The sequence below is a fragment of the Neobacillus phoenicis genome (assembly GCF_047302305.1).
In the GTDB taxonomy this organism is placed as follows: domain Bacteria; phylum Bacillota; class Bacilli; order Bacillales; family Cytobacillaceae; genus Neobacillus.
Genome location: NZ_CP154847.1, coordinates 115,344 through 173,014 on the forward strand (window position 1 = coordinate 115,344; position 57,671 = coordinate 173,014).

Below are 57,671 nucleotides of genomic sequence, written 5' to 3' on the forward strand. Positions count from 1 at the left end.
CGAAACTACTCCGCATTGTATCAGGTATCGTTATACTTATTTTCTTTACTTTCTATGTGTCTTCAGGAATGGTTTCGGGAGCAGTATTCTTTGAAAGTTCATTTGGAACAGACTACCATACAGGTCTATATATCGTTGGCGGCGTTGTTGTTGCCTATACCTTGTTCGGAGGATTCCTTGCTGTAAGTTATACCGACTTCATTCAAGGATTAATGATGCTAATTGCCTTACTTTTAGTTCCCGCAATTGGTATTTTTAAAACAGGTGGTCCAGCAGAGACGTTTGATACCATTCGTGCCATAGATCCTACCTTACTAGATTTATTTAAAGGAACTACTTTTATTGGAATTGTATCTGCAATGGCTTGGGGCCTTGGATACTTTGGTCAGCCACATATCGTCGTTCGCTTTATGGCCATTAAAACAATCAAAGAAACAAAAAGTGCTCGCCGCATTGGAATGGGCTGGATGATTATTTCTTTAATTGGTACTATTCTAACTGGATTTATCGGCTTGGCATTCTTCCATAATAACGCTGATTTTTCATTAAAGAATCCAGAAGCAGTCTTTATTTCGTTAAGTCAAATCTTCTTCCATCCTTTATTTGCAGGATTTGCATTGGCCGCTATTCTGGCCGCCATCATGAGCACGATCTCTTCTCAGTTGATCGTAACCTCAAGTGCACTTGTTGAAGATTTATATAAAGTAGTAATGAACAAAAACGCAAAGGACAAACAGTTAGTTTTCTTAGGCAGAATGGCCGTTCTACTTGTTGCTGTTGTTGCAGCTGCACTAGCTTTTAAACAAAACAACACCATCTTAGACCTTGTTGCCTATGCGTGGGCAGGTTTCGGAGCATCATTTGGTCCTATCATTCTATTAAGCTTATTTTGGAAAAAGACAACCAATTGGGGAGCCCTATTCGGAATGATCGTCGGTGCTGTTACCGTTATCGTTTGGAAAAATGCGGACCTTGGCAAAGTCATTTTCGGCGAATCTCTATATGAAATAGTTCCAGGCTTCATACTTAACCTGGTTGTTGCTTATATTGTCAGCTTGCTAACTTATAAGAAAAATGATGAAATTGAAAAAGAATTCACTGAAAGTGTTCGTTTATTAAAACAGGAATAGACTATATAAAAAGCCCGGATTATCAAAATCCGGGCTTGCTTTCATTTAGCCAACTCTTTTGCCATTGCCGCTAGCTTAAGCACCGTTTTCCAGTTCCGTACGGTTGCAGGAACCCCTAGCTTTGGCAACTGAGTCGCCAACTTCGAATCACGGATGCTTTGGCGGAAAAATAAATAAACTTCCTTCCCAACAATTCTGCATTCATCAAGTTCACTTTTAAAACCTTCTAAAAAGTCGATTTTCTCCTGAGAAGGTTCATCTGCTAAAAAGGCGAGTTGAACACTTTCCCCTTCATTTAACGAATCCATAGAGTAAGGGCAATCCTTTATGATTTGCTCCAATTCTTCAGCAGTTCTTAAAATCACTGGAACAGGAAAACCAAAGGTATTTTTGATTTCCTCCTCTAATTGTTGGGTCAGTAGTGTTGCACCTTGCTCGGCTTCAAACAAAACATTCCCACTTTGAATATAGGTCTTCACTTTTTGTAATCCCATTTTTTCTAGCAACTGTCTTAAATCGGCCATTTTTATGATGTTATGACCGCCAACATTAATCCCTCTTAATAGTCCAATATATATTGTCACCCGAGACCCCTCTCTTCCTATTCTCTAAATCTTACCATTTTGTAGTTGAACTAAACTACCGAAATGAAGGAGAACGTGGATGATTTGTAGAAATAGAGGAACAGACATTTCATAGGAGGGATAAACAATGGTTCCACAAAGAGTTAGTTTACTGACAATAGGCGCTTATGATTTACCTGTTCTCCGTTCCTTTTATCAAAAGTTAGGCTGGGAGGAAACGAGTATTAGCTCAGATAACTATGCCGTTTTTAAAACAGCTGGTGTGCTGCTTTCATTGTTTCCAATTGAGGAGCTTGCCATGGATGCGAATATCGAAATTACTCATTCACCAAATGCCTTTCGTGGGGTAACTTTTGCTATTAACGTGGACGAGCCAGGGCACGTTGACTCTGTCACTGAGGAAATTCGCCAAGCTGGCGGAAGAGTCGTAAGAGAGCCTAGTGATGCCTTTTGGGGTGGAAGAACAGCCTATTTTGCCGACCCTGAAAATAATATTTGGGAAGTGGCTTGGAATCCTTCAGCCGTTTTCGATGAACGCGGGGCCATGATTTCATTTTAATTTCCATGTATGACGCTAGGCGATTGCCTGGCGTTTTTAATTGGAATATTGTTCTTTCGTGTCAAAAAAAGCATACTTCGACAAATTCCCCAATATTTCCTTATTAACCAAACGTTTAGTTAAAACTACAATTAATCCGTATTAATACTGACTTTTTTCCCGGGAAATGAAGCGAGCATTGTCGAAATTCGTATCGACAATAAGAAAAGCGTAAGCGCCTTGGTCAGCCCCGACAGGCAAATGTTCTTCGGCAAGAAAAGTCCGCCTTTTGACTTTTATTGCCGAAGGTTATTTGACCCGAGGGGCTAGGCGCTGGAGCTGGACAATTCTCGAAGTCTAATTTTATATTTTCTTAATATGTAAAAAAGCTGGCAGAGTAGTTCTGCCAGCCTTCGTTTTATCGCTTTTGCAATTCCTGCTGCAACAATTGATTGACTAGTTGTGGGTTGGCCTGTCCCTTTGTCGCTTTCATCAGCTGTCCTACAAGGAAGCCTACTGCTTTACTTTTTCCATCCTTGAAATCCTCTACTGATTTCGGGTTGGCATCAAGTACTTCTGCAATAATCTTCAGAAGCGTACCTTCATCAGAAATTTGCACAAGCCCTTTGTCCTTTACGATTTGCTCTGCATCGCCGCCGTTTTCAATTAACTCCTTAAAAACAGTCTTTGCGATTTTGGAAGAAATCGTACCATTTTCTATCAGCTTGATCATACTTGCTAAGCCTTCTGGAGTTAACGCGACTTGATCAAGTTCTTTTCCTTCTGCATTCAGATAGGCAGAAACATCACCCATTACCCAGTTCGATGCAAGCTTGGCATCCGCCCCACCTGCTACTGTTGCCTCAAAGAAATCAGCCATTTCCTTAGTCACAGTTAATACCTTGGCATCATAAACAGGCAGACCTAACTCTTCAATATATCGTTTTTGACGTTGGTCTGGCAGCTCAGGTATTTCTGCACGGATCCGTGCCTTCCAGTCCTCGTCAATATATAAATCCAGTAAATCTGGCTCTGGGAAGTAACGATAATCATCGGATCCTTCTTTTACACGCATAAGAATGGTTGACCCAGTTGCTTCATCAAAACGGCGTGTTTCCTGATCAATTTTTCCACCTGAGGAGACTACTTCTCTCTGGCGCTTTTCTTCATATTCAAGACCTTTACGGACAAAGTTGAAGGAGTTCAGGTTCTTCAATTCCGTCTTTGTTCCGAATTCCTCTTGTCCAACTGGTCGGATGGAGATGTTTGCATCACAGCGGAGTGATCCTTCTTCCATTTTACAGTCGGAGACACCTGTGTATTGAATAATCGATTTTAGTTTTTCCAGATAAGCATACGCTTCATCAGGAGTGCGGATATCTGGCTCAGAAACGATTTCTACAAGAGGCGTTCCCTGACGGTTATAATCGCAAAGTGAATATCCTTTTTCATGGTTGAGTTTTCCTGCATCCTCTTCCAAGTGAATTCTCGTTATACCAATCTTTTTCGTATAGCCATTTACCTCGATTTCAATCCAGCCATGCTCGCCAATTGGTTTATCAAATTGAGAGATTTGGTAGGCTTTCGGATTGTCTGGATAAAAGTAGTTTTTTCTGTCAAATTTTGTGTGTGTAGCGACCTCACAATTCAAGGCCATAGCTGCCTTCATTCCGAATTCAACAGCCTTTTTATTTAAAACCGGCAGTACTCCCGGGTAGCCAAGGTCGATGACACTTGTATTAGTGTTCGGCTCCGCACCAAAATGATTTGGACTCGCTGAAAAAATCTTTGATTCCGTTTTTAATTCTACGTGGACTTCTAGTCCAATGACTGTTTCGAATTCCATCGTTTCACCTCCTACAATTCTGGCTTTTGTTTATGATAGTTTGTGGCCTGTTCAAATGCGTGCGCCACACGATAGATGGTTGTTTCATCAAAATGCTTACCGATGATTTGTAACCCAAGTGGTAGACCTGCCTCAAAGCCACATGGAACAGAGATTCCAGGAACACCTGCAAGGTTTACCGGAATCGTTAGGATGTCATTCACATACATCGTAAGCGGATCATCAATTTTCTCCCCAATTTTAAACGCAGGGGTAGGTGTTGTTGGACCAACAATGACATCATAGTTCGCAAACACATCTTCAAAATCCTTCTTAATAAGTGTTCGCACCTGTTGGGCCTTTTTGTAATAGGCATCGTAATAACCTGAGCTTAATGCAAACGTTCCGAGCATGATGCGGCGTTTGACTTCATCACCGAAGCCTTCTGCACGAGTCTTTTTATATAATTCAATTAAGCTTTCAGCATCCTTTGCCCGATAGCCATAGCGAACACCATCAAAGCGAGCAAGGTTTGCTGATGCTTCTGAAGATGAAAGCAAGTAATAGGTAGCAAGTGCATACTTAGAGTGTGGTAGGGAAACTTCTTCCCAAACTGCTCCAAGACCTTCAAGCACTTTTAATGCATCTAGTACCGATTGGCGAACTGACTCGCTAACACCCTCACCAAGGTATTCTTTTGGAACCGCAATTTTGAGGTCCTTCACATCACCGGTTAAAGCACCAGCAAAATTAGGCACATTTGCGTTCGCTGAGGTTGAGTCCATTGGATCTAAACCGGAAATTGTTTGCAAGAGGTAGGCATTGTCTTCTACCGTTCTTGTAATGGGTCCAATTTGATCCAGTGAGGAGGCAAATGCCACAAGTCCGAATCGGGAAACACGACCATAGGTTGGCTTCATTCCAACTACTCCACAAAAGGAAGCTGGCTGACGGATGGATCCACCCGTGTCAGATCCAAGAGAAAAGAGTACTTCTCCTGAAGCGACAGATGCAGCGGAACCACCTGAAGATCCTCCAGGGACCGTATCAAGGTTCCACGGATTTCTTGTTTTTTGGTAAAAAGAGTTTTCATTCGATGAACCCATGGCAAACTCGTCCATATTTAATTTACCAATGGTCACAGTTCGAGCCTGCTGCAGCTTTTGAACTACGGTAGCATCATAGATTGGATTGAAGTTTTCTAAGATTTTACTCGCGCAAGTGGTACGGAGCCCTTTTGTCACCATGTTATCTTTTAAGCCAATCGGCATGCCAAAAAGAAGACCCGTTTGGGCTCCGGATTTTAATTGTTCATCCAGCCCTTTGGCCGTTTCTCTTGCCCGTTCTTCATCCAATGTTAAAAAGGCTTGTACCTTATCCTCCACTTGGCCGATTCGTTTAAACGATTCATCCACAAGGTCCGAGACCTTTAGTTCTTTCTTATGTAAAAGCTCATGAAGATCAGAAACTTTATAATCAAATAAACTCACTATTTACCCTCCTTACTCTCCCAAAATCGATGGTACCTTTATCTGTCCATCTTGGTGTTCCGGCGCATTTTTTAGTACCTCATCACGCGGTAGTCCTGGTTGTGGAACATCCTCACGCAAGACATTTTTCATATCAAGCACATGGTAGGTTGGCTCCACATTTGTTGTATCTAACTCATTCAGCTGTTCAGCAAAGGTAATAATCGCATCAAGTTGCTTTGAAAACTTTTCCGCCTCTTCCTCTGTGATCGCTAAGCGCGCCAGATTTGCCACATGTTTCACTTGCTCATTTGAAATCCGGGACATATTCATACCCTCCAATCCAAATTGTCGATATTATTTTAATATTGATGATACCAAACTTTTCCGCTTTACCGCAATGATTCCTTTATCATTATTAACAAAAGAGTAGAGTTTTAGATTGGTATCACAAATAATCTTTCTTTTTCCTACTTGCGACACCTGACAGGCCACACTTCCTTCCTTTATAATATTCTCAGAAGATTGAACGGGGAGAGTTACGAAATGAAGAAGCGAAGACGGAATCGGAAGAAAATAAAAACCTTTTTCGTGCTATTTTTAGTGTTTTGCGCCTTAGCGATGTTTCAAAATTATTTTCAAAAACCAATTTCTACTCCACCCATGGATAAAAATGACCCTTTTGCTAATGTGAAAAAATATAGCCCCTTAATCCAGCAGGAATTAGCGAAGTACCAGCTTGAAAGCCAGACTCCTGTTCTTGTAGCACTTATGCAGCAGGAAAGCCACGGAAAGGGCGGGGATCCGATGCAGGCTTCTGAATCTGCCGGTCTTGCTAGAAACACAATTACTGATCCGAAGCAAAGCATTGAAGTCGGGGTGAAGCATTTCCACCGCGTGTTCACCTATGGCAATCAGAAAAAAGTAGACTTTTCTACTATTATACAAGCCTACAATATGGGCGTCGGGTATATAGATTATGTCGCACAGCACGGTGGAAAACATAGCGAAGAACTTGCGAAGCAATTCTCTCTGTTGCAAGTAAAAAAGAAACCCAATCTTTATACTTGCAGCGGGAATAAGAATAATTTCCGCTACCCTTACTGCTATGGCGATTTCACCTATAGCAAGAAGGTTACCCAAAATATCCAATTATTAGCTGACACTGTACCAGTCACAGGTGCGGGTAAAGGAAGCGAAAAACCAACCAGTGGATCATTTTAATCGATTCAGCGGTTGGTTTATTTTTTTCTCTTCCTCAAGAAGTATATAAACAGTTTGGAAGGTATGTAACCAAGCATTCCTCCTAGTGTATTTAATATTAGGTCGTCCACATCAAAGCTGCCAAACTCAAATAATAATTGGAGAATCTCATACGACAGGCTCAAACAAAAGCTAGCGGCCATCACAGCACTAAGCCTTTGAAACTTTTTCAACAGCAATGGTAAGATAAAACCCAAAGGGATAAAGCCAACTACATTTCCTGCTAAATTTTCGATACGTATGATTAAATTAACATCAGCTATGTAGAGATAAAAGATAATCGTTTTAAATGGGACAAAATTATTTGAGCGCCAATGATATTCATTGTAGGTAAAATTGAAATGATGAATGATTTCTGTTAAAGGGATATATTTAAATAATATTAACTTCGTTAAGACGGCTAAATATAGGCAAAGAATGATGGTTAATCCTAGTTTTATGATAATTTTCATTATTAAGTACTCCCAAAAAATTTACAACGCCACTTAACGGTACCATACTTCTTTAAGAGAGTGTACCGTTTATTTTAATAAAACAGGGGGAATTTCGAATGGCTGAACACAGCTTCCACTTACACGCAAGTTGGCCTGGCTTACGCAATGATGTTGGAGAGATTGAAGCCGGTAATTTAAAAACAAAAGTGTCCATTCCACCAGAGATGGATGGGCCTGGAGTAGGGACCAATCCCGACGAAATGCTTCTCGGTGCTGCAGCCACCTGCTATATTATTACCCTTGCTGCCATGATGGAACGCAGTAAATTACAAAAAGAAAACCTCACAATGGATTCTGTGGGGATTGTGGATGTAACAAAAGGTTTAATCACCTACAAAAAGATTATTCACCAACCGCTTATAGTGCTGAAACAGGATGCTACTGATAAAGACATCGACTTGGCTCATAAGCTTGCCAGAAAAGCAGAAACCTCCTGCATGATCAGCCGGGCTATTAAAGGAAATGTCGAAATTGAGCTACATGCTTCGGTAACGAGAGGTGGGGACAGTCCCCCGTTGCGCTAAAGCGCCGGGGGACTGTCCCCAAACTCCATATGTGGTTTTTCTTTTTTATAATAATCCAGGCGATCTTGCAGGGTGCCTGTGTGGAATTCAAATTTGTGACCATCGGGGTCGGTAAAATAAATGGACTTTTTATCTTTTTCGTCTCTTGGGCGACTTGGAAGAATTGTTACGTTTAATTTTTGTAGCCTCTCGTACATTTTTGAATAGTCCTCTTCTTCGATTGAAAAGGCGATATGGGTGTAGGACTCATGAATTTCGTTGCGAGGGATATCTTTTTCAAGATTAAGAGCAAGCCACATGCCATCCAAATCAAAGTAGGCAGTACTCCTCCCCTTTACTAGCAGCTTGGCTTCAAAAACGTTCTGGTAAAACTCAATTGATTTGTCTAAATCTGACACTGAAAATAGCAAATGGTTGATCCCTTTAATTGACATACAATCGCCTTCTTCCCATTTTTCCATGATTATACAACAAAAGAGCTCCTAGTACCGTGAAGTGACTACGAGCCTTTTGCTTTTGTTACCTATTAAAGAGTTTGGCGAAAATACCCTTACTTTTTTTCACCTCTTCTTGTACTGCTATTTTCTTTGTAATATAAATTTCTTCCTTATCGATGGCATGGTCCATTGCTAACACTAATCCAATCTCAGAGTCGTGCTCTTTATTGGTCACGATTGTGTGCTCAATTTTTTGCTTGTTCGCCATTTTTACGTACTTGGAAAGATCCTCATAGCTCATATTTCCATTTAAAAATAAATGCGCCTGGGGATTTTCCTTCATCAATTGCTCGACCTGAGGATAAACCTCTGTCTCTGCCACTTGACTCTTTTTCATGGCGACAATGATCCTTTCTCGTAAAGTCCCTAAGTATTTGCGCCGTTCATCCGGTTTAGTCTCCATCGCTCCATAAATCCCCTGCTGCAACACTTCTTCAACCGAAGGCTTTTTCAAATAAATCAACTCCATTTAAAAGGCTATTACTATGTATGATAATACCCTATAAAACGTTACTTACCAAAAATATGGGTGTTTTCTGTAAATGTAACAAAATGTTCATTCTTTTCGACCGGTAGTTTATATATGATTGGCTTAGAGAATAGGAAAGGATGTGGAGTATGCCTTATAAAGCAAGAATTGAATCAGATGTGATAAAGATTTGGAGGATTTTAAACGCTCGAATGCGTCTAACGGATGATGAGCAGAAGAAATATTTATATCTTGAAAAAGGCTTTGCCGGTGAAGTTCAATTTGATTTATACACGGAGAAGCTGCATAGTAAGCCCTTGATACTAAATGATTTGCTCCTTGAAAGTAACAATTCTAATCTTCAGATTGATTCCACCTTGATGTTTCCAAAGACCATTTACCTTTTTGAAGTAAAAAATTTTGAAGGTGACTATATTTACGAAAATGGAAATTTCTACACTTTTCCCGGAAAGGGAAAAGAAATTAAAAATCCTCTAGACCAGCTAAAGCGAATCAAATCCTTATTCCGGCAATTACTTCAAACCCTAGGATATCATTATAACGTTGAGGGATATGTTGTTTTTATCAACCCCTCGTTTACCCTTTATCAATCACCAAAGGATGAACCCATTATCTATTTATCCCAATTGCCACGTTTTATGAAAAAACTAAATGAACTCCCGTGCCAATTAACTAAACAGGATAAAGAACTTGCAGACAAGCTTGTGGCGTTGCACCAGATAGAATCTCCCTATACACGAATTCGTCCATACAAGTATGAGGAGCTTAAAAAAGGACCAACATGCCATATGTGCCAGTCTTCTTCTCTCTCCGTTTGTGGAAAGAAGTTAGTGTGTAATGATTGCGGGTGCGAAGTGTTGGTGGAATCGGTAATTTTGCGAGGTGTCGGGGAATTGCGGCTGCTGTTTCCGGATATGAGAATTACTACCAATTTAGTTTATGAGTGGTGTGAGGGTGCTGGATCGAAAAAGAGAATCAGCAGGGTTCTAAGTCGACATTTTAGTGTGACGGGAGTTCATCAATGGGCTTTTTATGAGTGATCTTGGTTTTTTTTGAATGAAAGACATTTTCTATGTTAATTTATTGCATTTTGTCCTTATTCCCTAGATGTGAAGGACATTTTCCATCTTATTTTATTACATTTTGTCTTTCATCCACCCCATGAAGGACAGTTTTTATCTTAATCTATCTCATTTTGTCCTTCATCCACCTCATGAAGGACATTTTTCATCTTAATCTACCTCATTTTGTCCTTCATCCCCCCGATGAAGGACAGTTTTCATTCCAATCTACCTCATTTTGTCCTTCATCCACCTCATGAAGGACATTTTTCATCTTAATCTACCTCATTTTGTCCTTCATCACCCCGATGAAGGACATTTTTCATCTTAATCTACCTCATTTTGTCCTTCATCACCCCGATGAAGGACAGTTTTCATCTGAATCTATCTCATTTTGTCCTTCATACCCCTCATGAAGAGAACGTCTATAGTTTTGTGTAAATGGTTATACTTACCAATTAAGGAGATGATCATTTATGCAAAATTATAGGGATATGACAATTAGAGAATTGGCAGGTCAATGTGAAACAGTGGACGATATTCATGCCATGATTAGGGACCTTTTCAAGGAGACTCTCCAACAGGTTTTCGAGGCTGAGATTGAGGAGCACCTTGGGTACTCCAAACATGATTCTAAAGGTATCAATACGGGAAATAGCCGGAATGGCTATAGTAAAAAGACCATTAAATCTAAGTTAGGTGAAACCAAGTTAAATATCCCTAGAGATCGTAAAGGTGAATATGAACCGCAGATTATAAAGAAATATGAGACCTCTATTAATGGATTAGAGGATCAAATAATTGCCCTTTATTCTAAAGGTATGTCCACACGGGATATTGAGGACCACATGAAGGATATTTATGGTATTAACGTCTCTTCTAGTTTAGTAAGTAAGGTTACAGACAAAGTGTTGCCTCTTGTCTATGAATGGCAGTCCCGTCTACTAGACCCTGTGTATCCTATTGTGTTTTTGGATGCAATACACTTTAAAGTTAAGCATGAAAATAGGATTGTTAGTAAGGCAGCTTATACAGTTTTAGGCGTAAATACAGATGGTATTAAGGACATTCTTGGTATTTGGATCGGCGAAGATGAGAGTGCTAGTTTTTGGTTGAACGTTTGCCAAGATTTGAAGAGTCGTGGTGTACAAGATATCCTAATTGCCTGTAAAGACGGGCTTTCTGGATTTTCAGAGGCAATTAATGCCACGTTTCCGAAAACAGATATTCAGTCTTGTATCATTCATCAATTACGAAATAATGTAAAGTGTGTTCCTCACAAATTCCGTAAGGAACTTATGGACGATTTAAAAAAGGTATATAAAGCATATACAATTGAACAAGCAGAATTGGAATTTGATGAGTTTAAAGAAAAGTGGGGAAAGAAATATCCTTCTGTTATTAAATCATGGGAGACCAACTGGCTAGAACTCACGACTTTCTTTTCTTACCCAGTAGAGATTAGAAAGTTAATTTACACAACCAACACTATTGAAGCATTCCATAGACAACTAAGGAAAGTCACAAAAACAAAAACTGCTTATCCAACGGATAATGCATTAAGGAAAATTGTTTACCTTGCGACTGTTGGAGTTACAGATAAATGGTCTAATCCTATTCCTGGATGGTTAGAATGTAGACAGCAGTTTGATATCATGTTTGAGGGCCGGCTTGGGAAATAATTGACGTAGTTAAGTTAGGGCTCTGCCCTAAGGGTTTATCGCTTTCGTTCTCCCAAAAGGAAAAAGAGAGGAAAAATCCTCTCTCCTTTTGTACAGAACCCTACTAGGTGCTCGGGTTGCTCCCCAGCATTGCCCTATCCCCCTAGTAGGTAAGAACACTTTAGTTTCAATATAGTCAAATCATATAGGATTTAACCATTTACACAAAATAATTTACATTCCCCTCATGAAAGACAGTTTTCATCTGAATCTACTTCATTTTGTCCTTCATCCATCCGATGAAAGACATTACTCATCTGACTCTATTACAATTCGTCTTTCATTCCCTAAATATTCATGAAAAAACAACAAAAACCCCTCCCCCCAAAAACGGAGAGAAGGGTCACGCCCAAGCCATGCCACAAGCCACATGGCCACGTTCACAAAATTATTTCTTCCCAGTAAACTGCTCTTCCTCAGTGGACCCCTTCAATGCAGTAGTCGAAGACGTTCCACCTGAGATTACCATAGATACCTGATCAAAGTATCCCGTACCAACCTCACGTTGATGACGAGTTGCAGTGTAGCCGTATTGCTCGCTATCGAACTCAGCTTGCTGCAATTCGGAGTAAGCTGCCATGCCGCGTTCCTTGTAGCCGCGCGCAAGCTCGAACATGCTGTGGTTCAATGCGTGGAAACCTGCAAGCGTTACGAACTGGAACTTGTAGCCCATTTTTCCAAGCTCCACTTGGAACTTAGCAATCGTCTCTTGATCCAATTTCTTTTTCCAGTTAAACGATGGTGAACAGTTGTACGCGAGAAGTTTGCCAGGGAATTGCTCATGAATCGCTTCCGCAAACTGTCTTGCTTCCTCAATGTTAGGCTCAGAAGTCTCGCACCAGATCAAGTCAGCATATGGAGCGTAAGCTAAACCGCGAGCAATCGCTTGATCAATTCCAGCCTTCACTCGGAAAAAGCCTTCTGGTGTACGGTCTCCCGTAATAAACGGTGCATCGTTCATATCAATATCACTTGTAATTAAATCCGCTGCATTCGCATCCGTACGAGCAACCAAAACAGTTGGAACACCCATAACATCGGCCGCCAAACGAGCCGCAATTAAGTTGCGAACCGCTGTTTGAGTTGGCAGCAATACTTTACCACCTAAATGACCGCATTTTTTCTCGGAGGAAAGCTGATCTTCAAAGTGTACGCCAGACGCGCCCGCCTCAATCATACCTTTCATTAACTCAAAACAGTTTAACTGTCCGCCGAATCCTGCTTCAGCATCGGCCACAATTGGAGCAAACCAATCAATCGAGTTGTCTCCTTCAGAATGAGTGATTTGATCGGCGCGCTGTAACGCCTGGTTAATTCGCTTAACCACACTCGGAACACTGTTCGCTGGATATAAGCTTTGGTCCGGATACATATGACCAGAAAGATTTGCATCGGCTGCTACCTGCCAGCCGCTTAAGTAGATGGCTTTTAGCCCTGCTTTTACTTGTTGCACTGCCTGATTTCCAGTTAAGGCACCTAGTGCATTCACATAATCCTCTTCATGTAAAAGCTTCCATAGCTTCTCAGACCCTTTACGAGCCAAAGTATGTTCAATATCAATCGAACCGCGCAGCTTGATAACATCCTCAGCAGTGTACGGTCTCGCGATCCCTTTCCAACGGCTATCCATTTCCCAGCTTTCTTGTAACTCAGCTACTCTTTGATCTGTCATTTTCATTTCCTCCTAGTAATCTATTTTTTTTTGATAAAAATAAACAAAACAATCTATAACAATTCATATCCAGGGAGTGTTAAAAATTCTGCAAAGTCATCATTGTAAATTAATCTATCAAACAATGTTATGGCTTCATCAAATTGGCCGTTATCGAAAGCCGCAGTGCCGATTTCCTGTTTAATTTTTTCTAATTCCTCGACCTTAAATGCTTCATACATTTCAAAGGTTACTTTTCTGCCATCCTTCAATATGCCTTTCAGATGGCGAATCCATTGCCAAAGCTGTGCCCGTGAAATCTCTGCTGTAGCCGCATCCTCCATTAAGTTGTAAATAGGAGCTGCACCTCTTCCTGATAACCAGGAGGCCACATATTGAATACCAACATTAATATTTGTGCGTACCCCTTCTTCTGTAATGGTTCCGCCAGGTACTTCTAATAAATCCTGAGCATGGATGGTGATTTTTTGCTGCTTCATTGTATGGATTTGGTTCGGTGTCGGCATCTCGCGGTTAAATACTTCCATTGCCACCGGAACAAGTCCTGGGTGGGCAACCCATGTACCATCGTGTCCATCACGTGCTTCGCGTTCCTTATCTGCTCTTACCTTGGCAAAAGCCTCTTCGTTAGCCTGCGGGTTATTTTTAACCGGTATTTGCGCTGCCATTCCTCCCATTGCCGGAGCTTTCCGACGATGACAAGTTTGAATGGTAAGTAAGGAGTATGAACGCATAAATGGTACGGTCATAGTCACTTGTGAACGATCAGGAAGAATAACATTCTTCTGATGGCGGAGCTTTTTAATAAAACTGAAAATATAATCCCACCTACCGCAGTTTAAGCCGGCTGAGTGTTCTTTTAATTCATAAAGAATTTCATCCATCTCAAAGGCAGCCATAATCGTTTCAATTAACACAGTGGCTTTGATGGTTCCTTGATCCACACACAGGTTTTCTTGAGCGAACACAAATACATCGTTCCAAAGCCTTGCTTCTAAATGACTTTCGATCTTCGGCAAGTAATAATAGGGGCCAGAACCTCTTGCAAGTAATTCCTTCACATTGTGGTAAAAGTACAAGCCAAAGTCGAAAAAGCTTCCTGAGATAGGCTTGCCATCTAATAACACGTGCTTCTCCTCTAAGTGAAGTCCTCGAGGCCTTACCATTAGGACGGCTGTTTCCTTATTCAGTTCGTATCTCTTCCCATTCGGATTTTCAAATGAAATCGTCCGTTTTACTGCATCTCTGAGGTTGATTTGTCCTTCGACGGCATTTTCCCAAGTGGGTGAAGTGGCATCCTCGAAATCTGCCATAAATAGTTTTGCACCAGAGTTTAATGCATTGATCACCATTTTCCTGTCCGTCGGTCCTGTGATTTCCACTCTGCGATCATGAAGGTCCTTTGGCAGTGGAGCGATTGTCCAGTCTCCGTTGCGAATATGTTTTGTTTCAGGTAGGAATCCTGGCAATTTTCCATTGTCAATTTCCTCTTGGCGCGTTGCCCTGTACTGTAACAGTTCTACTCTTCTCCCGCCAAACTTTCTCTCTAACGCTTCAATAAAATTCAAAACTTCAGGTGTTAAAATCTCATCAAACTGGGCTTTTAGAGCCCCGACCACTTCAATACCAGTCGTTTGCGTCGACACGAACTCGATCACCTCTTTGTTATAATACAGTATCTATCCTCGTTTTGTATTATATAACACACTTTTCAAAAAAGGAACTACTTTTCTGAAAATTTTATAAAAATAGGTAAATTGTCCCTTACATTCTATTTTTTAAACACAAAAAAAGCCTGAATGACATTCAGACTTGTTGTTAACTCTATGCTCTTAAGTATTTTCACCTACGAATCTAGAATAAATGCTGGAAATCTTCTTCCCTATTCTCACTTTTTAAAAATTCCTCACTTACAATGGCTGTTAACAGTTTCTTTTTAAGCGAGGAATCTTTCACCTCTTTTAAGATCCATTGCCTTTTTGAAAAAAGAAATTCGAGATAATCACTGTATTGCTCATCAAATTGCTGTTCGAGCTGTTCCCGAATCTTCCCTGCAAGGATGGGGCTTGCTCCATCCGTTGATACGGTTATAGTCAACCGGCCTCTTTGTACCTGAGCTGGAATATGAAAATCGGAACCTTCAGGATCATCTGCAACCATGACGAGTTGCTGATCTTTAGCTTCACTTCTCACAAGCTGATTTACACCCTCATCATTTGTAGCAGCAATGACCAGAAACGCATCCTGAATATCACTCTTCGAAAAAGTTTTTTCCAGCCAGACGATGTAACCATCCCTTGCAAGCCTTAAAAGCTCATCAGTTAATTCAGGACTCACAACGGAAACAAGTGCACCCGTGCCGAGAAGTCCCTTCACTTTGCGCTCCGCTACTTTTCCTCCGCCAACAACTACTACCTTTTTTCCTTTTAAGCGCAGCATAATTGGATAATTAGTACTCATCTCTTTACGCTTCACACCCCTTTATCAACAGCAATGTCAGATAAGCAACCAGGCCTTCCTTTGTCGCTTGTTCCGGCATCCCAGTTGGTGGAAGTCCTGCTTTTATGACGGCTGCCTGAGTTTGTACGCCCATGCTGACAACCTGCAATTTTTTTAAAAGAGATACAGTATCGAACCCGCATTCACTTAAAGCATTGACAAAGGGTTCAACAGATGAACTGCTTGGGAACACCACTGTATTTACATCCGCCTCTTCAAGCATTCGTTTAAAAATAGGCAGGAATTGTACGTCTAGTTCTTTTTGGCCTGTAACCATCAATTTTGCCTTCACATAGCCTTTCTTCAAGATGCTCTCATCACCGACAATAAGCAGATCTTCCGAATCGACTATCTTTTCTGTGAGTTTAGCCAAAAATCCACGATCCTTTAATGCCTTCATCGATTTGATGGAAGCACCGAAAAAGTCTGCTCGAATGTTCCGAATGTCGATTTCCTGATCTACCACAGCTTTAAAAAATTCCTCTACACTTTCAGGTGAAGCAAATATGATTTTTTTATATGCAGTAATATTTGTTAGGTCTAGCGGCAGGGGGGTCTTTTTCCATTTCGGAAACTCAATGACATCTGCTCCCTGCGTTATTAATTCCTTTGCTAATTCACTAGGGCTGGCACTCGTTCTTGCAAGCAGGATTTGGCGTCCGAATAAAGGCTTTTTCTCGAACCAGCTTATTTTTTCACGAAGAGAAATGACTTCCCCCACTAAAATAATTGCTGGATTACTGAATTTGGCTTCCAAAACCTTTTCCGAGATATCCGCTAGTGTTCCTTGCAGAGTCTTTTGACGGCCGAATGTTCCCCATTGGATCAATATAACTGGCGTCGTTGCAGGCTTTCCATGGGTCATGAGGTTCTCACAGATAAAAGGTAAATTTCCAACTCCCATGTAAAAAGCGATCGTATCTACACCACGGGCAAGACCTTCCCAGTCAAGCTTAGGCTTGCCGTTTGGAGACTTATCGTGGGCCGTGACAACAGCAAAGGACTCTGCATGTTCACGGTGTGTTACTGGAATTCCAGCATACAGGGGGGCTGCAATCCCTGATGAAATGCCAGGGACGATTTCAAAGGGTATTTGATATTGGGCCAGGGCTGTTGCTTCTTCTCCGACTCTGCCAAACACACCAGGGTCGCCGCCTTTTAAGCGGACTACAATTTTACCTTCAAGCCCCTTTTCCACTAAAAGATCACTGATGTTCTCTTGGCGCAAAATATGGCGCTCAGGTAATTTTCCACAATAAATGAGCTCGCAATCTGCCGGTGCAAACTCTAATAGTTTAGGATTAGCAAGCCGGTCATATAAAATAACTTCGGCTTGCTTGATTGCTTCCAACCCTTTAACCGTTATTAAGCCAACATCTCCCGGCCCTGCTCCAACTAAAAACACTTTCCCCTTCTTCATCCTGCAGCCATCCTTCCGCTTTGCTTTGCTGGGGACAGTCCCCTGCTGCTTTAAAGCAGCGGGGGACTGTCCCCCCTTTTTTATATTACGATAAACACAATATCTTCTTTTATTTCTACTTTAAAGGTTTTTACTTGGCCTTTGTCTGGTGCCTGAACCTTTCCATCTACTAATGAAATTTTCCAATCGTAAACCGGACAATATACATATTCCCCGCTGACGAGCCCTTCGGAAAGGACTCCGCCCTTCGGATGGGGACTGCGGTTTTCAAGTGCATAGACCCCGCCGTTCGAGACTTTAAAAAGTGCAATTTCTTGATTATCGATTTTTATAGAATACCCTATTCTCCCCTTCAAATTGGAGTAGTGTACGACTGGAATGCGAGTTAGTGTTTCAATCATTTGGATTCACTCCCAACTGTGATCATACGTTTTGCATAATATTTATCTTGGATTTCTTCACTTTGAATCGCTTCGTTCCAAGGCTCAATATACTTTTTCAATGTCTGATCCATTCGTTCGTTTAAGGCTGTACGTGTCGCCTCATCAGCCAATACTTCCTTCACATGTTCTAAGCCTATTCGTTCTACCCATTTAGACGTCCGCTCGAGGTAGTTGGCTGTTTCACGGTAGTATTGCAGGTAGGCACCGGTCATTTCCATAACCTCTTCCTGCGTTTTCACCGTACACAGTAGGTCACCAGGGCGAAGGTCTACGCCGCCGTTTCCAGCCACATAAATCTCCCAACCTCCGTCAATTCCTACGAAACCAATGTCCTTGATTCCTGCTTCAGAACAGTTTCTTGGGCAGGCTGACACACCCATTTTCACTTTATGAGGTGTATCTAGACGTTCGAATTTCTTCTCCAACTGGATGCCGAGAGCCATGGAGTCTTGGGTACCATACCGGCAGAACTGAGCGCCAACACAGGTCTTAACGGTTCGCAATGTTTTTCCGTACGCATACCCTGACGGCATATCAAGCTCTTCCCACATCTGTGGCAGGTCTTCTTTTTTCACACCGAACAATCCAATTCGCTGCCCACCCGTTAATTTTACTAATGGTACATTGTATTTTTCAGCTACTTCCGCAATTTTTTTCAAATCTGCAGCTGTTGTGACCCCACCATACATTCGTGGAACAACAGAGTAGGTTCCATCCTTTTGAATGTTAGCATGCATTTTCTCATTCACCAATCTGGAATCACGGTCATCTTTATATTCATCCATATAAATCATGCCTAGGTAATAGTTAATGGCCGGGCGGCATTTTGTACAGCCTTCCTCATTATTCCATTCCAGCACGTTCATAACTTCTTTCACGCTTGTTAAGCCTTTAGCCTTTATCTCTTCCACCAATTCCTCACGGCTAATGGTTGTACAGCCACAAATACTTGTCTTTTGGGCAGCCGCCGCATCGAACTGGTCACCGAGTGTATAGGCAAGAATGTTGCTGACCATTGGTTTACAACGTCCACAAGAACGGCCTGCATTTGTACAATGACTCACTTGATCCAGTGTGGTTAACCCTTGATTTTTGATTGCTTCCACAATCGCACCTTTTGTAACACCGTTACAGCCGCAAACCAATTCATCATTTGGCATGGAAGCCACATCATCGCTTCCTCCTTCACCAGTGCATTCCGATTGCAACACCGAAATACTTGTCATTCCGCTGATATCTTCTTTTTTCGTTAACATTCTGAACAGCTTTGTGCTGTCCTTCGTATCTCCATATAATACCACACCAACAATGACGTTGTTTCTTGTTAATATCTTTTTATACACACCGTCATATTCGTTGTACACCATAATGGATTTTGTGGAACCATCCTCGAAAATTTCTCCTGCAGAGAAAAGATCCACACCAGCAACCTTTAATTGTGTGCCTGTAACAGATCCTTGATAGGGTTCACCAACATTACCGCAAATCCGGCTTGCCAGCACTTTTCCTTGTTCATAAAGTGGTGCAACCAACCCATAAACAATTTCTCTATGCTCGGCACACTCACCAACTGCGTACACATGTGGCACGCTGGTTTCCATGAAATCATTCACGACAATTCCGCGGTTCACGTAAATACCGCTGTCCCTTGCTACCTGTGTATTCGATTTAATCCCTATCGCCATAACAACAAGGTCTGCCTCCACTTCAGAGCCATCTTTAAAACGCAGGCCTCTGACATGTTCATCCCCTAGGATTTCGACGGTTTCTTTTTCCATTAAGAAGTTCATGCCCTGTGACTCCAGCTCCGTTTTCAGTAGGGAGGAGGCAATCGGATCCAACTGGCGTTCCATTAAGTGCGGCATAAGATGCACCACATCCACCTGCATACCTAAGTTAAGTAATCCTCTTGCAGCTTCCAGTCCGAGCAGCCCACCTCCAATGACCACTGCCTTTTTGTACTGTTTCGCCGATTTGATCATCATTTCACAATCTTTAATATCACGAAATCCGGTGACGCCGATTTTGTCTGCACCTGGAATCGTTAAAATGAAAGAATTCGATCCCGTTGCAATAATTAACTCGTCGTATTCAACTATTCTTCCTTGTTCAGAAATGACTCGTTTTCCTTCCACATTAATTTTTGTTACAGCATCACCTGTAAATAATTGAATTTGATTTTCTTTATACCAATCTAGCGGATTGATAATAATATCTTCAAAGTTGCTATCTCCCTGAAGGATATTGGATAGCTTAATCCTGTTGTAGTTTGGGTATGGTTCTTGTCCAAAAATAGTTATCTCAAATGGCTCTGTTACTACTTTGAGTATTTCTTCAATCGTTCTTACACCAGCCATTCCATTTCCGATCATCACTAATTTTTTCATCGTGTGTCGCTCCCTGTATATTGAATTCTTAATGTTAGTTAGTAAGGTTTTCTTTATAGTTAAATTGTAAATCCCTCACTCCTAAAAACTTGTGACGTTCGTCACTTTTAAAACAATATGTGTGAATGGTTTCACATTATTGTCATAAACTTCTTTTCACTAGATAATAAATATAAACGTTGGAATAATATTACATATTGAGGTGTTAAATGAGGAAACACACGATTTATAAAAGTGAGGTAGGGAAAGCGGATATACATAGATTCTATGAAAATTATCTAAGAGAATTTAAGACTACTTTCGATCGAGTATATGTAGATACGACATTTGGAAAAACCCATGTGTTAGTGAGTGGGCCAAGAGAAGGAAAGCCTTTGTTTATTTTTCAGGGAGGAAATTGTATCAATCCCATGACATTATCATGGTTCCATCCTCTTTTTAATAACTACCGAATTTATGCGCCGGATACCATTGGTCACCCTGGCTTTAGTGAAGAAAATAGGATCTCTGCAAGCGATGATAGCTTTGCCCGTTGGACTGCAGAATTAATGGCCCATTTCCATATCGAAAAATCAGCCTTTATAGGTCCTTCCTACGGAGCTGGAATCATTCTTAGGATAGCGACTTTTATGCCGGAAAAAATAGCTTGTTCGATTTTAATAGCACCAGCAGGGATCCAGCTCGGTTCAAAGGTAGAGATGATTAAAAAAATCCTTGTTCCGTTACTAATTTTTAAAACGAACGGATCCCGAAAGCAGATGAACAAAATAGCTGATTCGATGTCGGATAATAACATGAAAAAAATAGATAAAGACATAATAGCCAGTATCTTTAAACATGTGAAACTAGAATCTGAGATGCCTAAGCTCACAGAAAAAAGTGAACTAGCCAACTATTACTCTCCCACCATGGTCATTGCTGGCAAGAAAGATGTGTTTTTTCCAGACGACAAGATTCAAAAACAGGCGAAGGGCATCCTCTCAAATCTAATAAACTACCACGCATACGATATGGGACATTTCCCCTCTGAGGAACACTTAGCAAAAATCAACACAGAAATTGAAGACTTCCTGCATTCTCATTATTAATATCTGTCCAAAATAAAAAAGGGTGTCAGGCACCCTTTTTTATTTCGGAAATGGAAGAGGTCTTTATCATTGCATTGACGATCGGAACTAGGGTACCAATGACGGCAACGGGAGCAAGCTCCCAAAGTTCTAATGGTGGTGTAATCAGAATTCCTAACCTATGAATGGCAAATAGGGCAAGGAAATAGACAACACTACCAATAAGGCCCGACCACCAACTGCTATTTTTAAACAATAAAAATACAAGAGGAATAAATAATAGCGTGATTGGAACATAGGATGTCGGGTACTCAACCGCTGCAAAAATACCTTTACCTAAGAATCGCAATCCTATATACAGAGCTGCTGCCATAAAAGGTATTGTAAAATCCCGACAAAATCGAATGATTAAAACAGTTAGCAATGCAACCATTAACACAGAATAGATGGGGTACACCCATTCCGGTATGCCCCCAAATATTTGTGAGGCGGGGTCGGAGATCAAATCTAATATTTCCTGTGAAGCAATGGATTTTCCTTGAATGTACTGGTCATAGGAAATCGCTCCATTTTCCTGCTGCATGTTCGGAAACATGAAGCATTCGAGGAGAAACATCGCAAACCATGTGTGCATCGATTTCCAGGTTGGTGCAATTTCCCGAGTATGCATAAAATATCCGCGCCAAACACCAAATATCATAATATCTGTTGCAATATAATAAACAAAATGCGTGGGACTCCATGTTGTTAAGTCAATCCCATATGCGATATGATACGTAAAATCTAATGGGATTCCAATTAGGAATAACACATAGCCAATCGTAATTAGGTTCCTTGAAAAGTGGTCCATGTAGTGTGAGCGTCGCCACTCTTTGATTAACAATAACGCCCCTAAGGCAAAGCCAATTGTGTTAACAATATGGGGAATGGAATATTCCTCGAATAAATACTTAAAATGATAAGAAGCATCCCATGCAGAGCCAATAAATTTTAGTAAAAAGGCAATCACCCATAAACGGTAATATTTCAACTACATCATCTCCTTTCTCACCCTATCCAAGCAAATCAAATATATCCCCGAAGATGGCAATAAGGATATAATTAATTAGCAAAGCCACACCAAATGCTAATCCTGCGACCCGGACATTTTTCTGAGTAAATAATCTGTACATAAATACAATGCCAGATACAACAACGATGATGTTGCAGATAATAAAAGTCCAAAGTGTGCTTTCGCTGTGCTCTACAGTAGTTACATGAAATAAATATAACGGTACCAAATGCTCAATACCTCCATAGTGGATTTTTAACATGGTCCTTTCTATCTTATCATTTAATTAGACCTTTTTGACTAGCTAATTTACATAAAATTCTTACAATGGGCCAAACAGGAAATTTATAGAAAATGAGAACCAACCTTAAAAGTACCCCACTATTGGGACAATGATTGAAAGCAAGACATTAGCAGCTGCAATCCCTCCAGCTATAGTTGTAAAACTTTTTCTTTTGTTTTTACGCCTTTCTTATCTTGATTTCATCATACCTTCTTTGCTTTGTTTCCATAATTGCACTTGAGCTTGATTTCCAACTCGGTCTTAAGACTTAGAAAGGGTCTACCTGATATTTGAAAACGACTTTTGATGCTAGTGCTAACGAGGAGTCTTTATACAAAAAATTCTTGCAATGGATTAAATAGGTAATGTACAGTAAATGAAGAATGGCTAGAAAGAGGGAGTTCCTTTGAAATATTATATTAGTGCTTTTCTTCTATTATCCTTATTTCTATCTGCCTGTAATCCGCTTAAAGTCCCAAAATCAACGATGGGGCATAAAATGAGTGCTGTACCAACAGATGTAGTGCCCACAACATCTGAATGGCTGGTGGGGGTTGATCATCCACAAGCCAAAGAACAAATTCCCATCTCGCTATTAATTAAGGATTCTTCTAATCAACCCATTACAACATTTGAAATCGTTCATGAGAAAAAAATGCATTTATTTATAGTTAGTAAAGATTTAGCATATTTTGCTCACATCCACCCTACCTATAAAGAGAACGGTCTTTTTGAATTCACCGCTTCCTTTCCAAGCAGTGGTGAGTATAAGTTTATTTCCGAGTTTACACCTAAGGGTGGGGGCGACAGCAGTGTTGAAGAGCATTGGCTTCGTGTTGAGGGAGAGGAAGGAAAGACGGTTCCTCTTATGGCTGATAAGAAATTGACCCATACAGTGAATGAAAAAAAAGTGGCGCTTTCCTTTGACCAGCTTATCGCAGGAAAGACGGTACACCTGACATTTTCGATTAAAGACGCAAAAACAAATAAACCAATAAAAGATTTGCAGCCCTACTTAGGTGCACTGGGTCATACTGTCGCCATGAGTGCGGATGCGGAAAAGTACTTGCATATCCATCCGATGACCTTGGAAGGTAACGGTCCAGAAGTTACATTCATGACCATCTTTCCTGAAAGCGGCATCTATAAAATTTGGGGGCAATTTAAGCACAATGGAAAAGTATTCACCGTTCCGTTTGTAATAAACGTACCGAAATAGCAAAACCCCCTTCTCATAATGGAGAAGGGGGTTTAATTTGTTATAAATTAGTACATTTCAGATGTTGTTTTTGCTTGCATGTGAAGTAATAAGTAGTCAGGTCCGCCTGCTTTTGAGTCAGTTCCGGACATGTTGAATCCACCGAATGGTTGGTAGCCAACAATCGCTCCTGTACAAGAACGGTTGAAGTACAGGTTACCTACGTGGAAATCTTCACGAGCCTGCTCTAAGTGAGCACGGTTTTTAGTGATAACAGCTCCTGTTAGGCCATACTCAGTGTTGTTAGCAATTTCAATTGCTTCAGTGAAATCTTTCGCCTTTGTGAAACCAACAACTGGTCCAAAGATTTCTTCCTGCATAATGCGGGAAGTTGGTGTAAGGTCTGCAAAGATAGTCGGTTGAATAAAGTAACCTTTAGAGTTATCGCCTTCACCGCCAGCCATCAACTTACCTTCGCTCTTTCCAATCTCAATATATTCCATGATTTTCTTGAATGCATTATTATCGTTCACAGGCCCCATAAAAGTGCCTTGCTCTGTAGGGTCACCAACAGTTAATTCTTTTGTTAATTCAACTACACGGTTCAATACTTGATCGTATACATCTTCAACGATGACAGCACGTGAACATGCAGAACATTTTTGACCAGAGAATCCGAACGCACCTGCAACAATTGATTGTGCAGCAAGCTCAAGATCTGCTTCTGAATCAACCACAATCGTATCTTTTCCGCCCATTTCTGCAATCAAACGCTTCATCCATACTTGACCTGGATTCACCTTTGAAGAACGGTCGAAAATACGAAGACCGACATCACGTGAACCTGTGAAACTGATGAAACGAGTATCTTTATGATCTACTAAATAGTCGCCCACTTCAGAGCCGCTGCCTGGTACAAAGTTCAAGACGCCTTTAGGAAGACCTGCTTCCTCCATTACTTCTACAAACTTTGCTGCAACCACTGGAGTGGTTGATGCAGGTTTTAATAGTACAGTATTACCGGAAACAATTGCAGCAACAGTTGTACCTGCCATAATTGCTAACGGGAAATTCCATGGGGAAATGATAATTCCCACCCCTAGTGGAATATAGTCATAACGGTTAAATTCATTTGGGCGACTGTTAACTGGTACACCATTTTTAAGTGCCAGCATTTGGCGTCCATAATATTCAAGGAAATCGATTGCTTCTGCTGTATCAGCATCTGCTTCTCTCCACGGTTTACCTGCTTCTTTTGTTAAAAGCGCAGAAAACTCATGCTTGCGGCGGCGAATAATGGTCGCTGCTTTAAATAAAACGTCTGCACGTACTTCTGGCTTTACTTTTTTCCAAGTTTTAAAAGCTTCTACTGCTGCCTGCATTGCTTGTTCAGCAAGCTCTTGGCTAGCTTTAGAAACGCGGCCGATCACTTCTTCTTTATTTGCAGGATTATAGGAAACGATTTTATCTTCCGTTGTGATTCTTTCACCACCGATTACAAGAGCATAGTCTTGGCCTAAATAACCTTCAACGGTCTTAAGCCCTTGAAGATATGCTTGGCGGTTTTCATCAATCGTAAAATCTGTAAATGGTTCGTGCTTATAAGGTTGTACCATTTCTTAAACCCTCCTATGTATTAAAACGTTTACATCCACTGTTCATTCTAACATGTTTCATTTCAAGGCTCAACGATTTGACAACTAGAAAAAAGAGGCTATTAAAAGCCTCTTATTGGTAAATATAAACGAACGGTTCTGTGTCATCTGCCTTTTTGACTATGAGAGCTTCTGGACCATCAACTGAAGTTACGCTAACAGAGACCGATAGATACTTCGGAAAATGCTCCATAACCAAGCCTGTTACATATTGGGTAAAGCCAATCCCTTCTGTTTTACCGTAAAACTGAATAGGAATCGTAATATCTAGATCCTGTAGCTGATCACCATTATAATAGGCTCTTCCAATGACCCCATTAAAGTTTGGAAAATAATTTTCTACATCCTGCTTGAAGTTAAGGAAGGCGATGGAATCATCCCGATGATCCTCTTGGGCATCGTTTGAAGGAAATAGATAATATTTTTCATTTACCTTTTCCCAATCATTTAAATTTGTGCTTCCTTTATCAACCGTTGTATAGGTGAAAAACGTACCTGGGACCACCGCAGATTTACTATTTTGTTCAAATAGAGCGATGGTAATAGGAACATCTTTTAGACTCTTAATATTTCGAGTCCGCTTCACCACTTCCTCGGCCAACTTCTTTCCTTCCTTTTCCATTTCAGCAAAAGGAATCTTCTTCTCAAAGGTATCTCCACCTTCTGTTAATTTGTAGTAGTAGATGGAGTTTAACGCAAGACCAATCGTAACACCGGCAAGTGTTACATTCCCCTTATCATCCTTTGTTAAGTAATCATGTTCTAAAATATGAGCCAAATAGATAGGGGATGATGGCTCAGCACCTGGAGCAGCCGTATTGATGGGATTTAAGCCAATATTTTCTGCCTGCTTCATTTTGTTTTCTTTTAGTTGTGCATCTGTATACTGGCGGTTTAACCATCCTCTGACGATCTTCCCTTTAATTTCCTGACCTTCACGAAAGTAATACTTCTCTGTATCAAAGCTGTTCTGAGCGATTCTCATCAAGCCCATTTCAAATTCGTTTAAGTCGTATCTTGTATTTATATTATTAACTACCAATCCGCGCGCTTCCCCAGGGACAAATGGCAGGATCGTCCGATAATATTTATTAGAAATATTATACTTTGGTATAATCGCCTTCCCTTTGTCTTTCTCCTTTGTTTGGACCACATCATTTTGCTTCTGAAAATTGGGTGCACAAGCACTCAGCAAAAAAACAAGGGAGAGAGCGACTATTGAGAGTTTTCTCATTGTCGAAACACCTCTTACTTATTTAATTCTTCTAAAAGCTTCTCCTCATCCCATACTTCAATTCCTAGTTCTTGTGCCTTGGTTAGTTTGGAGCCTGCATCTTCACCTGCTATCACGAGATGTGTCTTTTTGCTTACACTGCCTGCAACATTTCCACCAAGAGCTTCAATTTTCTCCTTGGCTTCATTGCGTGATAGCTGTTCAAGCTTTCCTGTAAGAACGACGGTTTTTCCAGCAAAAATACTATCGGATTCTTCAGCAGAGACTGGTTTTGCCCCTTTGTACTCTAGGTTGACTCCAACAGAAGCTAATTCCTCCATTAACTCTCTTGCTTCTTCTTGTTCAAAATAGGCAACAATCGAGTCAGCCATTTTATCACCAATTTCGTTAATGGACATTAACTCCTCTTTTGAAGCATCTGCTAATTTGTTCATGGAACCAAAAACCTGGGCTAGCGTTTTGGCTGCTTTCGCACCAACATGACGAATACCCAGACCAAATAAAAGTTTTTCAAGAGAATTGCCTTTAGAAGTTTCGATTGCTTTCAACAGGTTGGAAACAGATTTTTCTCCCATTCGTTCAAGGGCTAAAAGCTGTTCCCTGGTAAGTTTATAAATATCAGCCACATCGCTGATTAATTTTTCCGCAAACAGCTGACTAATCACTTTTTCCCCAAGACCATCAATATTCATCGCATCACGAGAAACAAAGTGGATTAACCCTTCGCGAATTTGCGCTGGACATTTTGGGTTAATACAGCGTAAAGCTACTTCACCTTCAAGACGAACTAATTCACTTTCACACTCCGGACAATGTGTCGGCATATGGAAGTCCACTTCATTCCCTGTCCGTTGGTCAGCTAACACGTTGACCACTTCGGGAATGATGTCCCCAGCTTTTTTCACTACCACTTGATCGCCGATTTTAATATCCTTTTCACGAATCAAATCTTCATTATGGAGTGATGCACGCTGTACCGTTGTGCCCGCTACTTTAACAGGTGCAAGGATCGCCGTTGGTGTCACTACCCCTGTTCTACCGATACTTAACTCAATATCTAGCAGAGTGGTGACTACTTCCTCAGCAGGAAACTTGTAAGCAATCGCCCAGCGCGGACTTTTTGCTGTTGTTCCAAGCTCCGCCTGCTGCTCGAGAGAATCTACTTTTATGACAATTCCATCGATTTCATAAGGAAGATGCGGCCGTTTTTCTACCCAGCTGTTTACATACTCTATTACTTCATCAATGGTGGCACATTTTCTTCGTTCTTTATTTGTTTTAAAGCCAAGATGGTCTAAAAAATCAAGGCCTTCATTATGGGAAACAACCCCGCTTTCACCTACATTGCCAATTCCGTATAAAAATACATCCAGCTTCCTTGAAGCAGCAATTTTGGGATCCAGCTGTCTTAAGGAGCCTGCAGCAGCATTTCTCGGATTAGCGAATAACTCTTCGCCGCGCTCCGCCCTCTTCTCATTCAAAGCTTCAAACGACCGCTTCGGCATATAAGCTTCCCCGCGCACTTCGAGTGAAACATTTTCCCGTAGACGAAGTGGGATGGATTGAATCGTCTTAAGGTTAGCAGTGATATCCTCACCAATGGTTCCATCCCCACGGGTTGCCCCTTGAATGAACAATCCGTCTTCATAGCGCAACGAAACAGCAAGGCCGTCAATTTTCAATTCACAGACGTAGGAAAAATCATCTCCTACGGCCTGACGGATCCTGCGGTCAAAATCCTTTAAGTCTTGCTCATTAAAGGCATTACCTAAGCTTAGCATCGGTGTACGGTGCTCTACCTTCTCAAACACATCAAGAACCACACCACCTATACGCACCGAAGGAGAGTCTGGTGTTTTTAACTCTGGGAATTTTTCCTCTAGTTCTAAAAGCTCCCGCATTAGCCTGTCATATTCAGCATCTGGCACAGATGGTTGATCTAGCACATAGTATTCATAGCCATATTGGTTTAATAAGCTTCTTAATTCCGTGATTTTTTGTTCAGCCATTAGAAGGTCCATATATCCAGCCCTTTCATAAAGGTATTTCACTCATATCCATTTGGATTATAGCATGAAGGATTATGCTTTTTTAATAGGTGCAAACTTAGCTAATAGACGTTTGATACCTACTGGGCTTGGAAACGCAATATCAAGCTCCGTTCCTTCTCCCTGTCCTTTCACACTTACGACCGTTCCAATTCCCCACTTACCATGTTCTGCTTTATCGCCAACCTTCCAGCCGACATCCTCTCCACCAGAAGCAGCTGAAACTGGACGCATCACTGGTTTTCTCGGGGTAGTTGGTGTACTAAATGTACTTTTCGCTTGTCCAAAGGAAGACCCTGAACCACCAAAACTTCTTCCTCCGCCAGAATTAAATGGCGTATTCATACGTCTCTCGGGCTCAATTCCTTCAATTAAATCCTCTGGAATTTCAGAAATAAACCTTGATGCAGGGTTCATATTCGTTCTACCGAATAATGTTCTCATTTGAGCGTTGGTTATAAATAGGCTCTTCTCTGCCCTTGTGATTCCTACATAAGCAAGACGACGTTCTTCTTCCATCTCCGCTTCTTCCATAAGGGAGCGGCTATGCGGGAATACACCTTCTTCTAGGCCAATGAGGAAAACCACTGGGAATTCCAAACCTTTTGCAGAGTGCAAGGTCATAAGTGTGATGGTATCGGCCTTTTCACCATCCTCATCTAGTGAATCAATATCAGCAACAAGAGCCAAATCCGTTAAGAAAGCAACCAGACTTTTATCCTCACTGGAATCCTCGAAGTTTTTCGTAACCGATAATAATTCCTCAAGGTTTTCAAGACGGCTTTGTGCTTCAAGTGACTTTTCCGCTTTCAGCATTTCGCGATATCCAGTCTTATCCAGGACTTCTTCTACTAATTCTGTTACAGAAAGGAATTCCTGCATATTCGTGTAATTTTTAATTAAATCACGGAACTCTCTTGCGGCCTTTGTAATTTTCGGGCTTAAGCCGATTAATTCAATCGAGTCTAACGCTTGATATAAGGATAAGTCATGCATGCCTGCAAAATCGGCAATTTTATCAAGTGAACTTGAGCCGATCCCACGTTTCGGTACGTTAATGACACGCTGTAAGCTTATATCATCGTCAGGATTAGAAATCAGACGTAAATAAGCGAGCATGTCCTTAATTTCTTTTCTGTCATAGAACTTAATACCGCCGACAATGCTATATTCAATATTGGATTTCAGCAGCACTTCCTCCATTACACGGGATTGTGCATTAGTACGATAGAGAATTGCAATATCTGACAGCGACACATTCTGATCTCTTGTTAATTCTTTAATTTTCCCCGCAACAAACTGCGCTTCTCCCTGTTCACTATCGGCACGGAAATAAACGAGCTTGTTTCCTTCTGGGTTTTCTGTCCACAGATTTTTAGCCCTGCGGTTCATATTGTTCTCAATTACTTTATTGGCAGCGAGAAGAATTCTCTTAGTTGATCGATAGTTTTGCTCTAGTAAAATAACTGTTGCATTCGGGTAGTCTTTTTCAAAGGAAAGGATATTGGCAATATCCGCTCCCCTCCACTTATAGATGGACTGGTCTGAATCACCTACGACGCACAAATTTTTAAAACGATTGGCTAATAGTTTAACAAGCATATACTGGGCCCTGTTCGTATCCTGGTACTCATCCACGTGAATATATTGGAATTTCCGTTGATAATATTCAAGCACTTCCGGTACACGAGTGAACAATTGAATTGTCATCATAATTAAATCATCAAAATCAAGTGCTTGGTTTTTACGTAGCCGCTTCTGGTATTCTTCATACACATCACTGACCACTTGTTCAAAATACCCGCCTGCTGTCTTTTTAAACTCTTCTGGGTCAATGAGTTCGTTTTTAGCCGAGCTAATTGAGCCCAGAATCGCACGGGGATCAAATTTTTTCGGGTCAATGTTTTTTTCTTTCAAGATCCCTTTTACCACGGATTGCTGGTCTGTTGTATCAAGAATAGTAAAATTACGGTTAAAGCCCATGCGGTCAATATCTCTACGCAGAATTCTTACACACATGGAGTGAAAGGTAGAAATCCATATTTCCTCAGCGGCACCACCCATCATTTTTCCGATACGGTCTTTCATCTCTCTTGCCGCTTTATTCGTGAAGGTAATTGCTAAAATATTATAAGGATTGACGCGCTTTTCTACTATTAAGTAAGCGATTCGATGCGTTAGTACTCTTGTTTTACCACTTCCGGCACCTGCCATTAAAAGAAGTGGTCCGTCTGTTGCTTTTACGGCATTCTGTTGTTCCGGGTTCAGGCCGTTTAATAGCTTGTCTGTTAAAAATTGCATTCTATCCACCACCATTTACAAACATTTGTTCTTATTTTTATCATATCGTTAATTTTGCTCTGAAGCAAATATCTATTTGACACTTTTTACGGTTTCTAGTGCTTGTTCAAAATCGTCATAAATCACATTTCCGACTACAATGACATCGGCATGCTTGGCCATTTCTTCTGCCTGCTGAACCGTAGCGATTCCCCCGCCATAAAATAACGTGGTTTGGTCAAGAACTTTTTTGACCTCTGCCACTAATGCTGGGTCCCCGTATTTGCCACTATATTCTAAATAGAAGATTGGGAGCTGAAACATTTTTTCAGCCATCATTGCATATGCCTTAACATCCTCGGTTGTTAATTGAGCGTTAGCTGATGTCAGTTTAGCCGCTTTACAGTCTTCATTTAAGATACAGTACCCTTCCATGGCGAATTCTTCCCAATCGATGATTTCACCATATTCCTTAACTGCTTGATGATGCAACCCGGTAATCCAGTTTGGATCATTGCTATTTAATATGGTAGGTACAAAATAAAGATCAAAACCGGGTGTAACCGTATCGATACTTGAAACTTCAAGGACACATGGAACCGTATAACGGCGAATTCTTGCCATTAGATCAAGGACGTTCTCGAGTGTTACTCCATCCGTACCTCCTACAATCACTGCATCCGTACCAGACTCACAAATTTTTTCTAATTGCTCATCTGTTATTTCTTTATTTGGATCGAGTTTAAAGACATGCCGCCACTCGCGAAAATCATACATCCCAAAGATCCTCCCATTCAGTAATCCATTACACCATTATAGCATTTGCCCTTTCGATAAAAAACAAAACAGTAATAGTAATTATAGAAAAGATATCCAATGTGTATTTGGCAATAACATGCCTGTTGAATTCCTCTCCAGGCGCTTCGCTTTCCGCGGGCGTGCCGGGGAGCCTCCTCGTCGCTTTGCTCCTGCGGGGTCTCCCCTGCCCCGTACTCCCGCAGGAGTCTTCGCGCCTTCCGCTCCAATCAACAGGGTGTCTGAAACAACAGTATGCTTTATCAAAACGTTATATAAAAAGAAAAAACCGAAGATTAGCCTCTTCGGTTTGTTTATTCGTTACTGGTTTTACTATTTTCATCTTTGAGGCGTTCAAGAACCATTTCATACGTATCGTTTCCAAAGTTTAAGCAGCGCTTCACACGTGAAATCGTTGCTGTGCTTGCACCTGTTTCCGTTTCAATCTTGTGATACGTATTGCCTTCACGCAGCATTCTCGCTACATCCAAACGTTGTGCTAATGATTGAATTTCGTTGATTGTGCACAAATCATCGAAAAAGCGATAGCATTCTTCCAAATCCTTTAATGAAAGAACAGCTTGGAACAATTGGTCAAGCTCTTTTCCACGTAATTTATTAATTTGCATATTGTTTACCCCTTTAAGATAAATTGTTTATTTGACATTAAAAGAAACACTTGTTTCAATTCCAGGAGTTTTTGGGACCACATTGACCCAAGTCTTCCCTTGAACCAAAGGAACCTCTTTCCCATTTTTCACAGGAACAATCAGACCATCTCTATACGCCCATTCTACTTCGTTCACCTTCCCCATTTGGATGAGGTAGGCTCTTCCTCCTGACTGCAAGTCAATATCCCTGCGGCCATAGGAATCAATGATTTTATGGACGGCTTCAATTATAATTACATTATCCAGTAAAACTGGTTCATTGGTGTCTAAATCAACAGTCTGCTCCCCACCTGAGAAGCGCTTATATTTGCCAGTAGTACTGTCGAACTCCAGTACAGAGTCCGATATCCCACCCTTTGAATAACTAATCTTCACTGATGTGGCTTCATTCCCGGTTACATTTTTTCTCTCATCCTCAGACATAAATGTAAAACTCGGGGGACTTTTTTCCATTGAATACTTCTTCTGCTCTGCTCCCTTTAGTATATTATCATAAGTAATATAGGAGTTGTGAGGTGCTTTTCGGGTTTTGGATCGCTTAAACAGGGTACCATCATAAACCATTCCGTTTATATTATCCACAACATTTCCTTCCAGCATCTTCTTTGCCTCTTCACTCCAGCCATGGGCAACATAAAGGGCATTCAGTCCTTTGGCAAGATTAACATAATAATCCCGTGCACTGCGAACAGGTCCAATATTTTCCGGCTTTTCACTTTGAAAGACGGCAAGGAAGCGGGTAATATCACCCTCGGCAAGCACCTCATACACCACATCAGCCTTATTCAGACCTGATTGCGGCCTTGCTTTTGGATGATTATTAACCATAACAGCAACGGCTCTTCCATCTGTTTCGCTTGTAGAACCTATGCCTGTTAGTGGATAAAAATAAGGGTATTCTTGCTTCTCTTGCTCTTTTTCTTCTACCTTTTCAACCACTTTTTCTTTTTTTACTGTTTCTTGTACTTTCTCTTTTTCCTTATTACTGCAACCTGAAAACAGTAACAGGACAGCTGCCATGGCAACAGCCCATTTCTTCATGTATAGAACACCCCTATTTCACTTTCACACTTTAACTCTTTACTTATTTACAGTTTAACGCATTATCGAAGGAAAGAGTACTGTTTTGTTCATAACATCATACATTCCCTGCTGAGTTATGCGAATATATGGCAAATGTGTGGAAGAAAAGAATAACAGACTATAAATCGGATCAGAGAAGGAATAGCCTCTTTCCTTTAAGACTGTAAATAAACTCTTTTCCTGCTGCATTAACTCTTCCATCGGAAGGTCTGACATGAGTCCACTTAAATAAAGCGGAAGCTCACAAACCACGTTATCTTCCTCTACCACCACTATGCCTCCGCCTAATTCTTTCATTCTATTAAAAGCATGAAGCATATCTTGTTTATTTTTTCCGATTAAAATAATGTCACCCGTATTAGAAAACGAGCTTGCTAGTGCGGACAGCTTCGTTGCAAAGCCTTTTAACAGTGTGTTAATTCTCCATTTTCCATTACGGTCTATTAATGTAAAAAAGCATTCGTCATGGTCTGGTGGAAGTTCATCCCCAGAGACATCAATGGAGATGGAATAAGGCTTTGTAATAACTGAGTTTTCCATTTTTATTCCGAACGGCATCGAATACTGTAAATCATCCATGGATAACTCCCAATCTAACTCCATTGGCTTCAAGCCGTAGTCCTTCCAATCCACCCCAGGATACGCCTCTTCCACCTTCACACCATCCCGTTTTACCCATTTTCCTTTTGCTAGGACAGATACAGGGGTTGGATTTTCAATACTTGATAGGAAGTTAATATTAGCTACCCGACCTGTTGCGATATTCCCATGTAGATGGTCGATATTATAGTATCTTGCTATATTCACAGTTGCCATATTATAGGCATCTATAATGGGCACCCCTTTTTCAATTGCCATTCGAATCATGTGATCCGTGATTCCTTGTTCATAAAAGGCAGAAGATGAGCCATCTGTATTGAATAGTAATCTATCATATGCCTCAATGCCTAAACGCTTCATATCATCCAATAACTGTGGAAGATCCGGACGAATGGAAGAGTGCCTTAGTGACACCATATACCCTTGCATCAAACGGTTATAAACCTCTTCCCCTGTCATGGCTTCATGATCGCAATCAGCGCCCAACAGCATCATTTTCGCCAACGTTTTTTCAGAAGCACCTGGAAAATGACCTTCAATTTGCTTCCGCATTCGTTTCGCTTCTTGAATCCAATGAAGCATCATATCGTCGCCATCAAGCAGTTTTGGCCATCCGGTAAGTTCTCCGCCTTGCAGCACGGCATCATGCTCAAGCCACGTTTTAATATTACTATGCGAAAATTTTTCCTCTTCATTCAAAATTTCCGTTTGTGAATCAAACCGACACCACCAAAACATCGTGGAAGGAATCGAGCGGAGGTCCCGCAATAATGAAAACGCTTCCCTTTTTTTCAAATGTAAAATGAGTGCCATATTGTCATTAATCAATGTTGTCGTTCCAAACTGGGATGCATAGGCAGCCAATGTTAGGGGATTATATAGTTGAAACGGATGCGCATGTGGTTCAATATAACCCGGAACTAAAATCTCATTTGTGCAATCAATGATTTCACAATTCTCATTAATATGTCCAGGCAGGTTCTCGCCGACATAGACAATGCGGTCATCGTAAATCCAAATATTTGCTCTCATCCATTGACGGAATGTCTGATTTAAATATAAGGCGTTTTTCAACAGGATGGTTGGAGAAGTTTTCCCATCTAAAACGGATACATGCATGCGTAAGTTTTTGTTTTTCCAGCGGTAGCGTTGTTCTAGCATACCATATCCCTCCCTTTTCAAACAAACTATATCTATGTTAAAAACTTGATTTAATCATAAAGAAAGCCCTTACAAAATTTCTTTAGTTACTATAGTATCATATTTTATCATTTAACGCATTAAAGAATTGATAAATATTGTAAAAATATTGTGAAGGAGTGAACAACTTGAACATCCGACCAAATATTGGAATTTTAAATGCGCTAATTCGGATTACCTTTGGGCTAACAATTCTTGCTTGGAGCACCTCGAAGCTAGTAAAACGACCTTGGAGAGATTCTTATTTATTGGCTGCATTCTTGGGTGCAATGAAAGTTGCAGAAGGCATAGTTCGCTATTGCCCATTAACCGCATTATATGAACAATATCAGCATAAAATGCAGGTTGATGACCCTGCAAACGAGTCAAGGAATAGCATGGAAGGGTTAGAGGATTTTGAAGGAGAAGAGGTACTTCCTTATAACCCGTCTTAGATGTGGGGTTTTACGTGACGTTTTTCGCCGTTTTGAAAGGGAATTCAGGCTCAATAGACTTCTCTACCCGACCTTTCTTGTGGTTCAGAGAAGGAATCGGGGTCATAGATCCTCTCTATGCGACTTTTCTCGTCATTCTTAGAGGGAAACGGGTTCATAGAGCCTCTCTATACGACCTTTCTCGTCATTCCGAGAAGGTAACGGGTTCATAGGACCTCTCTATGCGACATTTATTGTCATTCTTAGAGGGAAACGGGTTCATAGGACCTCTCTACGCGACCTTTCTCGTCGTTCCGAGACGGAAATCGGGCCCATATAAGCAATTTTTTTAACAGAGAGTCACACAAAAACAGAGGCTCACTCAATGCTAAAGGGCTTGCATAAGCCCCTTACCTGAGTCAGCCTCCCTGATAGGAGTCGATGATGATGTTTTGGGAATACGTAAGTCATATGTCATTTGTGTTGATTGTGATAATCGGCAGCATTGTAGCCTTACTCTACACCTATATGCGCCGCTCCAGTAAAAGACGAGCCCGTTAGCCAATAACGGGTTGCATTGCTTTTGCCCCAATATCTTTCCGATAAAAAACTCCGTCACACTGAAGCTTTTCCATCTCTTGATAGACCTTCTCTTGCGCTGCTTGCAGCGTTTCTGCCTTAGCACCAACAAGCAAGACCCTTCCACCATTCGTGATGAATTCACCGGATGCATTTTTCAAAGAACTCGCATGAAAAGTAAATACTTCATCAGTAAACTCATTCAATCCTGTTAGCACAGCACCTTTTTCATATTCTTCAGGATATCCTTTTGCTGCCACAACGACACCAACCATTGCCTCTTCCGACCATTCGAGCTGAGGACGGCCGCCTTCTAACAGCTCAACCATCACTTTCACTAAATCCGATTGTAATCTAGGTAAAATAACTTGGGTTTCCGGATCACCAAAACGGGCATTAAACTCAATAACCTTTGGACCCTCAGCTGTTGCAATTAGCCCCGCATATAAAACACCACAAAAGCTCCTGCCTTCCTGTACCATTGCTTTTGCAACCGGGATTAGAACAGTCTCGATAGCTGTTTTTACCATGTCCCTTCCAATTTGAGGTACAGGTGAATAAGCCCCCATACCACCCGTATTCGGTCCCTGATCCCCATCAAACGCACGCTTATGGTCCTGAGCGATTTCCAGTGGAACGACCACTTCACCATTCACCAATGCCATAAGCGAAAATTCCTCGCCGCTAAGGAATTCCTCAATGACCACGCGAGAAGAGGCCTCGCCAAATCTCGCACCAACAAGCATTTCCTCAAGACTTGCCAAGGCTTCCTCTTTTGTGAAGGCCACTGTTACACCTTTTCCAGCCGCTAAACCATCGGCTTTTATCACAATAGGCGCTCCTTTTTCCTCGATATAATCACGTGCTTCTTCAAAGGAAGTAAAGACAGCATAATCAGCTGTTGGAATCTGATATTTTTTCATGAGTTCCTTCGCAAAGGATTTACTTCCTTCAATTTCCGCCGCTACTTGACGAGGGCCGAACACAAGTAAGCCAGCTTCTTCGAACTTGTCAGCCAGACCTGCTAGGAGAGGGACTTCCGGTCCAATAATAGTCAGGCCCACTTCATGCTCTTGGGCAAATCTAATCAATTGCTCATGCTGTGATTCCTCAAGAGAAACAAGCTCAGCGACATCCACCATTCCATCATTTCCAGGTGCGACAAAGACTTTTTCAACCAACGTGCTTTCACTTACTTTTCGGCATAAAGCATGCTCTCTGCCACCGCGGCCAATGATTAGGACCTTCATCATACACACCCCCACTTAGTGTTTAAAATGTCTTACCCCAGTGAACACCATAGCAATTCCATATTCATCTGCTTTTTTAATCGAATCCTCGTCTCGGATCGAACCACCTGGCTGAATAATCGCTGTAATACCTGCTTTAGCTGCTGCTTCAACGGTATCATCCATTGGGAAAAATGCATCTGATGCAAGCGCTGCACCTTCCGCTTTTTCTCCTGCCTGTTTCAATGCAATTTCTGCCGCTCCTACACGGTTCATTTGGCCGGCACCAATCCCGATGGTCATATCTTCATTTGCCACAACGATGGCATTGGATTTTACGTGCTTCACGACCTTCCAGCCTAGCTTTAATGCTTCCCATTCTGCATCTGTCGGCTGTCTCTTCGTCGCTACTTTAACAACAGCATCATCTAGGGTAAAGCGATCCTGGTCTTGAACTAGTAATCCCCCTTCGATAGTTGTCATTTTCTGTTCCAGCTTCTTCACACCATCAAACGAAATCGTTAACAAACGAAGGTTCTTTTTACTTGTAAGAATAGATAATGCCTCCTCCGAGAAGGACGGTGCAATGATAATTTCTAAAAAGATCTCGTGAAGTTTTCTAGCTGTTTCTGCATCCACTTCACGGTTGAAAGCAATAATTCCGCCAAAAATCGATACAGGGTCTGCTGCAAATGCTTTATTAAACGCATCCAAGCTTGTTGTTCCTGTACCAACTCCACATGGATTCATATGCTTTACGGCAACAGCCGCTGGCTCAGTGAATTCTTTTACAATCTGCAGTGCCGCATCGGCATCATTGATATTGTTGTAGGAAAGCTCTTTACCATGAAGCTGCTCAGCATAAGCAATGGAAAACACAGAGCCAAGTGGCTTTTTATAAAAAGCAGCTTTCTGATGTGGATTTTCTCCGTAGCGTAATGTCTGCTTCAATTCATATGTAACAGTTAATTTCTCAGGCGTTTCTTCTTGTGCTAAGTCGGTCATGTAGCCTGCAATCAGTGCATCGTAGGCCGCTGTGTGACGGAATACCTTTGCCGCCAGTTTTCTTCTTGTTTCAAGAGTTGTTTCTTCATTAGTCTTCAATTCAGCGATCACTGTCGGATAGTCAGCCGGATCCACTACAACCGTGACATATTGATGGTTTTTCGCTGAGGCACGAAGCATGGTTGGACCGCCGATATCAATATTTTCAATCGCGTCCTCCACTGTTACATCCGGCTTCTCAATCGTTTGCTGAAATGGATACAAATTGACACAAACAAGCTGAATCGGCTCTATTCCGTGCTCCTCGAGCTGCTGCTGATGATCCGTAATATCTTGTTTAGCAAGCAATCCACCATGAATATATGGATTTAATGTCTTCACGCGTCCTTCTAAAATTTCTGGGAATCCAGTAACATCATTCACGCCCAATACAGGAATGCCCTGTTCGTGAAGCATCTTTTTCGTCCCGCCGGTTGAAATAATTTCAAAGCCAAGAGCAACCAATTCCTTAGCAAATTCTCCTACACCGGTTTTATCAGAAACACTAATAAGTGCGCGTTTTTTCTTCATGTACGACCTCTCCTCTTGTTAACAACATTTGTAGAATAGATGGGTAGAGCTTATGTTCAATCGCTTGAATCTTCTCTTGCAGGCTTTCACGTGTCTCCTGATCCTCTAAGCGAATTCGTTCCTGCACAATAATGGGTCCCGTATCCATGCCTTCATCCACGTAATGGATAGTAACCCCGCTCCACTTGGCTTTAGCCGCTAAGGCCTGGCCAATGGCATCTTTGCCGGGAAAATCCGGAAGCAAAGAAGGATGAATGTTGACAATCCGCCCCTCGAACTCTTTAAGCAAGGTAGGACCTATTAAGCGCATGTATCCAGCAAGTACGATAAAATCGATGTTTCTTTCTTTTAACAGTAAAGAAATTTCTTTCTCATAGTCTGCCTTGCTCGGATATTCCTTTGGACGAAACACAAATGTTGGGATTCGGGCCTGCCTCGCTCTTTCAATCACATTCGCTCCTGGTTGATCGCAAATTAACAATGTTAGTTCGGCCGTCAGATCCCCAGATTGAACTTTATCTACGATCGCCTGAAAATTACTCCCGCTTCCTGATGCAAACACAGCAAATCGTTTCATTCCCACTCACCAAATCCTTTAATGTGTATGCCTTCTTGGTCAGTGACTACGCCAATTTCATAAGCTGTTTCCCCAGCTTCTTCGAAATGCTGAACTAATTCTGCAGCATGTTCCCGGTCAATAGCGACAACCATTCCGATACCCATGTTAAACACATTATACATCTCATTGTATCCAATTTGTCCAACCTCAGATATCAGCTTAAATACGGCTGGGATATGCCAGCTTTTTTCGATCAACTCTGCACCAAGACCAGCAGGAAGCATCCGCGGAATATTTTCTATGAACCCTCCGCCCGTGATATGTGCCATTCCGTTCAGCTTGAATTTTTTTAGCGCTGATAAAATAGGCTTCACGTAGATTTTGGTCGGTTTGAGTAACTCTTCCCCTAAGGTACACTCTAGTTCATTTACATATTCTATCAATGACCAGTTATTGAATACTTTTCTGACAAGGGAGTAGCCGTTACTATGGATACCGCTTGAAGCTAATCCAATTAACACATCGCCTGGCTTTATGTCTTCACCCGTAATTAGCGCTTGCTTTTCACACGCCCCAACAGTGAAACCGGCTAGATCATACTCGTCTTCACGATAAAGTCCCGGCATTTCTGCTGTTTCGCCGCCAATCAACGCACATCCTGCCTGCTCGCAGCCATCTGCAATGCCTTTTACAATAGCCTCAATTTTTTCAGGAAGGGCCTTCCCACACGCAATATAATCTAAAAAATAAAGAGGTTCTGCTCCTTGGACAACGATATCATTCACACACATCGCAACCGCATCAATCCCAATGGTATCGTGCTGGTCCATCATAAAAGCAATCTTTAACTTTGTCCCAACCCCGTCGGTGCCTGACACCAGAACTGGCTCTTTCAATTGGAGCGCGGATAGGTCAAACATGCCTCCAAATCCGCCCAATCCACCGATGACACCGGCTCTTGCTGTTTTTTGGACATGCTTTTTCATACGTTCCACAGCTTCATACCCTGCTTCGATATTCACGCCTGCTTGTTTATATGCGTTTGTCATGCCAGTTCCCCTTCCTATTTTTGATAATAATATTGGAGTGTATCCGGATATATTTCTGTTGGATAATTTCCTGTAAAACAGCCGAGGCAATAGCCGTTCGTGCCTTCTTGACCGAGTGCATGCATCATGCCTTCTACAGTTAAAAATGTTAAAGAGTCCGCACCAATCAGCTCGCGAATTTCCTCGACTGATTTATCGGATGCTATTAATTCTTCCTTTGTTGAGGTGTCAATGCCATAAAAACAAGGGTTCTTAATCGGCGGTGAGCTAATCACCACATGAACTTCAGTTGCCCCTGCCTCTTTAAGAAGCGAAACTATTCTTCTGCTCGTCGTTCCGCGGACAATCGAGTCATCAACCATGACAACACGCTTTCCTTCCACTACCCCGCGAACCGCGGACAGCTTCATTTTGACCCCTTGTTCCCTTAAGGATTGTGAAGGCTGGATAAACGTCCTGCCAACATAGCGATTCTTAATTAATCCCATTTCATAAGGAATTCCCGCTTCTTCTGCATAACCAATTGCGGCTGAAATACTTGAATCTGGAACCCCTGTCACGACATCCGCATCAATAGGGGCTTCAAGTGCTAATCTCTTTCCAAGATTTTTTCGAGCCGTATGCACATTGATGCCATGAATATTGCTATCCGGTCTTGAAAAATATACATATTCCATCATACAAATGGCTTTCGTCGTACTGACAGCAAATCTCTCAGAGGTTAAACCGTTATCGTTAATAATCAGTAGCTCACCCGGCATAATTTCACGGATATATTCCGCTCCGACCACATCAAATGCACACGTTTCAGACGCTACTACATAGGCATCACCCAACATGCCAAGTGAAAGAGGTCTCAAACCATGTGGGTCTAAAGCAACCATTAACTCCGTTTCCGTCATGATTAAATACGCGTATGCTCCTTTTAACATGGAAAGTGCATTTTTCACACGATCATTGAGGTGAGGATAGCCGCTTCTTCGGATAAGATGGGCTAATACTTCCGTATCAGAGCTTGTTTGAAAAATACTCCCCTGCGTCTCAAGCTGGTGCTTCAAGGAATTGGCATTGACCAGGTTTCCATTATGGGCAAGGGCCAAACTGCCGCTTTGCGAATGGAACAAAAGGGGCTGGACGTTTTCATAGCCGCCCCCTCCTGCTGTTGCATATCGAACATGACCGATGGCAGCCGTACCTGTTAGTCCTGCCATCGCCTCTGTTGTAAAAATTTCCGCCACTAAACCCTCGCCTTTAACTCCTTTGAGTGTTTTCCCATCAGAGACAACGATGCCGGTTCCTTCCTGCCCGCGATGCTGCAAACTATGAAGTCCGTAATAGGTTAATTGAGCAGCATCCTGATGTCCCCAGACACCAAAAATTCCGCACTCTTCATTTAATCCCTTGAGTTCAGCAAGCATGGGATGGCTCCTTTCCAAGTAGCTTTCAGTTCGTTTACTGAAGCTTCGAGAACTGTTTCCTTTTCAGTGGACACGCGTAATGTTCCAGAGGCATTTACCTGACCGATTAGCGTCGCTTCTACTAAGCGCTCAAAGTCGATTTGATTCTCTTCTTTTACCGTTAATAGAAAACGAGATTGAGTTTCACTAAATAAGGCAGTGATCGGTTCTCCTTCAATGATTACCTCTGCACCCAGCTGTTCGTTAGCGAAAAGACATTCCGCGAGAGCCACACCCAGGCCGCCTTCTGACAAGTCATGAGCAGATTGAACTAACCCAGCACGAATCGCCGCTAGGATTGTATCTTGTCTTTCTTTTTCAAAAATCACATTTAATTCAGGTGCTTGACCAAAGATTCGGCCATGAATCAGTTTTTGTAATTCACTACCGCCAAACTCAGGATTTGTCTCACCTACTAGATAAATAAGGTCGCCACTATTTTTAAAATGTTGCGTAGTAATATGGTCAATATCGGTTACTAATCCAACCATCCCAATAACTGGCGTTGGGTAGACGGCAGTACCGCTTGTTTCGTTATATAATGACACGTTCCCACCGATGACAGGAGTTTGAAGTACGCGACATGCCTCACTGATTCCATCGGCTGCTTTTTCAATTTGCCAGAAAACCTCTGGCTTTTCTGGATTTCCAAAATTCAGGTTATCTGTAATCGCTAACGGCTCTGCACCGGAACAAATTATGTTGCGGGCCGCTTCCGCCACGGCAATTTTCCCACCTGTTTCCGGATCCAAATAGACATAGCGTGAGTTGCAATCAACGGTCATGGCTAATGCCTTCCTTGTTCCGCGAATCCGAAGAACCGATGCATCTGATCCAGGAGAAACAACCGTGTTTGTTCGAACCATATAGTCATATTGCTCATATACCCATTCCTTGCTGGCAACGGTTGGCTGGCTCAGGATTTTTACAAGCGTGTCTTTTAAATCGTCGACTTGAGGAATCTCTTGCTCAGTTGCTTGGAACTCCTTAAAATAAGCCGGCTCTTGGGATGGTTTATGATAAACAGGTGCATCCTCTGCTAAGGCATCCACTGGTACATCAGCAACCGTTTCCCCTTTATGGATTAAACGCAGCTTTTTATCATCTGTAACTGTTCCAATCGCAACAGCTTCTAAATCATATTTTTCAAAAAGAGAAGTAATTTCCTGCTCTCTTCCCTTTTTAACTACGATTAACATGCGTTCCTGGGACTCGGACAGCATCATTTCATAGGCAGTCATCCCTGTTTCCCGCTGCGGTACAAGGTCTAAATTCATCTCAATGCCCATTCCGGCTTTACTTGCCATTTCAGCCGAAGAACTGGTAAGGCCAGCTGCACCCATATCCTGAATCCCTACAAGTGCATCGGATTGAATGAGCTCGAGGCAAGCTTCTAAAAGAAGCTTCTCCATAAATGGATCGCCTACTTGAACGGCAGGACGCTTTTCATCGGATTGTTCATTTAATTCCTCGGAAGCAAACGTAGCGCCGTGGATTCCGTCGCGGCCTGTTTTTGCTCCTACATACATCACCGTATTACCTACACCATGGGCCAGACCTTTTTTAATATCCTTATGGTCAATCAGACCGACACACATGGCATTCACCAGTGGATTGCCTTCATAGCAAGGCTCGAACTGAATTTCCCCGCCAACGGTTGGAATGCCGATACAGTTGCCATAACCAGCAATCCCGGCAACCACCTCTTTAAATAAATAACGGACACGTTCCGAATCCAGCTCACCAAAGCGAAGTGAGTTTAATAGAGCGATAGGACGTGCACCCATGGAAAAAACATCACGGATAATCCCACCGACACCAGTAGCCGCCCCTTGATACGGCTCGATTGCTGACGGATGGTTATGGCTTTCAATTTTAAAAACAACGGCCTGGCCGTCGCCGATATCAACGATCCCCGCTCCTTCACCAGGCCCCTGAAGAACACGTTCACCTGTTACCGGGAATTTTCTCAGCACCGGCTTAGAGTTTTTATAACTGCAATGCTCCGACCACATGACTGAAAAAAGACCCGTTTCCGTGTAATTAGGCGTACGGCCTAAGAGCGACTCAATCATTGCAAATTCTTCATCGGATAAACCCATTTGCTGATAGATTTTCTCTGTTTTGATTTGGGTAGGATTTGGTTCAAGCGTTAACAACATGTGCTTCCCTCCATGCCTTTACAATTGATTGAAACATCTTAAGTCCATCTGCCCCGCCTAACAGCTCATCCACTGCTCGTTCAGGGTGCGGCATCATCCCAAGGACATTGCCTTTTTCGTTCACGATTCCCGCGATATTCGCCAGACTTCCATTCGGATTCTCCTCGTACGTAAATACGATTTGATTATTTGCTCTTAGTTTCGCAAGCGTTTCTTCATCACAGTAGTAATTTCCTTCTCCGTGAGCAACAGGGATTGTGATCGTTTCGCTTTGTTGGTAGTCAGCGGTAAACATCGTTTGGTTGTTTTCGACTCTTAGTTGGACCGGCTTGCAAATAAAGGAAAGACTCTCATTTCGGCGCATCGCTCCTGGCAGCAGTCCTGCCTCTAAAAGAATTTGAAATCCGTTGCAAACACCAAGAACGGGTTTGCCTGCTTCAGCCGCTTTTACAACTTCTTTCATGACCTTGCTAAACCGAGCAAGTGCACCTGAGCGGAGGTAATCCCCATAGGAGAAACCACCAGGCAGCAAAATCCCGTCAAACTCATCTAAGCTCTCAGTATCGTGCCAAACATATTCCACTTGTTCACCAAGTTCATCTTTTATCGCATGGTACATATCGATATCACAGTTCGAGCCTGGAAAAACGATCACCGCAAACTTCACTGAGCGACACACTCCTCTACCTCATATCGATAGTCTTCGATAACTGGATTGACGAGTAGGCTTCTGCACATTTCATTTACTATTTCATCTATATCCCGCTCTGATTTTTCTACGGTTAGTTCCATATATTTTCCGATGCGGACATCGGTCACTTGCTTGTAATTTAGTGAATGCAGTGAGTGTGTGACTGCTTTTCCTTGAGGATCTAAAACACTTTCCCTTAATGTTACATACACCTTAACTTTATACATGTTGATGACCTCCAAGTCTCACTAAAATAGTTTCATAGGCTTCCGTTAAACTACCTAAGTCACGGCGGAAAACATCCTTATCAAGCTTTTCGTTTGTTTTTTGATCCCAAAGTCTGCATGTGTCAGGTGAGATTTCGTCTGCAAGAAGGATGCTTCCCTTTTCGTCTTTACCAAACTCTAGTTTGAAATCGATGAGACGGATACCTAGTTCTGAAAAGAAGCTGGATAATATAGCATTTATCTCAAGTGCTTTTCCTCGTAAAATATAAATCTCTTCTGTTGTGGCGATATTCAGTTCAAGAATATGGTCTAACGTGATGAGCGGATCGCCTAATTCATCATCTTTTAGATAAAATTCCACGATCGGTGTGGTGAGCTTCTTGCCTTCTTCGATTCCCAATCTTTTGGAGAGACTTCCTGCTGCGACATTGCGAACGACTACTTCAAGCGGGATAATGCTTACTTTTTTCACCAACTGCTCCGTTTCTGATACGCGCTCGATAAAGTGTGAATCTATCCCATGTTCTTTAAGCTTTAAAAATAACAAACTAGTAATCTCGTTATTTAAACGTCCTTTACCGGCAATGTCTGCTTTTTTTTGCCCGTTGTAGGCAGTGGCGGAATCCTTGTATTCGACCAAAACGATGTTGTCGTTGTCTGTTGTGTATATGCGTTTCGCTTTTCCTTCGTATAGCAGTTCTTTCATGTGTTGGTTCACTCCTTATTCGCAATATTAGGAATCTTCAGACTGCATAAAGGCTGGATGTGCCTGGGTCCTTGGCTTATTTTTTGTTGGGGTCGCGTTGTGATGCTTAACGCGACAGCCAACCCTCTATTTTGTTTGTTTTGGTAACGTAGAACCTCTCTACGTTACCGCGAACCCCTTTTTTAAGCTAGTTCGGGCTCATAGAAGCCCTAGCTGCTCTCTTTTTACCCATTCAACCCTAATCGATCAAAAATCGTATCTACATGCTGTAGATGGTAGTTATAGTCAAAGCAATCGGCAATTTCAGCAGGTGACAGCATTGACGTAATTTTACTATCCACTTCAATCAAGGCACGGAATGGAACCTGATTCTCCCAAGCCTCCATCGCCTTCGGCTGCACCGTATCATACGCCTCTTCACGTGATAAACCTTTATCAATCAACGCAAGCAGTACACGCTGGGAGTAAATTAAACCAAGCGTACGGTCCATGTTGCGCTTCATGTTTTCTGGATACACAGTAAGATTTTTAATAATATTACCGAAACGGTTTAGCATATAATTTAATCCAATCGTCGCATCCGGCAAAATGATTCGTTCTGCAGACGAATGCGAGATATCGCGCTCATGCCACAGCGGCACATTCTCATAAGCCGTCAACATATACCCACGTAGAACACGAGCGATCCCAGTCATATTCTCGGAACCAATTGGATTCCGTTTATGCGGCATTGCCGAGGAACCCTTTTGACCTTTAGCAAAAAATTCTTCTACCTCACGCGTTTCACTCTTTTGCAATCCTCGAACCTCCACCGCAAACTTCTCAATGGACGTCGCAATCAAAGCAATCGTGGACATATAGTGCGCATGGCGGTCACGCTGCAATGTTTGCGTGGAAATCGGTGCACGTTGAAGCCCTAATTTTTCACAAACATATTGCTCAACAAATGGGTTAATATTTGCGTACGTCCCAACCGCACCAGAAATCTTACCAAACTCAATTCCTTCTGCCGCCTGCTTAAAGCGCTCCAAATTTCGCTTCATTTCTTCGTACCAAAGCGCAAGCTTAAGCCCGAATGTCGTTGGCTCCGCATGAACGCCGTGCGTCCGGCCCATCATAACGGTCATTTTGTGTTCGATGGCCTTGTTCTTTAAAATCTCAACAAAGTTTTCCAGATCTTTTTGTAAAATAGCATTAGCTTGCTTTAATACATAGCTAAGTGCCGTATCCACCACATCTGTGGACGTTAACCCGTAATGCACCCATTTCCGTTCTTCCCCTAATGTTTCAGACACCGCACGGGTAAAGGCTACTACGTCGTGACGTGTTTCTTCTTCAATTTCTTTGATTCGCTCAATATTAAAAGACGCGTTTTGGCGTAATTTTTCCACATCAGCCTTTGGAATTTCACCAAGCTCCGCCCATGCTTCACAGGCTAAAATCTCAACCTCTAGCCAAGCATTAAAGCGGTTTTCCTCTGTCCAAATAGCGCCCATTTCAGGTCTTGTGTAACGATCAATCATGTTTTATCCCCCGATCTTTTCTTTTGCTGTGTTCCAAATACTGCTCATTTCGAGCTCCTCAAGAGCGTCCGCAGTCGTTTCTCGTAAAAGTGTAACATGGCCCATCTTCCGTTTCCATTTAGGCTCTTCTTTTCCGTACAGATGAACCTTCCAATTTTTTTGGGTAGGAATCTCTCTATACAAGGTTTCAAGGTGCTCTCCTAATAGATTGACCATAACGGCAGGTTTTAATAGCTCCGTGCTTCCTAAAGGCCAGTTACAAATGGCACGAATATGCTGTTCAAACTGTGAGGTCTCGCAGGCTTCAATAGAAAAATGGCCGGAATTATGCGGTCTCGGTGCCAGTTCATTCACATAAATGGTACCATCCTTTGTTAAAAACATTTCTACTGCGAGCGTTCCTACTAATTCTAGAGAGTCTGCTAATTCCTCTGCCTTTTGAACAGCTGCTGCTGCAACAGTCTCTGAAATCCTTGCTGGGACAATCGTTTGATGTAAAATATTATCGACATGAATATTTTCAGCTACAGGAAAAATGGCTGTTTCTCCATTTTGCTTGCGTGTCACAATAACAGATAGTTCTTTTTCAAAGGGAATCCATTTTTCCAACACACACGGGCCAAGTTCACAGAGAGCCTTGCCCTCCAGGACGTCTTCCGGATGGTGAATGACAAGCTGCCCCTTCCCATCATACCCGCCTCTTGCTGTTTTTAAGACCGCCGGGTACCCTACTGCATCTATTTTTAACAATAAATCATCCAATCCCTGTATCACCTCATAGGGTGCAACCTCTATACCCGCCTGCTGAATCGCTCTTTTTTCCTTTATACGATCCTGTGTAATCGTAAGTAAGGTAGGACCTTGTGGCACAGTGGCATGCTCACATAACCAGCCTAACGTATCTGCATCTATATTTTCAAATTCGTAGGTAATGACATCGCTCATCTCTGCTAACTTGCTGATGGCCTCTCGGCTATTGTATGCACCAATCACTTGAACATCAGCTACTTGGCCGCAGGGAGAGTCTGGTGTCGGCTCTAAAACGGCTATTCGAAAGCCCTGTGCCTTCGCTGCTAAGGCCATCATTCTTCCCAATTGACCTCCACCAATGATGCCAATGGTTGCTCCTGGTAAAATCACTTTAGACAAGCTGATCACTACTTTCTAAGACTTCTAGTTTAATAGTTTCTCTTTTCGCTTCTAATTGATTGGCAAGTTTCAAATCCTCTGTTGCTAAAATTTGTGCGGCCAATAAGCCTGCATTTATCGCACCTGCTTTTCCAATGGCCACTGTTGCTACCGGCACCCCGCCTGGCATTTGGACAATGGATAGCAAGGAATCTAATCCATTTAATGTTTGTGATTGAACCGGAACGCCAATCACGGGCAACGTTGTTTTTGCTGCTACCATACCTGGAAGATGAGCGGCACCGCCTGCTCCTGCAATAATTACCTTTAATCCTCTATTTCTAGCTTCTTCTGCGTAAGTAAACATTAAATCAGGTGTACGATGCGCCGATACTACCTTTTTTTCATATGCAATCTCAAACTGATCAAGAATGTCACAAGCATGTTTCATTGTTTCCCAGTCCGACTTGCTTCCCATGATAATGCCAACTCTCATTCCTACTCACCCTTTTCTGTTAGCTTGCCAAACGAGTGGACCTCGCGGTAAAATACGAACAAAAAGAAAATACCCGAAACAAATAGCCTCTCCATAAGAGAAAGCCATTTGCCCGGGCATTACAAAATCACATAACGAATAGTAAGGGAACATCCCCTTATTGCCGAACATATTGACTTTCCCTCATAGTCCAATAATTTACGGTTATTGGGTAGAAACTTATGGGCCATATTCCCATGGATATATGAGGGTAAAGATTATTTCTATCATCTGATAGCTTTATCTTACCAAGCTTCACATTCAGATGTCAACCATAATATCGAACAATATTTTTATAAAACACTATATTGTTCGTGTTTTACTCCAATAACTGGGCTTCAAACACGATTTGACGGCCAATTGGTTCGTAAATAGTTTCGTTTCCTTTTTTCACTTCTTGAAAAATAGGTTTCTCTGTACGACGGACAGGAACATAACCTTGCTGTTTCATTCTATTCAATCATGCCTCAATACTTTCATTTTCCTGGACCTCAAATTTCTGCTTCTTACTCATGAAAATAATTTCCCTCTTTTCACAGATTTGACCCAGAAACCACCATGGATGGATTTCGGTTCATAGGTGATGATGAATGCCTTCGGATCCAAACTTTTTATCGCATCATATAGTTTTAATTCAAATTTTCTTGGGGTGAGTATTTGCATCGCCATCCGGTCGCCTTCGAGTCCATTTGCTTCCCAATTAGTGACGCCATACCCTTTTTCTCTTAGAATTTTAGGAAGGTCTTTATCATATTCCTTTGTTATTACATTAACAGTAATATAGCCGAGGGCCAGCTTCTCTTCAATCTTCATACCGACAATGACACCGATCCCATATCCAACTGCGTAGGCTATAAGGTTTTGAATTTCATTGAGATTATTTAATACCAGACCCAGTCCAAGCACATAAATAACCACTTCAATCGTACTAAGAAATGCTGCGAGATAGCGCTGCCCCTTTAAAGTTAGTATCATCCTTATGGTAAAAAAAGAAACATAGACAATATTGATGAGCAGAATAATCGCTACCATAATAAAACTGTTTTCTAACACAAGATGTCCTCCTTCACGATTGCTTCCTACCACTTTAACATATAATTCCCGATGGGTCAGTCCTTAAGTGCTGTTATAAGCCTCGAATTTTCCTGAGTCTGTGAAGTACCTTGGTCTTCTGCTTGCTTGAGCAGCATCGTGTCCTCAGCTAGTCGTATCTCGTGATTGTATAATGTTTGGGCAATTATTCTCCTAGTTTGTTTTGCGGCATCCCAGTAAAAAGCATCATCCACCAATCCAGTAATGGTATATTCAATCCCTCGAAAGGAAGCATTTAAGGAAGTCATCCCATACACTTTAAATGGCTCAACGATACATTCTGTCGCGTCTAATTTCATGCAGGGCTTGTTTATTTCATTAATTTTTTCACAAGCCAGTTCCAGAACCTCCATTACCTTGTCTGGGTTTTCCCGATAGCTGATGACAACTCTCTCAATGACACGCATTTGATTGATATTGTAATTATGTATTTGCTTTATTTCTCCGTTACTTATGGTTAATAACTTGCCACTCCACTCCCGGAGTTTAATAAATCTTAGTCCGATCTCCTCGACTGTCCCATTGAAGGTATTGTTAATCGTAATGAAATCACCTTTATGCAGTTGCTTCTCATAAATTAAGAAAATCCCTGAAAGGATATCTCTAATCAGGCTTTGAGCACCAAATCCAACGATCACTCCGACTACTCCCGCCCCAGCCAGAACTCTTCCAAAATTGGAGACGTATTGTGAGATGGCAAAAAAGATAAAGCTTAAAGTGGCCGTGTACTTTGTTAATGATCGGATCATACTCTCAATCGTTTGTTCTTTACGTTCCTCAATAAAATGAGTCCGCTTAAAAAAGTCATGGACAAGTTTATTAATTATATATACACAAATCCATGCAATCACAGCAGCCAAAATAATACTAGTCAATTTATATTTATGGAGCAAATCCAACCAATCCATCATTTTCACCTTCTTCTTTTATCACACCTATAGTGTTTACATTTGAATGTAAAATAATTTTTAGAAACTAATGCACTCTAAATAATAGTTAAGCACTTTCTATTGAAAGAGGAGAACCTATGATGAAAAAAATACTGATAATCGTACTTTTTTTAACAGTTTTTCATTCAAGTGTATTTGCGAGTGCCTCGGTTGCAGTTTTCCAGGCTGCTTTCATTAGGGACAATGATTTGTGGGTTAAGGTAGATGAAAAGGAAGAACGGATTACAAATGGAGATTTAATAAGATATCCAAAATGGTCGCAGGATGGCTATTGGATTGCCTATTTAAAAGGGAAAAAAGAAACTGATGAAACATTCTTCAGTGGAGATTTGTGGCTTTATAATCTTCGAATGAAAAAACACTTTAAAGTAAAAACAAATGTATCTAAAAATTTCGCTTGGTCACCCAAAGGTAATAAACTTACTTTTCTTGTAAATGGTGTTTTATATCTCTTCAATCCGGATCCTTCTAGTCTTTATCTTGCGACTCCAATTACTACAAATGTAGAGAATGTTTCGTGGTTCCCTGATGGTAAAAGATTATTGATTTCATCAAGGAAAAGCGCAGAGCTTCATTCGGACATTATCCTTTCAGAAGTGGTTTTCGTTAAAGACAAGCCAAAGATTAAGCATATTTACACTATCCCTATTGGGGAAGATGAGTACTATGTGAGTACGAGTGGATTTAAATGGTCTACGGACAAAAAGTGGATTAGCTTTTTATTAATTCCAACTGCATCTTTATCTGCTGATAGTAATACTTTGTGTTTGTTTTCTTTTAATGGGCGGATTTTTAAGAAGGTTGATGAAATGTTAAATGATGAAAACTGGTTTCGATGGTCACCTTGGAAAAATGAGCTCGGTTATATAGGGGGGTCAGGTCGAGAGGCACAGAAAAATAAACAATTAAGGACTGTTTTCGTTTCTGGATTACGGAAAGACATACTTACACCTAAAGGTTATGTGGATCGAGATTTTTATTGGAAAAATAACCATACTTTTGTCGTCTCACGTTCTAAGGAAAGTGAACTAGTGGATATTGATAAGCGCCCATTACCAAGTTTAAATAAGATTAGCAGTACTCAGGTGTCCTTGATTACGTTTCCTTTAAAAAAGGAAGGGGATTTTGCAGCACAGATTGTTCATAATCATTTGTTTTGGATTAGGACTGATAGACGGAGTGCAACTATTCTTGTTTCTCGATTAGATCATGTAGCGGAGAAAGCGTGGATTAGTAATCTTACGATACCAAGCTGGTATTATGAGAAATGGCATTGGGATGAGGTATTTGATTTATATTCGGGGTAGGATGATCTACTTTTTCCAGCAAGTAGAAGTAGCTCGTGTCTAGATCTACTTTTTTCAACAAGAAGAACCAAAAAGTAGAAGTAGCCAGTGTCTAGTAAGTTGAGTTTAAAAAATTCAACAAAAAAAGACAATCCAATAGGATTGTCTTTTTTTGTGCCTGGCAACGTCCTACTCTCACAGGGACTTTCGTCCCAACTACCATCGGCGCTGAGAAGCTTAACTTCCGTGTTCGGTATGGGAACGGGTGTGACCTTCTCGCCATAGTTACCAGACTATTTTGTTAGAGAGATCGTTCTCTCAAAACTAGATAATGCAGAAGAAGTGTTTGTAAAAAACGAGTTCGCTTAAAACTTGGTTAAGTCCTCGAACGATTAGTATCAGTCAGCTCCACATGTTACCACGCTTCCACCTCTGACCTATCAACCTGATCATCTTTCAGGGTTCTTACTAGCTTGACGCTATGGGAAATCTCATCTTGAGGGGGGCTTCATGCTTAGATGCTTTCAGCACTTATCCCGTCCGCACATAGCTACCCAGCGATGCCTTTGGCAAGACAACTGGTACACCAGCGGTGCGTCCATCCCGGTCCTCTCGTACTAAGGACAGCTCCTCTCAAATTTCCTGCGCCCACGACGGATAGGGACCGAACTGTCTCACGACGTTCTGAACCCAGCTCGCGTACCGCTTTAATGGGCGAACAGCCCAACCCTTGGGACCGACTACAGCCCCAGGATGCGATGAGCCGACATCGAGGTGCCAAACCTCCCCGTCGATGTGGACTCTTGGGGGAGATAAGCCTGTTATCCCCGGGGTAGCTTTTATCCGTTGAGCGATGGCCCTTCCATGCGGAACCACCGGATCACTAAGCCCGACTTTCGTCCCTGCTCGACTTGTAGGTCTCGCAGTCAAGCTCCCTTGTGCCTTTACACTCTACGAATGATTTCCAACCATTCTGAGGGAACCTTTGGGCGCCTCCGTTACTCTTTAGGAGGCGACCGCCCCAGTCAAACTGCCCACCTGACACTGTCTCCCACCCCGATAAGGGGTGCGGGTTAGAATTTCAATACAGCCAGGGTAGTATCCCACCGACGCCTCCACCGAAGCTAGCGCTCCGGTTTCTACGGCTCCTACCTATCCTGTACAAGCTGTACCAAAATTCAATATCAGGCTACAGTAAAGCTCCACGGGGTCTTTCCGTCCTGTCGCGGGTAACCTGCATCTTCACAGGTACTATAATTTCACCGAGTCTCTCGTTGAGACAGTGCCCAGATCGTTACGCCTTTCGTGCGGGTCGGAACTTACCCGACAAGGAATTTCGCTACCTTAGGACCGTTATAGTTACGGCCGCCGTTTACTGGGGCTTCGATTCAGAGCTTCGCTTGCGCTAACCCCTCCTCTTAACCTTCCAGCACCGGGCAGGCGTCAGCCCCTATACTTCGCCTTGCGGCTTCGCAGAGACCTGTGTTTTTGCTAAACAGTCGCCTGGGCCTATTCACTGCGGCTCTTCGAGGCTATTCACCTCAAAAAGCACCCCTTCTCCCGAAGTTACGGGGTCATTTTGCCGAGTTCCTTAACGAGAGTTCTCTCGCTCACCTTAGGATTCTCTCCTCGCCTACCTGTGTCGGTTTGCGGTACGGGCACCTTTTATCTCGCTAGAGGCTTTTCTTGGCAGTGTGGAATCAGGAACTTCGGTACTAAATTTCCCTCGCTATCACAGCTCAGCCTTTACGGAAAGCGGATTTTCCTACTTTCCAGCCTAACTGCTTAGACGCGCATATCCAACAGCGCGCTTACCCTATCCTCCTGCGTCCCCCCATCACTCAAACGATAAAGAGGTGGTACAGGAATATCAACCTGTTGTCCATCGCCTACGCCTTTCGGCCTCGGCTTAGGTCCCGACTAACCCTGAGCGGACGAGCCTTCCTCAGGAAACCTTAGGCATACGGTGGATGAGATTCTCACTCATCTTTCGCTACTCATACCGGCATTCTCACTTCTAAGCGCTCCACCAGTCCTTACGGTCTAGCTTCAACGCCCTTAGAACGCTCTCCTACCACTGACATCTAAGATGTCAATCCACAGCTTCGGTGTTACGTTTAGCCCCGGTACATTTTCGGCGCAGAGTCACTCGACCAGTGAGCTATTACGCACTCTTTAAATGGTGGCTGCTTCTAAGCCAACATCCTGGTTGTCTAAGCAACTCCACATCCTTTTCCACTTAACGTAAACTTTGGGACCTTAGCTGGTGGTCTGGGCTGTTTCCCTTTTGACTACGGATCTTATCACTCGCAGTCTGACTCCCACGGATAAGTCTTTGGCATTCGGAGTTTGTCTGAATTCGGTAACCCGATGAGGGCCCCTAGTCCAAACAGTGCTCTACCTCCAAGACTCTAACTACGTGAGGCTAGCCCTAAAGCTATTTCGGAGAGAACCAGCTATCTCCAAGTTCGATTGGAATTTCTCCGCTACCCACACCTCATCCCCGCACTTTTCAACGTGCGTGGGTTCGGGCCTCCATCCAGTGTTACCTGGACTTCACCCTGGACATGGGTAGATCACCTGGTTTCGGGTCTACGACCACATACTCATTCGCCCTATTCAGACTCGCTTTCGCTGCGGCTCCGTCTCTTCAACTTAACCTTGCATGGGATCGTAACTCGCCGGTTCATTCTACAAAAGGCACGCTATCACCCATTAACGGGCTCTAACTACTTGTAGGCACACGGTTTCAGGAACTATTTCACTCCCCTTCCGGGGTGCTTTTCACCTTTCCCTCACGGTACTGGTTCACTATCGGTCACTAGGGAGTATTTAGCCTTGGGAGATGGTCCTCCCTGCTTCCGACCGGATTTCACGTGTCCGGCCGTACTCAGGATCCACTCAGGAGGGAACGAAGTTTCGACTACAGGGTTTTTACCTTCTCTGACGGGCCTTTCCAGGCCGCTTCATCTACCCCGTTCCTTTGTAACTCCATGTTGAGTGTCCTACAACCCCAAGAGGCAAGCCTCTTGGTTTGGGCTATGTCCCGTTTCGCTCGCCGCTACTCAGGGAATCGCGTTTGCTTTCTCTTCCTCCGGGTACTTAGATGTTTCAGTTCCCCGGGTATGCCTTCAATACCCTATGTATTCAGGTAAAGATACTGTTCCATTACGAACAGTGGGTTCCCCCATTCGGAAATCTCCGGATCAAAGCTTACTTACAGCTCCCCGAAGCATATCGGTGTTAGTCCCGTCCTTCATCGGCTCCTAGTGCCAAGGCATTCACCGTGCGCCCTTTCTAACTTAACCTAAAAGGTTTATTACTCTTATTAAATAAGAGAGAAAACTAAAATGGCGATTACTCGATGTTTTACTTGACTTCTTCATTACGATTATCTAGTTTTCAAAGAACGATTAAAAAAAGCTTTGAGAGATTGCACTCTCAAAACTAAACAAACAAGAAACAATCAAACAAACATATTTTGTCTGGCTCATATGTCCAGCTTATATCCTTAGAAAGGAGGTGATCCAGCCGCACCTTCCGATACGGCTACCTTGTTACGACTTCACCCCAATCATCTGTCCCACCTTAGGCGGCTGGCTCCTTACGGTTACCCCACCGACTTCGGGTGTTACAAACTCTCGTGGTGTGACGGGCGGTGTGTACAAGGCCCGGGAACGTATTCACCGCGGCATGCTGATCCGCGATTACTAGCGATTCCGGCTTCATGTAGGCGAGTTGCAGCCTACAATCCGAACTGAGAATGGTTTTATGGGATTGGCTAAACCTCGCGGTCTTGCAGCCCTTTGTACCATCCATTGTAGCACGTGTGTAGCCCAGGTCATAAGGGGCATGATGATTTGACGTCATCCCCACCTTCCTCCGGTTTGTCACCGGCAGTCACCTTAGAGTGCCCAACTGAATGCTGGCAACTAAGATCAAGGGTTGCGCTCGTTGCGGGACTTAACCCAACATCTCACGACACGAGCTGACGACAACCATGCACCACCTGTCACTCTGTCCCCCGAAGGGGAACGTCCTATCTCTAGGAGTGTCAGAGGATGTCAAGACCTGGTAAGGTTCTTCGCGTTGCTTCGAATTAAACCACATGCTCCACCGCTTGTGCGGGCCCCCGTCAATTCCTTTGAGTTTCAGCCTTGCGGCCGTACTCCCCAGGCGGAGTGCTTAATGCGTTAGCTGCAGCACTAAGGGGCGGAAACCCCCTAACACTTAGCACTCATCGTTTACGGCGTGGACTACCAGGGTATCTAATCCTGTTTGCTCCCCACGCTTTCGCGCCTCAGCGTCAGTTACAGACCAGAAAGCCGCCTTCGCCACTGGTGTTCCTCCACATCTCTACGCATTTCACCGCTACACGTGGAATTCCGCTTTCCTCTTCTGCACTCAAGTCCCCCAGTTTCCAATGACCCTCCACGGTTGAGCCGTGGGCTTTCACATCAGACTTAAAGGACCGCCTGCGCGCGCTTTACGCCCAATAATTCCGGACAACGCTTGCCACCTACGTATTACCGCGGCTGCTGGCACGTAGTTAGCCGTGGCTTTCTGGTTAGGTACCGTCAAGGTACCGGCAGTTACTCCGGTACTTGTTCTTCCCTAACAACAGAGCTTTACGACCCGAAGGCCTTCATCGCTCACGCGGCGTTGCTCCATCAGACTTTCGTCCATTGTGGAAGATTCCCTACTGCTGCCTCCCGTAGGAGTCTGGGCCGTGTCTCAGTCCCAGTGTGGCCGATCACCCTCTCAGGTCGGCTACGCATCGTCGCCTTGGTGAGCCGTTACCTCACCAACTAGCTAATGCGCCGCGGGCCCATCTGTAAGTGACAGCCGAAACCGTCTTTCAGCTTTTCCTCATGAGAGGAAAAGGATTATCCGGTATTAGCACCGGTTTCCCGGTGTTATCCCAGTCTTACAGGCAGGTTGCCCACGTGTTACTCACCCGTCCGCCGCTAACCACCGAAGTGGTTCGCTCGACTTGCATGTATTAGGCACGCCGCCAGCGTTCGTCCTGAGCCAGGATCAAACTCTCCAAGAAAGTTGATTAGCTCATTTTGTTACGTTGGCTTGTTTCAATTAAGAAACAAAATATTATTGTTTGTTGACGCTTTTGTTTGTTTAGTTTTCAAAGAACAATCTTAGTAACTTCTTTTTCAGAAGCAACTTTATTACTATATCATGTCGTTAATTTATTGTCAACTATTTATTTGATGTTTTTTATAATCACCATGTTGTTAACTCGTCATTAACGACTGCTTTAATATAATAACACCCTACTCCCAACTCGTCAACAACAAAATCATTTAATTTATT

Annotated in this window: 49 protein-coding genes, 3 rRNA genes and 1 riboswitch (1 of these 53 only partly in view); of the genes, 11 read left to right on the forward strand and 41 right to left on the reverse strand. The window is 42.4% G+C overall.

Annotation, left to right across the window (positions count from 1 at the left end):
- Positions 1-1,130, forward strand: partial view of a sodium/proline symporter PutP gene (putP, locus tag AA0X95_RS00510; RefSeq protein ID WP_413304221.1) — the 3' portion only. 364 nt of this gene lie to the left of the window's left edge; 1,130 of the gene's 1,494 nt are visible here — the last part of the coding sequence; its start codon lies beyond the left edge, outside the window; the stop codon is at positions 1,128-1,130.
- 41 nt (positions 1,131-1,171) lie between these two features.
- On the opposite strand, the gene AA0X95_RS00515 is transcribed toward putP, so the two are convergent.
- Complete coding sequence (locus AA0X95_RS00515; RefSeq protein ID WP_413304223.1) at positions 1,172-1,714, reverse strand: DUF1697 domain-containing protein; 543 nt, start codon at positions 1,712-1,714, stop codon at positions 1,172-1,174.
- A gap of 127 nt (positions 1,715-1,841) precedes the next feature.
- On the opposite strand from AA0X95_RS00515, the gene AA0X95_RS00520 reads away from it, so the two are divergent.
- Positions 1,842-2,273, forward strand: coding sequence for a VOC family protein (locus tag AA0X95_RS00520; RefSeq protein WP_413304226.1), 432 nt, complete (start codon positions 1,842-1,844; stop codon positions 2,271-2,273).
- Positions 2,274-2,670: 397 nt separating this feature from the next.
- On the opposite strand, the gene gatB is transcribed toward AA0X95_RS00520, so the two are convergent.
- From gatB to gatC, 3 genes are read right to left on the reverse strand one after another with little or no spacing between them, the layout of a single operon-like run.
- The gene (gene gatB / locus AA0X95_RS00525) at positions 2,671-4,098 is read right to left on the reverse strand and encodes an Asp-tRNA(Asn)/Glu-tRNA(Gln) amidotransferase subunit GatB (RefSeq protein WP_413304229.1); all 1,428 of its coding nucleotides are present in this window, start codon (positions 4,096-4,098) and stop codon (positions 2,671-2,673) included.
- Positions 4,099-4,109: 11 nt separating this feature from the next.
- Positions 4,110-5,567, reverse strand: coding sequence for an Asp-tRNA(Asn)/Glu-tRNA(Gln) amidotransferase subunit GatA (gatA, locus tag AA0X95_RS00530; RefSeq protein ID WP_413304232.1), 1,458 nt, complete (start codon positions 5,565-5,567; stop codon positions 4,110-4,112).
- Positions 5,568-5,579: 12 nt separating this feature from the next.
- A complete protein-coding gene (gatC, locus tag AA0X95_RS00535) occupies positions 5,580-5,873 on the reverse strand; it encodes an Asp-tRNA(Asn)/Glu-tRNA(Gln) amidotransferase subunit GatC (RefSeq protein WP_413304235.1) in 294 nt (97 codons plus the stop codon).
- Positions 5,874-6,092: 219 nt separating this feature from the next.
- Here gatC and AA0X95_RS00540 point away from each other — a divergent pair, with 219 nt between their 5' ends.
- A complete protein-coding gene (locus AA0X95_RS00540) occupies positions 6,093-6,770 on the forward strand; it encodes a lysozyme family protein (protein ID WP_413304237.1) in 678 nt (225 codons plus the stop codon).
- A gap of 17 nt (positions 6,771-6,787) precedes the next feature.
- Here AA0X95_RS00540 and AA0X95_RS00545 read toward each other — a convergent pair whose 3' ends face one another.
- Positions 6,788-7,261, reverse strand: a complete 474-nt coding sequence (locus AA0X95_RS00545; RefSeq protein WP_413304240.1) for a VanZ family protein — start codon at positions 7,259-7,261, stop codon at positions 6,788-6,790.
- Positions 7,262-7,359: 98 nt separating this feature from the next.
- On the opposite strand from AA0X95_RS00545, the gene AA0X95_RS00550 reads away from it, so the two are divergent.
- Entirely contained in the window at positions 7,360-7,827 is a 468-nt protein-coding gene (locus tag AA0X95_RS00550; protein WP_413304242.1) for an OsmC family protein, read from the forward strand.
- On the opposite strand, the gene fosM is transcribed toward AA0X95_RS00550, so the two are convergent.
- Complete coding sequence (gene fosM, locus AA0X95_RS00555; RefSeq protein WP_413309778.1) at positions 7,824-8,261, reverse strand: FosM family fosfomycin resistance protein; 438 nt, start codon at positions 8,259-8,261, stop codon at positions 7,824-7,826. The genes AA0X95_RS00550 and fosM overlap by 4 nt on opposite strands.
- Positions 8,262-8,346: 85 nt before the next feature.
- Complete coding sequence (locus AA0X95_RS00560) at positions 8,347-8,778, reverse strand: YueI family protein (RefSeq protein WP_413304245.1); 432 nt, start codon at positions 8,776-8,778, stop codon at positions 8,347-8,349.
- 164 nt (positions 8,779-8,942) lie between these two features.
- Between AA0X95_RS00560 and AA0X95_RS00565 the strand changes: the two genes are divergently transcribed.
- A complete protein-coding gene (locus AA0X95_RS00565) occupies positions 8,943-9,854 on the forward strand; it encodes a nuclease-related domain-containing protein (RefSeq protein ID WP_413304247.1) in 912 nt (303 codons plus the stop codon).
- Between the two features lie 497 nt (positions 9,855-10,351).
- Positions 10,352-11,557: an IS256 family transposase gene (locus AA0X95_RS00570; protein ID WP_413299614.1), complete on the forward strand. Its 1,206-nt coding sequence runs from the start codon at positions 10,352-10,354 to the stop codon at positions 11,555-11,557.
- 427 nt (positions 11,558-11,984) lie between these two features.
- On the opposite strand, the gene aceA is transcribed toward AA0X95_RS00570, so the two are convergent.
- The 6 genes from aceA to nirB form a co-directional block, all read right to left on the reverse strand.
- Positions 11,985-13,268, reverse strand: a complete 1,284-nt coding sequence (gene aceA, locus AA0X95_RS00575) for an isocitrate lyase (protein WP_413304250.1) — start codon at positions 13,266-13,268, stop codon at positions 11,985-11,987.
- A 53-nt stretch (positions 13,269-13,321) separates the two neighbouring features.
- Complete coding sequence (aceB, locus tag AA0X95_RS00580) at positions 13,322-14,914, reverse strand: malate synthase A (RefSeq protein ID WP_413304253.1); 1,593 nt, start codon at positions 14,912-14,914, stop codon at positions 13,322-13,324.
- Between the two features lie 208 nt (positions 14,915-15,122).
- Positions 15,123-15,728 (reverse strand): NAD(P)-binding protein, encoded by a 606-nt coding sequence (locus AA0X95_RS00585; protein ID WP_413304256.1) that lies wholly within the window; start codon positions 15,726-15,728, stop codon positions 15,123-15,125.
- Positions 15,729-15,732: 4 nt separating this feature from the next.
- Positions 15,733-17,187, reverse strand: a complete 1,455-nt coding sequence (cobA, locus tag AA0X95_RS00590) for a uroporphyrinogen-III C-methyltransferase (RefSeq protein WP_413304259.1) — start codon at positions 17,185-17,187, stop codon at positions 15,733-15,735.
- A gap of 80 nt (positions 17,188-17,267) precedes the next feature.
- The gene (nirD, locus tag AA0X95_RS00595) at positions 17,268-17,588 is read right to left on the reverse strand and encodes a nitrite reductase small subunit NirD (protein WP_413304261.1); all 321 of its coding nucleotides are present in this window, start codon (positions 17,586-17,588) and stop codon (positions 17,268-17,270) included.
- Positions 17,585-20,017, reverse strand: a complete 2,433-nt coding sequence (gene nirB / locus AA0X95_RS00600; protein WP_413304264.1) for a nitrite reductase large subunit NirB — start codon at positions 20,015-20,017, stop codon at positions 17,585-17,587. Before nirB ends, nirD begins: the two co-directional genes overlap by 4 nt.
- Before the next feature lie 209 nt (positions 20,018-20,226).
- Here nirB and AA0X95_RS00605 point away from each other — a divergent pair, with 209 nt between their 5' ends.
- Complete coding sequence (locus tag AA0X95_RS00605; RefSeq protein WP_413304266.1) at positions 20,227-21,105, forward strand: alpha/beta fold hydrolase; 879 nt, start codon at positions 20,227-20,229, stop codon at positions 21,103-21,105.
- A 25-nt stretch (positions 21,106-21,130) separates the two neighbouring features.
- Here AA0X95_RS00605 and AA0X95_RS00610 read toward each other — a convergent pair whose 3' ends face one another.
- Together AA0X95_RS00610 and AA0X95_RS00615 are read right to left on the reverse strand one after the other, a co-directional pair.
- A complete protein-coding gene (locus AA0X95_RS00610) occupies positions 21,131-22,114 on the reverse strand; it encodes a hypothetical protein (RefSeq protein WP_413304269.1) in 984 nt (327 codons plus the stop codon).
- Positions 22,115-22,136: 22 nt separating this feature from the next.
- Positions 22,137-22,364: a hypothetical protein gene (locus tag AA0X95_RS00615; protein WP_413304272.1), complete on the reverse strand. Its 228-nt coding sequence runs from the start codon at positions 22,362-22,364 to the stop codon at positions 22,137-22,139.
- A 460-nt stretch (positions 22,365-22,824) separates the two neighbouring features.
- Here AA0X95_RS00615 and AA0X95_RS00620 point away from each other — a divergent pair, with 460 nt between their 5' ends.
- Positions 22,825-23,637, forward strand: coding sequence for a hypothetical protein (locus AA0X95_RS00620; RefSeq protein ID WP_413304275.1), 813 nt, complete (start codon positions 22,825-22,827; stop codon positions 23,635-23,637).
- A 47-nt stretch (positions 23,638-23,684) separates the two neighbouring features.
- Here the strand turns inward: AA0X95_RS00620 and pruA are convergent, their stop codons facing one another.
- The 8 genes from pruA to AA0X95_RS00660 all read right to left on the reverse strand — a co-directional run bounded on the left by pruA (position 23,685) and on the right by AA0X95_RS00660 (position 35,143).
- The gene (gene pruA, locus AA0X95_RS00625) at positions 23,685-25,232 is read right to left on the reverse strand and encodes an L-glutamate gamma-semialdehyde dehydrogenase (RefSeq protein WP_413304277.1); all 1,548 of its coding nucleotides are present in this window, start codon (positions 25,230-25,232) and stop codon (positions 23,685-23,687) included.
- Positions 25,233-25,344: 112 nt separating this feature from the next.
- On the reverse strand, positions 25,345-26,505 hold the full coding sequence (locus tag AA0X95_RS00630) for a CamS family sex pheromone protein (RefSeq protein ID WP_413304279.1): 1,161 nt from the start codon (positions 26,503-26,505) through the stop codon (positions 25,345-25,347).
- 14 nt (positions 26,506-26,519) lie between these two features.
- A complete protein-coding gene (gene ligA, locus AA0X95_RS00635; RefSeq protein ID WP_413304281.1) occupies positions 26,520-28,526 on the reverse strand; it encodes an NAD-dependent DNA ligase LigA in 2,007 nt (668 codons plus the stop codon).
- A 60-nt stretch (positions 28,527-28,586) separates the two neighbouring features.
- Positions 28,587-30,854 carry a DNA helicase PcrA gene (gene pcrA, locus AA0X95_RS00640; protein WP_413304284.1) on the reverse strand — a complete coding sequence of 756 codons (2,268 nt, stop codon included), beginning with the start codon at positions 30,852-30,854 and terminating at the stop codon, positions 28,587-28,589.
- A gap of 72 nt (positions 30,855-30,926) precedes the next feature.
- A complete protein-coding gene (locus tag AA0X95_RS00645) occupies positions 30,927-31,610 on the reverse strand; it encodes a heptaprenylglyceryl phosphate synthase (RefSeq protein WP_413304286.1) in 684 nt (227 codons plus the stop codon).
- Positions 31,611-31,942: 332 nt separating this feature from the next.
- A complete protein-coding gene (locus AA0X95_RS00650; RefSeq protein WP_413304289.1) occupies positions 31,943-32,257 on the reverse strand; it encodes a YerC/YecD family TrpR-related protein in 315 nt (104 codons plus the stop codon).
- A 27-nt stretch (positions 32,258-32,284) separates the two neighbouring features.
- Positions 32,285-33,340, reverse strand: a complete 1,056-nt coding sequence (locus AA0X95_RS00655; protein WP_413304292.1) for a DUF3048 domain-containing protein — start codon at positions 33,338-33,340, stop codon at positions 32,285-32,287.
- 54 nt (positions 33,341-33,394) lie between these two features.
- Positions 33,395-35,143, reverse strand: a complete 1,749-nt coding sequence (locus AA0X95_RS00660; RefSeq protein ID WP_413304294.1) for an adenine deaminase C-terminal domain-containing protein — start codon at positions 35,141-35,143, stop codon at positions 33,395-33,397.
- 167 nt (positions 35,144-35,310) lie between these two features.
- Here AA0X95_RS00660 and AA0X95_RS00665 point away from each other — a divergent pair, with 167 nt between their 5' ends.
- Both AA0X95_RS00665 and AA0X95_RS00670 read left to right on the forward strand, forming a co-directional pair.
- Positions 35,311-35,616, forward strand: a complete 306-nt coding sequence (locus tag AA0X95_RS00665) for a DUF2892 domain-containing protein (RefSeq protein WP_413304297.1) — start codon at positions 35,311-35,313, stop codon at positions 35,614-35,616.
- 426 nt (positions 35,617-36,042) lie between these two features.
- Entirely contained in the window at positions 36,043-36,156 is a 114-nt protein-coding gene (locus AA0X95_RS00670) for an EYxxD motif small membrane protein (RefSeq protein WP_374121015.1), read from the forward strand.
- On the opposite strand, the gene purD is transcribed toward AA0X95_RS00670, so the two are convergent.
- The 15 genes from purD to AA0X95_RS00745 form a co-directional block, all read right to left on the reverse strand.
- On the reverse strand, positions 36,153-37,424 hold the full coding sequence (gene purD / locus AA0X95_RS00675) for a phosphoribosylamine--glycine ligase (protein WP_413309780.1): 1,272 nt from the start codon (positions 37,422-37,424) through the stop codon (positions 36,153-36,155). The genes AA0X95_RS00670 and purD overlap by 4 nt on opposite strands.
- 15 nt (positions 37,425-37,439) lie before the next feature.
- Entirely contained in the window at positions 37,440-38,978 is a 1,539-nt protein-coding gene (gene purH, locus AA0X95_RS00680; RefSeq protein WP_413304299.1) for a bifunctional phosphoribosylaminoimidazolecarboxamide formyltransferase/IMP cyclohydrolase, read from the reverse strand.
- Positions 38,953-39,555 (reverse strand): phosphoribosylglycinamide formyltransferase, encoded by a 603-nt coding sequence (gene purN / locus AA0X95_RS00685; protein ID WP_413304301.1) that lies wholly within the window; start codon positions 39,553-39,555, stop codon positions 38,953-38,955. Before purN ends, purH begins: the two co-directional genes overlap by 26 nt.
- Positions 39,552-40,586 carry a phosphoribosylformylglycinamidine cyclo-ligase gene (gene purM, locus AA0X95_RS00690; protein ID WP_413304304.1) on the reverse strand — a complete coding sequence of 345 codons (1,035 nt, stop codon included), beginning with the start codon at positions 40,584-40,586 and terminating at the stop codon, positions 39,552-39,554. Before purM ends, purN begins: the two co-directional genes overlap by 4 nt.
- A 14-nt stretch (positions 40,587-40,600) precedes the next feature.
- Positions 40,601-42,004, reverse strand: coding sequence for an amidophosphoribosyltransferase (gene purF / locus AA0X95_RS00695; RefSeq protein WP_413304307.1), 1,404 nt, complete (start codon positions 42,002-42,004; stop codon positions 40,601-40,603).
- Positions 41,980-44,205, reverse strand: a complete 2,226-nt coding sequence (purL, locus tag AA0X95_RS00700; protein WP_413304310.1) for a phosphoribosylformylglycinamidine synthase subunit PurL — start codon at positions 44,203-44,205, stop codon at positions 41,980-41,982. Before purL ends, purF begins: the two co-directional genes overlap by 25 nt.
- Positions 44,189-44,872, reverse strand: a complete 684-nt coding sequence (gene purQ, locus AA0X95_RS00705) for a phosphoribosylformylglycinamidine synthase subunit PurQ (protein ID WP_413304312.1) — start codon at positions 44,870-44,872, stop codon at positions 44,189-44,191. Before purQ ends, purL begins: the two co-directional genes overlap by 17 nt.
- A complete protein-coding gene (purS, locus tag AA0X95_RS00710) occupies positions 44,869-45,123 on the reverse strand; it encodes a phosphoribosylformylglycinamidine synthase subunit PurS (protein ID WP_413304314.1) in 255 nt (84 codons plus the stop codon). Before purS ends, purQ begins: the two co-directional genes overlap by 4 nt.
- Entirely contained in the window at positions 45,116-45,829 is a 714-nt protein-coding gene (gene purC, locus AA0X95_RS00715) for a phosphoribosylaminoimidazolesuccinocarboxamide synthase (protein WP_413304317.1), read from the reverse strand. The genes purS and purC overlap by 8 nt, the downstream gene beginning before the upstream one ends.
- 224 nt (positions 45,830-46,053) lie before the next feature.
- Entirely contained in the window at positions 46,054-47,352 is a 1,299-nt protein-coding gene (purB, locus tag AA0X95_RS00720) for an adenylosuccinate lyase (RefSeq protein WP_413304319.1), read from the reverse strand.
- Positions 47,353-47,355: 3 nt separating this feature from the next.
- Positions 47,356-48,510, reverse strand: coding sequence for a 5-(carboxyamino)imidazole ribonucleotide synthase (gene purK, locus AA0X95_RS00725; protein WP_413304321.1), 1,155 nt, complete (start codon positions 48,508-48,510; stop codon positions 47,356-47,358).
- On the reverse strand, positions 48,494-48,976 hold the full coding sequence (gene purE, locus AA0X95_RS00730; protein ID WP_413304323.1) for a 5-(carboxyamino)imidazole ribonucleotide mutase: 483 nt from the start codon (positions 48,974-48,976) through the stop codon (positions 48,494-48,496). Before purE ends, purK begins: the two co-directional genes overlap by 17 nt.
- Positions 48,977-49,142: 166 nt before the next feature.
- Positions 49,143-49,244: riboswitch (purine riboswitch) on the reverse strand.
- Positions 49,245-49,334: 90 nt separating this feature from the next.
- Positions 49,335-49,475, reverse strand: a complete 141-nt coding sequence (locus AA0X95_RS00735) for an NETI motif-containing protein (protein WP_413304326.1) — start codon at positions 49,473-49,475, stop codon at positions 49,335-49,337.
- A 50-nt stretch (positions 49,476-49,525) separates the two neighbouring features.
- Positions 49,526-50,047 carry a DUF2179 domain-containing protein gene (locus tag AA0X95_RS00740; RefSeq protein ID WP_413309782.1) on the reverse strand — a complete coding sequence of 174 codons (522 nt, stop codon included), beginning with the start codon at positions 50,045-50,047 and terminating at the stop codon, positions 49,526-49,528.
- A 77-nt stretch (positions 50,048-50,124) separates the two neighbouring features.
- Positions 50,125-51,018 (reverse strand): mechanosensitive ion channel family protein, encoded by an 894-nt coding sequence (locus tag AA0X95_RS00745; protein WP_413304328.1) that lies wholly within the window; start codon positions 51,016-51,018, stop codon positions 50,125-50,127.
- A gap of 116 nt (positions 51,019-51,134) precedes the next feature.
- On the opposite strand from AA0X95_RS00745, the gene AA0X95_RS00750 reads away from it, so the two are divergent.
- The gene (locus tag AA0X95_RS00750; protein ID WP_413304330.1) at positions 51,135-52,364 is read left to right on the forward strand and encodes a TolB family protein; all 1,230 of its coding nucleotides are present in this window, start codon (positions 51,135-51,137) and stop codon (positions 52,362-52,364) included.
- Positions 52,365-52,519: 155 nt separating this feature from the next.
- Here AA0X95_RS00750 and rrf read toward each other — a convergent pair.
- From rrf to AA0X95_RS00765, 3 genes are all read right to left on the reverse strand, one after another.
- Positions 52,520-52,636, reverse strand: a 5S ribosomal RNA gene (rrf, locus tag AA0X95_RS00755).
- Positions 52,637-52,715: 79 nt separating this feature from the next.
- A 23S ribosomal RNA gene (locus AA0X95_RS00760) occupies positions 52,716-55,651 on the reverse strand.
- 207 nt (positions 55,652-55,858) lie between these two features.
- Positions 55,859-57,396, reverse strand: a 16S ribosomal RNA gene (locus tag AA0X95_RS00765).
- The 16S, 23S and 5S rRNA genes sit together here, the layout of an rRNA operon.
- Between the last annotated feature and the right edge of the window lie 275 nt (positions 57,397-57,671).

Excerpts from the sequence above, each read along its gene's own strand:
- cobA (WP_413304259.1), bottom strand. The coding sequence starts at position 17,187 with ATGAAGAAGGGGAAAGTGTTTTTAGTTGGAGCAGGGCCGGGAGATGTT.
- purN (WP_413304301.1), bottom strand. The coding sequence starts at position 39,555 with ATGAAACGATTTGCTGTGTTTGCATCAGGAAGCGGGAGTAATTTTCAG.
- AA0X95_RS00660 (WP_413304294.1), bottom strand. The coding sequence starts at position 35,143 with ATGCTAGAACAACGCTACCGCTGGAAAAACAAAAACTTACGCATGCAT.
- ligA (WP_413304281.1), bottom strand. The coding sequence starts at position 28,526 with ATGGACCTTCTAATGGCTGAACAAAAAATCACGGAATTAAGAAGCTTA.
- AA0X95_RS00750 (WP_413304330.1), top strand. The coding sequence starts at position 51,135 with ATGATGAAAAAAATACTGATAATCGTACTTTTTTTAACAGTTTTTCAT.
- AA0X95_RS00540 (WP_413304237.1), top strand. The coding sequence starts at position 6,093 with ATGAAGAAGCGAAGACGGAATCGGAAGAAAATAAAAACCTTTTTCGTG.
- purE (WP_413304323.1), bottom strand. The coding sequence starts at position 48,976 with ATGAGAGTTGGCATTATCATGGGAAGCAAGTCGGACTGGGAAACAATG.
- purF (WP_413304307.1), bottom strand. The coding sequence starts at position 42,004 with ATGCTTGCTGAACTCAAGGGATTAAATGAAGAGTGCGGAATTTTTGGT.
- purH (WP_413304299.1), bottom strand. The coding sequence starts at position 38,978 with ATGAAGAAAAAACGCGCACTTATTAGTGTTTCTGATAAAACCGGTGTA.
- AA0X95_RS00655 (WP_413304292.1), bottom strand. The coding sequence starts at position 33,340 with ATGAAGAAATGGGCTGTTGCCATGGCAGCTGTCCTGTTACTGTTTTCA.
- AA0X95_RS00565 (WP_413304247.1), top strand. The coding sequence starts at position 8,943 with ATGCCTTATAAAGCAAGAATTGAATCAGATGTGATAAAGATTTGGAGG.
- purL (WP_413304310.1), bottom strand. The coding sequence starts at position 44,205 with ATGTTGTTAACGCTTGAACCAAATCCTACCCAAATCAAAACAGAGAAA.
- AA0X95_RS00650 (WP_413304289.1), bottom strand. The coding sequence starts at position 32,257 with ATGCAAATTAATAAATTACGTGGAAAAGAGCTTGACCAATTGTTCCAA.
- AA0X95_RS00630 (WP_413304279.1), bottom strand. The coding sequence starts at position 26,505 with ATGAGAAAACTCTCAATAGTCGCTCTCTCCCTTGTTTTTTTGCTGAGT.
- purM (WP_413304304.1), bottom strand. The coding sequence starts at position 40,586 with ATGACAAACGCATATAAACAAGCAGGCGTGAATATCGAAGCAGGGTAT.
- nirB (WP_413304264.1), bottom strand. The coding sequence starts at position 20,017 with ATGAAAAAATTAGTGATGATCGGAAATGGAATGGCTGGTGTAAGAACG.
- AA0X95_RS00745 (WP_413304328.1), bottom strand. The coding sequence starts at position 51,018 with ATGATGGATTGGTTGGATTTGCTCCATAAATATAAATTGACTAGTATT.
- fosM (WP_413309778.1), bottom strand. The coding sequence starts at position 8,261 with ATGTCAATTAAAGGGATCAACCATTTGCTATTTTCAGTGTCAGATTTA.
- AA0X95_RS00570 (WP_413299614.1), top strand. The coding sequence starts at position 10,352 with ATGCAAAATTATAGGGATATGACAATTAGAGAATTGGCAGGTCAATGT.
- purS (WP_413304314.1), bottom strand. The coding sequence starts at position 45,123 with ATGTATAAAGTTAAGGTGTATGTAACATTAAGGGAAAGTGTTTTAGAT.
- AA0X95_RS00605 (WP_413304266.1), top strand. The coding sequence starts at position 20,227 with ATGAGGAAACACACGATTTATAAAAGTGAGGTAGGGAAAGCGGATATA.
- AA0X95_RS00545 (WP_413304240.1), bottom strand. The coding sequence starts at position 7,261 with ATGAAAATTATCATAAAACTAGGATTAACCATCATTCTTTGCCTATAT.
- gatB (WP_413304229.1), bottom strand. The coding sequence starts at position 4,098 with ATGGAATTCGAAACAGTCATTGGACTAGAAGTCCACGTAGAATTAAAA.
- pcrA (WP_413304284.1), bottom strand. The coding sequence starts at position 30,854 with ATGCAATTTTTAACAGACAAGCTATTAAACGGCCTGAACCCGGAACAA.
- purC (WP_413304317.1), bottom strand. The coding sequence starts at position 45,829 with ATGAAAGAACTGCTATACGAAGGAAAAGCGAAACGCATATACACAACA.
- nirD (WP_413304261.1), bottom strand. The coding sequence starts at position 17,588 with ATGATTGAAACACTAACTCGCATTCCAGTCGTACACTACTCCAATTTG.
- purD (WP_413309780.1), bottom strand. The coding sequence starts at position 37,424 with ATGAAGGTCCTAATCATTGGCCGCGGTGGCAGAGAGCATGCTTTATGC.
- aceA (WP_413304250.1), bottom strand. The coding sequence starts at position 13,268 with ATGACAGATCAAAGAGTAGCTGAGTTACAAGAAAGCTGGGAAATGGAT.
- AA0X95_RS00740 (WP_413309782.1), bottom strand. The coding sequence starts at position 50,047 with ATGGTAGCGATTATTCTGCTCATCAATATTGTCTATGTTTCTTTTTTT.
- AA0X95_RS00550 (WP_413304242.1), top strand. The coding sequence starts at position 7,360 with ATGGCTGAACACAGCTTCCACTTACACGCAAGTTGGCCTGGCTTACGC.
- AA0X95_RS00670 (WP_374121015.1), top strand. The coding sequence starts at position 36,043 with ATGTTTTGGGAATACGTAAGTCATATGTCATTTGTGTTGATTGTGATA.
- AA0X95_RS00585 (WP_413304256.1), bottom strand. The coding sequence starts at position 15,728 with ATGAGTACTAATTATCCAATTATGCTGCGCTTAAAAGGAAAAAAGGTA.
- pruA (WP_413304277.1), bottom strand. The coding sequence starts at position 25,232 with ATGGTACAACCTTATAAGCACGAACCATTTACAGATTTTACGATTGAT.
- AA0X95_RS00645 (WP_413304286.1), bottom strand. The coding sequence starts at position 31,610 with ATGTATGATTTTCGCGAGTGGCGGCATGTCTTTAAACTCGATCCAAAT.
- gatC (WP_413304235.1), bottom strand. The coding sequence starts at position 5,873 with ATGTCCCGGATTTCAAATGAGCAAGTGAAACATGTGGCAAATCTGGCG.
- purB (WP_413304319.1), bottom strand. The coding sequence starts at position 47,352 with ATGATTGATCGTTACACAAGACCTGAAATGGGCGCTATTTGGACAGAG.
- AA0X95_RS00520 (WP_413304226.1), top strand. The coding sequence starts at position 1,842 with ATGGTTCCACAAAGAGTTAGTTTACTGACAATAGGCGCTTATGATTTA.